53 protein-coding genes (1 of these 53 running past the window's edge) are annotated in these 57,212 nt (G+C 61.2%); 30 read left to right on the top strand and 23 right to left on the bottom strand.

Translation table 11 applies throughout. The features are described 5' to 3' along the window. Nucleotides 1–396: 396 nt before the first annotated feature. Nucleotides 397–1,632 carry a urate hydroxylase PuuD gene (locus FGE21_RS13945; RefSeq protein WP_370285711.1) on the bottom strand — a complete coding sequence of 412 codons (1,236 nt, stop codon included), beginning with the start codon at nt 1,630–1,632 and terminating at the stop codon, nt 397–399. Between the two features lie 127 nt (nt 1,633–1,759). On the opposite strand from FGE21_RS13945, the gene FGE21_RS13950 reads away from it, so the two are divergent. Next, on the top strand, nt 1,760–2,671 hold the full coding sequence (locus FGE21_RS13950) for a LysR family transcriptional regulator (protein WP_139663916.1): 912 nt from the start codon (nt 1,760–1,762) through the stop codon (nt 2,669–2,671). 6 nt (nt 2,672–2,677) lie between these two features. Here FGE21_RS13950 and uraH read toward each other — a convergent pair whose 3' ends face one another. Beyond that, nucleotides 2,678–3,034 carry a hydroxyisourate hydrolase gene (gene uraH, locus FGE21_RS13955; protein ID WP_139663917.1) on the bottom strand — a complete coding sequence of 119 codons (357 nt, stop codon included), beginning with the start codon at nt 3,032–3,034 and terminating at the stop codon, nt 2,678–2,680. A gap of 207 nt (nt 3,035–3,241) precedes the next feature. Between uraH and puuE the strand changes: the two genes are divergently transcribed. From puuE to FGE21_RS13970, 3 genes are all read left to right on the top strand, one after another. Then, a complete protein-coding gene (gene puuE, locus FGE21_RS13960) occupies nt 3,242–4,657 on the top strand; it encodes an allantoinase PuuE (protein WP_139663918.1) in 1,416 nt (471 codons plus the stop codon). Next, nucleotides 4,654–5,148 carry an ureidoglycolate lyase gene (locus FGE21_RS13965; protein WP_139663919.1) on the top strand — a complete coding sequence of 165 codons (495 nt, stop codon included), beginning with the start codon at nt 4,654–4,656 and terminating at the stop codon, nt 5,146–5,148. The genes puuE and FGE21_RS13965 overlap by 4 nt, the downstream gene beginning before the upstream one ends. Before the next feature lie 77 nt (nt 5,149–5,225). Further along, on the top strand, nt 5,226–6,638 hold the full coding sequence (locus tag FGE21_RS13970) for a uracil-xanthine permease family protein (protein ID WP_139663920.1): 1,413 nt from the start codon (nt 5,226–5,228) through the stop codon (nt 6,636–6,638). A gap of 89 nt (nt 6,639–6,727) precedes the next feature. Here the strand turns inward: FGE21_RS13970 and FGE21_RS13975 are convergent, their stop codons facing one another. Next, nucleotides 6,728–7,558: a bifunctional allantoicase/(S)-ureidoglycine aminohydrolase gene (locus FGE21_RS13975; RefSeq protein WP_139663921.1), complete on the bottom strand. Its 831-nt coding sequence runs from the start codon at nt 7,556–7,558 to the stop codon at nt 6,728–6,730. 189 nt (nt 7,559–7,747) lie between these two features. Between FGE21_RS13975 and FGE21_RS13980 the strand changes: the two genes are divergently transcribed. Further along, a complete protein-coding gene (locus FGE21_RS13980) occupies nt 7,748–9,022 on the top strand; it encodes a glycerate kinase (RefSeq protein ID WP_139663922.1) in 1,275 nt (424 codons plus the stop codon). On the opposite strand, the gene hpaR is transcribed toward FGE21_RS13980, so the two are convergent. Next, nucleotides 9,019–9,453 (bottom strand): homoprotocatechuate degradation operon regulator HpaR, encoded by a 435-nt coding sequence (hpaR, locus tag FGE21_RS13985; RefSeq protein ID WP_139663923.1) that lies wholly within the window; start codon nt 9,451–9,453, stop codon nt 9,019–9,021. The genes FGE21_RS13980 and hpaR overlap by 4 nt on opposite strands. Before the next feature lie 129 nt (nt 9,454–9,582). Between hpaR and FGE21_RS13990 the strand changes: the two genes are divergently transcribed. From FGE21_RS13990 to FGE21_RS14020, 7 genes are all read left to right on the top strand, one after another. Continuing rightward, complete coding sequence (locus tag FGE21_RS13990; RefSeq protein ID WP_139663924.1) at nt 9,583–9,978, top strand: 5-carboxymethyl-2-hydroxymuconate Delta-isomerase; 396 nt, start codon at nt 9,583–9,585, stop codon at nt 9,976–9,978. Further along, complete coding sequence (hpaE, locus tag FGE21_RS13995) at nt 9,975–11,486, top strand: 5-carboxymethyl-2-hydroxymuconate semialdehyde dehydrogenase (protein WP_139663925.1); 1,512 nt, start codon at nt 9,975–9,977, stop codon at nt 11,484–11,486. Before FGE21_RS13990 ends, hpaE begins: the two co-directional genes overlap by 4 nt. A 99-nt stretch (nt 11,487–11,585) precedes the next feature. Further along, nucleotides 11,586–12,566, top strand: a complete 981-nt coding sequence (gene hpaD / locus FGE21_RS14000; protein ID WP_139663926.1) for a 3,4-dihydroxyphenylacetate 2,3-dioxygenase — start codon at nt 11,586–11,588, stop codon at nt 12,564–12,566. Nucleotides 12,567–12,658: 92 nt separating this feature from the next. Then, the gene (locus tag FGE21_RS14005; protein WP_139663927.1) at nt 12,659–14,071 is read left to right on the top strand and encodes a pyridoxal-dependent decarboxylase; all 1,413 of its coding nucleotides are present in this window, start codon (nt 12,659–12,661) and stop codon (nt 14,069–14,071) included. Further along, complete coding sequence (locus FGE21_RS14010) at nt 14,071–14,928, top strand: fumarylacetoacetate hydrolase family protein (protein WP_139663928.1); 858 nt, start codon at nt 14,071–14,073, stop codon at nt 14,926–14,928. The genes FGE21_RS14005 and FGE21_RS14010 overlap by 1 nt, the downstream gene beginning before the upstream one ends. Continuing rightward, the gene (gene hpaH, locus FGE21_RS14015; protein WP_139663929.1) at nt 14,925–15,731 is read left to right on the top strand and encodes a 2-oxo-hept-4-ene-1,7-dioate hydratase; all 807 of its coding nucleotides are present in this window, start codon (nt 14,925–14,927) and stop codon (nt 15,729–15,731) included. Before FGE21_RS14010 ends, hpaH begins: the two co-directional genes overlap by 4 nt. Nucleotides 15,732–15,740: 9 nt before the next feature. After that, on the top strand, nt 15,741–16,514 hold the full coding sequence (locus FGE21_RS14020) for an HpcH/HpaI aldolase/citrate lyase family protein (RefSeq protein ID WP_139663930.1): 774 nt from the start codon (nt 15,741–15,743) through the stop codon (nt 16,512–16,514). Between the two features lie 115 nt (nt 16,515–16,629). Here the strand turns inward: FGE21_RS14020 and FGE21_RS14025 are convergent, their stop codons facing one another. The 4 genes from FGE21_RS14025 to FGE21_RS14040 all read right to left on the bottom strand — a co-directional run bounded on the left by FGE21_RS14025 (nt 16,630) and on the right by FGE21_RS14040 (nt 20,816). Further along, on the bottom strand, nt 16,630–16,959 hold the full coding sequence (locus FGE21_RS14025) for a hypothetical protein (RefSeq protein WP_139663931.1): 330 nt from the start codon (nt 16,957–16,959) through the stop codon (nt 16,630–16,632). A gap of 129 nt (nt 16,960–17,088) precedes the next feature. Further along, nucleotides 17,089–18,720 (bottom strand): DUF4139 domain-containing protein, encoded by a 1,632-nt coding sequence (locus tag FGE21_RS14030; RefSeq protein WP_139663932.1) that lies wholly within the window; start codon nt 18,718–18,720, stop codon nt 17,089–17,091. 112 nt (nt 18,721–18,832) lie between these two features. Next, nucleotides 18,833–19,855: an aspartate-semialdehyde dehydrogenase gene (locus tag FGE21_RS14035; RefSeq protein ID WP_139663933.1), complete on the bottom strand. Its 1,023-nt coding sequence runs from the start codon at nt 19,853–19,855 to the stop codon at nt 18,833–18,835. A 310-nt stretch (nt 19,856–20,165) separates the two neighbouring features. After that, a complete protein-coding gene (locus FGE21_RS14040; RefSeq protein WP_139663934.1) occupies nt 20,166–20,816 on the bottom strand; it encodes a carbonic anhydrase in 651 nt (216 codons plus the stop codon). A 197-nt stretch (nt 20,817–21,013) separates the two neighbouring features. On the opposite strand from FGE21_RS14040, the gene FGE21_RS14045 reads away from it, so the two are divergent. The 3 genes from FGE21_RS14045 (at nt 21,014) to FGE21_RS14055 (ending at nt 23,628) form a co-directional block, all read left to right on the top strand. Beyond that, nucleotides 21,014–21,352 (top strand): hypothetical protein, encoded by a 339-nt coding sequence (locus FGE21_RS14045; protein ID WP_139663935.1) that lies wholly within the window; start codon nt 21,014–21,016, stop codon nt 21,350–21,352. A gap of 138 nt (nt 21,353–21,490) precedes the next feature. Continuing rightward, nucleotides 21,491–22,891, top strand: coding sequence for a M17 family metallopeptidase (locus FGE21_RS14050; protein ID WP_139663936.1), 1,401 nt, complete (start codon nt 21,491–21,493; stop codon nt 22,889–22,891). Beyond that, nucleotides 22,888–23,628: a C40 family peptidase gene (locus FGE21_RS14055; RefSeq protein ID WP_139663937.1), complete on the top strand. Its 741-nt coding sequence runs from the start codon at nt 22,888–22,890 to the stop codon at nt 23,626–23,628. The genes FGE21_RS14050 and FGE21_RS14055 overlap by 4 nt, the downstream gene beginning before the upstream one ends. A 28-nt stretch (nt 23,629–23,656) precedes the next feature. Here the strand turns inward: FGE21_RS14055 and FGE21_RS14060 are convergent, their stop codons facing one another. The 3 genes from FGE21_RS14060 to FGE21_RS14070 form a co-directional block, all read right to left on the bottom strand. Next, entirely contained in the window at nt 23,657–24,001 is a 345-nt protein-coding gene (locus tag FGE21_RS14060; RefSeq protein ID WP_139663938.1) for a DUF2794 domain-containing protein, read from the bottom strand. Nucleotides 24,002–24,033: 32 nt separating this feature from the next. Beyond that, nucleotides 24,034–24,759 (bottom strand): helix-turn-helix transcriptional regulator, encoded by a 726-nt coding sequence (locus tag FGE21_RS14065; RefSeq protein ID WP_139663939.1) that lies wholly within the window; start codon nt 24,757–24,759, stop codon nt 24,034–24,036. Between the two features lie 83 nt (nt 24,760–24,842). Then, the gene (locus tag FGE21_RS14070; protein WP_139663940.1) at nt 24,843–26,522 is read right to left on the bottom strand and encodes a DNA polymerase Y family protein; all 1,680 of its coding nucleotides are present in this window, start codon (nt 26,520–26,522) and stop codon (nt 24,843–24,845) included. Nucleotides 26,523–26,687: 165 nt separating this feature from the next. Between FGE21_RS14070 and FGE21_RS14075 the strand changes: the two genes are divergently transcribed. Next, on the top strand, nt 26,688–27,164 hold the full coding sequence (locus tag FGE21_RS14075; RefSeq protein WP_139663941.1) for a cytochrome c: 477 nt from the start codon (nt 26,688–26,690) through the stop codon (nt 27,162–27,164). A 32-nt stretch (nt 27,165–27,196) separates the two neighbouring features. On the opposite strand, the gene FGE21_RS14080 is transcribed toward FGE21_RS14075, so the two are convergent. Continuing rightward, complete coding sequence (locus tag FGE21_RS14080) at nt 27,197–27,811, bottom strand: TetR/AcrR family transcriptional regulator (RefSeq protein ID WP_139663942.1); 615 nt, start codon at nt 27,809–27,811, stop codon at nt 27,197–27,199. A 234-nt stretch (nt 27,812–28,045) separates the two neighbouring features. On the opposite strand from FGE21_RS14080, the gene FGE21_RS14085 reads away from it, so the two are divergent. The 8 genes from FGE21_RS14085 (at nt 28,046) to FGE21_RS14120 (ending at nt 35,592) form a co-directional block, all read left to right on the top strand. Continuing rightward, nucleotides 28,046–28,978, top strand: coding sequence for an AEC family transporter (locus FGE21_RS14085; protein WP_139663943.1), 933 nt, complete (start codon nt 28,046–28,048; stop codon nt 28,976–28,978). 156 nt (nt 28,979–29,134) lie between these two features. Beyond that, on the top strand, nt 29,135–29,968 hold the full coding sequence (fghA, locus tag FGE21_RS14090; protein WP_139663944.1) for an S-formylglutathione hydrolase: 834 nt from the start codon (nt 29,135–29,137) through the stop codon (nt 29,966–29,968). 4 nt (nt 29,969–29,972) lie between these two features. Further along, a complete protein-coding gene (gene sthA, locus FGE21_RS14095; protein WP_139663945.1) occupies nt 29,973–31,487 on the top strand; it encodes a Si-specific NAD(P)(+) transhydrogenase in 1,515 nt (504 codons plus the stop codon). Next, nucleotides 31,484–31,939 (top strand): YaiI/YqxD family protein, encoded by a 456-nt coding sequence (locus tag FGE21_RS14100; protein ID WP_139663946.1) that lies wholly within the window; start codon nt 31,484–31,486, stop codon nt 31,937–31,939. The genes sthA and FGE21_RS14100 overlap by 4 nt, the downstream gene beginning before the upstream one ends. Nucleotides 31,940–32,145: 206 nt before the next feature. Further along, nucleotides 32,146–33,108 carry a DMT family transporter gene (locus FGE21_RS14105; RefSeq protein ID WP_139663947.1) on the top strand — a complete coding sequence of 321 codons (963 nt, stop codon included), beginning with the start codon at nt 32,146–32,148 and terminating at the stop codon, nt 33,106–33,108. A 14-nt stretch (nt 33,109–33,122) separates the two neighbouring features. Beyond that, on the top strand, nt 33,123–33,743 hold the full coding sequence (locus FGE21_RS14110) for an HAD family phosphatase (protein ID WP_139663948.1): 621 nt from the start codon (nt 33,123–33,125) through the stop codon (nt 33,741–33,743). Next, entirely contained in the window at nt 33,740–34,657 is a 918-nt protein-coding gene (locus FGE21_RS14115; protein ID WP_139663949.1) for an ornithine cyclodeaminase family protein, read from the top strand. Before FGE21_RS14110 ends, FGE21_RS14115 begins: the two co-directional genes overlap by 4 nt. Next, nucleotides 34,654–35,592, top strand: a complete 939-nt coding sequence (locus FGE21_RS14120) for an alpha/beta fold hydrolase (RefSeq protein ID WP_139663950.1) — start codon at nt 34,654–34,656, stop codon at nt 35,590–35,592. Before FGE21_RS14115 ends, FGE21_RS14120 begins: the two co-directional genes overlap by 4 nt. Before the next feature lie 43 nt (nt 35,593–35,635). On the opposite strand, the gene FGE21_RS14125 is transcribed toward FGE21_RS14120, so the two are convergent. Continuing rightward, entirely contained in the window at nt 35,636–36,874 is a 1,239-nt protein-coding gene (locus tag FGE21_RS14125) for an MFS transporter (protein ID WP_139663951.1), read from the bottom strand. A 162-nt stretch (nt 36,875–37,036) separates the two neighbouring features. Here FGE21_RS14125 and zapE point away from each other — a divergent pair, with 162 nt between their 5' ends. After that, a complete protein-coding gene (zapE, locus tag FGE21_RS14130; protein WP_139663952.1) occupies nt 37,037–38,104 on the top strand; it encodes a cell division protein ZapE in 1,068 nt (355 codons plus the stop codon). Nucleotides 38,105–38,403: 299 nt separating this feature from the next. On the opposite strand, the gene FGE21_RS14135 is transcribed toward zapE, so the two are convergent. The 3 genes from FGE21_RS14135 to FGE21_RS14145 form a co-directional block, all read right to left on the bottom strand. Further along, nucleotides 38,404–39,675 carry a folylpolyglutamate synthase/dihydrofolate synthase family protein gene (locus FGE21_RS14135; protein WP_176695444.1) on the bottom strand — a complete coding sequence of 424 codons (1,272 nt, stop codon included), beginning with the start codon at nt 39,673–39,675 and terminating at the stop codon, nt 38,404–38,406. 112 nt (nt 39,676–39,787) lie between these two features. After that, a complete protein-coding gene (gene accD, locus FGE21_RS14140) occupies nt 39,788–40,741 on the bottom strand; it encodes an acetyl-CoA carboxylase, carboxyltransferase subunit beta (protein ID WP_139663953.1) in 954 nt (317 codons plus the stop codon). 151 nt (nt 40,742–40,892) lie between these two features. After that, a complete protein-coding gene (locus FGE21_RS14145; RefSeq protein WP_139663954.1) occupies nt 40,893–43,970 on the bottom strand; it encodes an ABC transporter transmembrane domain-containing protein in 3,078 nt (1,025 codons plus the stop codon). Between the two features lie 424 nt (nt 43,971–44,394). Here FGE21_RS14145 and FGE21_RS14150 point away from each other — a divergent pair, with 424 nt between their 5' ends. The 3 genes from FGE21_RS14150 to FGE21_RS14160 all read left to right on the top strand — a co-directional run bounded on the left by FGE21_RS14150 (nt 44,395) and on the right by FGE21_RS14160 (nt 46,374). Continuing rightward, the gene (locus FGE21_RS14150) at nt 44,395–45,075 is read left to right on the top strand and encodes a hypothetical protein (protein WP_176695445.1); all 681 of its coding nucleotides are present in this window, start codon (nt 44,395–44,397) and stop codon (nt 45,073–45,075) included. 134 nt (nt 45,076–45,209) lie between these two features. After that, entirely contained in the window at nt 45,210–45,971 is a 762-nt protein-coding gene (locus tag FGE21_RS14155; RefSeq protein ID WP_139663955.1) for a DUF6478 family protein, read from the top strand. 22 nt (nt 45,972–45,993) lie between these two features. Beyond that, nucleotides 45,994–46,374 carry a hypothetical protein gene (locus FGE21_RS14160; protein WP_139663956.1) on the top strand — a complete coding sequence of 127 codons (381 nt, stop codon included), beginning with the start codon at nt 45,994–45,996 and terminating at the stop codon, nt 46,372–46,374. Nucleotides 46,375–46,409: 35 nt separating this feature from the next. Here FGE21_RS14160 and FGE21_RS14165 read toward each other — a convergent pair whose 3' ends face one another. The 7 genes from FGE21_RS14165 to FGE21_RS14195 form a co-directional block, all read right to left on the bottom strand. Beyond that, nucleotides 46,410–47,477 (bottom strand): bifunctional transcriptional activator/DNA repair enzyme AdaA, encoded by a 1,068-nt coding sequence (locus tag FGE21_RS14165; protein WP_139664012.1) that lies wholly within the window; start codon nt 47,475–47,477, stop codon nt 46,410–46,412. A 164-nt stretch (nt 47,478–47,641) separates the two neighbouring features. Next, the gene (locus FGE21_RS14170; protein ID WP_139663957.1) at nt 47,642–48,979 is read right to left on the bottom strand and encodes a S41 family peptidase; all 1,338 of its coding nucleotides are present in this window, start codon (nt 48,977–48,979) and stop codon (nt 47,642–47,644) included. A 7-nt stretch (nt 48,980–48,986) separates the two neighbouring features. Then, nucleotides 48,987–50,138 (bottom strand): murein hydrolase activator EnvC, encoded by a 1,152-nt coding sequence (locus FGE21_RS14175; RefSeq protein ID WP_370285705.1) that lies wholly within the window; start codon nt 50,136–50,138, stop codon nt 48,987–48,989. Then, a complete protein-coding gene (gpmI, locus tag FGE21_RS14180) occupies nt 50,135–51,655 on the bottom strand; it encodes a 2,3-bisphosphoglycerate-independent phosphoglycerate mutase (RefSeq protein WP_139663958.1) in 1,521 nt (506 codons plus the stop codon). The genes FGE21_RS14175 and gpmI overlap by 4 nt, the downstream gene beginning before the upstream one ends. 151 nt (nt 51,656–51,806) lie before the next feature. Continuing rightward, nucleotides 51,807–54,710 carry an error-prone DNA polymerase gene (locus FGE21_RS14185; RefSeq protein WP_139663959.1) on the bottom strand — a complete coding sequence of 968 codons (2,904 nt, stop codon included), beginning with the start codon at nt 54,708–54,710 and terminating at the stop codon, nt 51,807–51,809. Between the two features lie 263 nt (nt 54,711–54,973). Next, nucleotides 54,974–55,195 (bottom strand): hypothetical protein, encoded by a 222-nt coding sequence (locus FGE21_RS14190; protein ID WP_139663960.1) that lies wholly within the window; start codon nt 55,193–55,195, stop codon nt 54,974–54,976. Nucleotides 55,196–55,241: 46 nt separating this feature from the next. Then, nucleotides 55,242–56,171, bottom strand: a complete 930-nt coding sequence (locus FGE21_RS14195) for an ABC transporter ATP-binding protein (RefSeq protein WP_139663961.1) — start codon at nt 56,169–56,171, stop codon at nt 55,242–55,244. A 70-nt stretch (nt 56,172–56,241) separates the two neighbouring features. Here FGE21_RS14195 and FGE21_RS14200 point away from each other — a divergent pair, with 70 nt between their 5' ends. After that, complete coding sequence (locus FGE21_RS14200) at nt 56,242–56,421, top strand: zinc-finger domain-containing protein (protein WP_139663962.1); 180 nt, start codon at nt 56,242–56,244, stop codon at nt 56,419–56,421. Nucleotides 56,422–56,633: 212 nt separating this feature from the next. After that, a protein-coding gene (gene polA / locus FGE21_RS14205; RefSeq protein ID WP_139663963.1) for a DNA polymerase I crosses the window boundary here: on the top strand, nt 56,634–57,212 show its start. 2,241 nt of this gene lie beyond the right edge of the window; 579 of the gene's 2,820 nt are visible here — the first part of the coding sequence; it begins with the start codon at nt 56,634–56,636; its stop codon lies beyond the right edge, outside the window.

Genomic DNA, 57,212 nt, shown 5'->3' on the forward strand with positions numbered 1-57,212 from the left:
GCCTCAGCGCCGCCGGTGAGGGGCTGTCTACGGATACCCACCCAAACCCGCAACCCCAAAATTCAAAAAACGCACAGGAAATGTGAACTTTCTCACAAAAAGTCACAAAAACAATAACTTACACCCCACGCACCGGCATCAAAACCCGCACCCATCCCCGGAACCCCAGACAACTTCCCAGGCTCAAACACCCCGAAATCTCCAAAACCAGCCCTTATCCACAGCAGAACCAAACTTACCCACAGACTCAACGCCCGGAACTCCAAGATCATCAAACGATATCACCCGAGTCGCCCAAAACCACAGAGCCAGAGCAGGATGGCAGCAATGCCAGAGTGGCCTTCGGGAAAGGTCAGCGCCCCGACGCGAACACACTCACCGAAGCGTTGCAGGCCGTTATCGTTGCGCCACGAAGAACGGCAGAGCTGATGCGCCATCTGCGTACCATTTACGGATCAAGGACCGCTCCGCGGCTTCCATAAATGTGACATTCGCGGGTGGCATCGCATGGGTCACCCCCGCCTGAAGATAAATCAGCCGCGCGGATTTAGCGACGTCCGCCGGCGTTTCGAGCAGGATATTCTTTGGCGCGCGACGGATGCCTTCGTAGTAGGGCTCGCGTGCGTGACACATTGCACAACGTCCGGGCACAACATTCATGATGTCGTCAAAATGATCGGACGCGGCAAATGCCATCTCGGTCCTGGTCAGCCCACGGGCCTCCGACTCTTCATAAGTATCCTGCATCAACGGGGCCTGGCTCAGCGCCATGATGGCGATGAACAACAAGATCGTGACCAGCCAGGTCCAGGTCGGGTTGCCCGCACGCGCGTGTCGCGTGTTGAAGTAATGGCGGATCGTCACGCCCATCAGGAACACCAATGCCGCAATCACCCAATTGTACTGTGTCGCAAATGCCAATGGATAGTGGTTCGACAACATCAGGAAGATCACCGGCAGGGTCAGGTAGTTGTTATGAGTTGACCGCAGCTTGGCGATTTTCCCGTATTTTGGATCCGCCCGTCGGCCCGCCGTCAGATCCGCCACCACGATGCGCTGGTTCGGCATGATGATGAAGAACACGTTTGCTGTCATGATGGTTGCCGTGAACGCACCGAGGTGCAACAGAACGGCCCGCCCGGTGAAGACCTGATTGTAGGCCCAGCCCATCACGACCAGCAAAACGAACAGCAAGACCATCAGCACCGTCGGACGCGCGCCCAGCGCAGATTTGCACAAATAGTCGTAGATCAGCCATCCGACGCTGAGAGAGATCGCGGAGATCGCAATCCCTTGCCACAGGGCCAGATCAGCCTTGGCCGCATCGATCAGGTAGAGCTCGCCTCCGGCCCAATAGACGATCATCAAAAGCGCCGCCCCGGAGAGCCAAGTGGAATAGCTCTCCCATTTGAACCAGGTCAGATGCTCCGGCATGCGCTCCGGCGCCACGAGGTATTTCTGCACATGATAGAAGCCACCGCCATGCACCTGCCACTCCTCGCCATCGGCCGGGCCGGAAATATCGCGGTTCAGCCCGAGATCGAGAGCAATGAAATAGAAGGAAGACCCGATCCAGGCCATCGCCGTGATGACATGCAGCCAGCGCACGGCAAGGGCCAACCAATCCCACATGATCACGAGTTCTTCCACGGTGGCCTCCTTGTGCTTTTGCCCAGACCCTAGGCGACGCGTCCATTTTCATGTATCGGGGAAAAATTCCAAGCTGTTTCAAACATAAGCTGACAATCTCCCGGACCACATGGCCTATCTGAACAATATCCGCACATTCGTCCGCGTCTATGAACTCGGAAATATGTCTGCAGCCGCTCGGGACATGCGGATTTCTGCAGCGGTGGCGTCCTCCCGGATTTCGCAATTGGAGGAGCACCTCAAAGTCCGGCTTTTCCAACGCACCACGCGGCTGCTGAACCCGACGGAACAAGGGCAATTGTTCTACACGGGCGCCGTGAAAATACTTGAGGCGGTTGAGGAGGCCGAAGCGGATATCTCCAATGTGACCCGGACGCCGCGCGGCACGCTCTATGTCGCGGCGCCTCTGGGGTTGGGACAGCGCCTGATCGCACCGGCCGTGCCGCACTTCAAGGCGGCCTATCCCCTGATCAACATCCGGCTTCGCCTGTCGGACCGAAAGCTGGATCTGGCAGCAGAAGGCCTGGACGCAGCCTTCTTCCTCGGGTTGCCGGAAGATTCCAACCTCAAGATCCGGAAAATCACCGACTGCCCCCGCGTTCTGTGCGCCGCGCCCGCCTATATCGAACGGCGCGGCATGCCGACCTCCGGCGATGAGTTGAAATCCGACGCCCATGATTGCCTGAACCTGCGCTACCCCGGCGCCCCGGAATTTCAATGGCCGCTGCAAGGGCCACAGGGCTTGCGCCGGGTGGCTGTGACGGGGCCGTTTGAATCCGACCATGGCGACGTGCTCACGCAATGGGCGCTCGACGGCCACGGGATCATCCTGAAACCCCTGTTCGAAGTTGCCGACCACCTGACAAGCGGTCACCTGGTCCCGGTGCTACCGGAGGAGCCCCCGACCACGATTCAGTTGGCATGTCTCTACATGCACAGGCGGCATCAGGATCCGAAGGTGCGGCTGTTCCTCGACTTCATGGTCGAACACATCCTTGCCTCCCTGCCAAACGAACCCTAGCCGAGCCTAGCTGCCGCGATAGGTGGAATAGCCGAAAGGCGACAGCAGAAGCGGCACATGGTAATGGCTGTCCTCTTCGCTCATCCCGAACCGGATCGGCACCTGATCGAGGAAAAGCGGCTCCCCCTCTGCCAGACCACTGGCGCGCAGATACTCTCCAGCAAAGAACACCAGCTCATAGGTGCCGGGCTTGAACTCGCCCTGCGGCAGGATCGGGCTGTCTGTTCGCCCATCTTCGTTTGTCACCGCCTCGGCAATCTTGCGATGCGAATTGCCGCTGACCCGGTATAATGCGATCTTGATCCCCTGCGCCGGGCAGCCGCGTGCCGTATCCAGAACATGCGTGGTCAGATATCCGGTCATGAATAGTGTCTCCTGTACGACATGGTGTCCAGCCCATTGACAGGCAGGGCCTGACAGCTGTCAGCTGAATTTATCGTCATATTGCGCGCAGGCTGCCCGTCATGCACGCAGAAGCATCAAACAGCACTTTCAAAAATTGTGGTAAAGCCTCGCGGTCGCATCCATCGTATATCATGAAACAATCATATGACTCCGGAGTTCTCAAGAGTGACACGCTATCCCAGAGACATGCGTGGATTTGGGGCGCACGCGCCGCATCCGCATTGGCCACATGATGCAAAGATCGCCGTCCAGTTCGTGTTGAACTATGAAGAAGGCGGCGAGAATTGCGTCCTACACGGCGATGCCGCCTCAGAGGCGTTTCTGTCCGACATCCCCGGTGCGGCACAATGGGCCGGTCAACGGCACTGGAACATGGAGTCGATCTATGAATACGGCGCACGTGCGGGCTTCTGGCGCCTGCACCGCCTGTTCACAGATGTTGAGATCCCACTGACCATATATGGCGTCGCCACGGCCCTTGCCCGCAGCCCTGAACAGCTTCAGGCGATGAAAGATGCGGATTGGGAGATCGCCTCCCATGGGCTCAAATGGGTCGAACACAAAGACATGCCCGAAGAGGAGGAGCGCGCCTCCATCGCAGAGGCCATCCGGCTCCACACCGAAGTGGTCGGAATCCGCCCCAAAGGCTGGTACACCGGACGATGTAGCGCCAACACCGTGCGGCTCGTGGCAGAGGAAGGTGGCTTTGAGTATGTGTCGGATACATATGATGACGACCTGCCCTATTGGCTGGAGGTCGGCAGCCGCGATCAGCTGGTGATCCCATATACGCTGGAGGCCAACGACATGAGGTTCGCCACCGCCCCCGGCTGGGTCACAGGTGAACATTTCGGAGCCTATCTGACGGATGCCTTCGATACGCTTTATGCCGAGGGACAGGCTGGGGCGCCCAAAATGATGACCATCGGGTTGCATTGTCGCCTGATTGGCCGCCCGGGCAAGATCGCAGCGTTAAAGCGGTTCATCGACCACATCCAACAGCACGAAGGTGTCTGGTGTCCGCGCCGCATCGACGTGGCACAGCATTGGGCGAAAACCCACCCCCATCGCCGCCGGGATCGTCCCAGCCAAATGTCGCGCGACGCCTTTGTCACTGCATTCGGCGGTATATTCGAGCATTCCCCCTGGATTGCCGACCGTGCCTTTGATCTGGAGCTGGGCCCTGCGCATGACTGCGCTGCGGGCATACACAACGCCCTGTGCCGTATTTTCAGAACCGCGACAGAAAACGAGCGCCTCGGCGTTCTGACCGCTCACCCGGATCTCGCAGGGAAACTGGCCGCCGCCGGGCGGCTGACATCCGAGAGCACCTCAGAGCAGGCCAGCGCCGGGCTAGATATGCTCACCGATGCAGAACGCGAGACCTTCACGACGCTCAATGCCGCATATGTCGCAAAACACGGCTTTCCCTTCATCATCGCGGTGCGCGATCATGACAAGGCCTCGATCCTCACGGCATTTCAGCGCCGGATCCAAAATGACCGGAGCACCGAGTTTACAGAGGCCTGCCAGCAAGTCGAACGCATCGCCCAGATCCGCCTGACGGATCTGCTGCAATGAGCCGGGTTCTGGAGGCCCGCAGGCTGACGGCCGATCGCTTTGCCCCTTTTGGCGATGTTCTTGCGCCCAAACCGGTTCCGGACAAGATGATCAACCAGGGCAAATGCGCGCGGCATCACGATCTGGCGCAGCTCGATTTCGCAGATGGCAGGGCGGGCATCAGCCTGTTCGACGCCGAAGCCCGCGCCCTGCCCTACAGCGTTGAGCTGGTCGAGCGGCACCCCTCGGGCAGCCAGGCCTTTGTGCCCCTCGACGGCGTTGCGATGCTGATAATCGTCGCTCCTGACGCAGAGGGCAAGCCCGGCCCGCTTCAGGCCTTTGTCAGCCAACCCGGTCAATCCATCAACCTGCACCGCGGAACCTGGCACGGGGTCCTTGCCCCGCTCGGCGCCCCCGGAAAATACATTGTGATAGATCGCATTGGCGCGGGCGCCAATCTCGAAGAACATTGGTTTGACGATCCATGGACCGTCACCGCGATCAAAGACTGATCACAGGACAGCAAACCGGATCATCCCCCCCGAGAAACGAGGTCGGGGAGGTCCCATACCAACAGGGAACTGAAAACATGACTGACACTTCCATAGGGACTCCGGATCAGCTCCGCGATCCCGACTACATGCCCCCGCTCGCCACGGCCGTACCGCTGGGGATCCAGCACGTTCTGGCCATGTTCGTCTCAAACGTGACGCCGGCCATTATCATCGCGGGCGCCGCCGGATTTGGCTTCGGATCAAACTCGCCTGATTTTCCGGAACTTCTGTACCTGATCCAGATGTCCATGCTGTTCGCGGGGGTCGCGACCTTGCTGCAGACGATATCGATCGGTCCGGTCGGAGCACGGTTGCCGATCGTGCAGGGAACCTCCTTTGCCTTTTTGCCGATCATGATCCCGCTGGTCGCGGGCAAGGGCGTGGATGCGCTTGCGGCTCTCTTCGGCGGCGTATTGATCGGCGGTCTGTTTCACGCCTGCCTCGGCCTCTTCATCGGTCGCATCCGCTTTGCCCTGCCGCCGCTGGTCACCGGCCTCGTGGTGACGATGATCGGCCTCGCGCTGGTCAAAGTGGGCATTCAATATGCGGCGGGCGGGGTCCCTGCCATCGGCACGCCCGAATATGGATCGCTCCTGAATTGGTCTGCGGCGCTTGTTGTCATTGTGGTGACTGTTGGCCTCAAGTTCTTCACCCGGGGGATGTTGTCGGTCTCGGCCGTCCTGCTTGGTCTTGTTGCAGGCTACATCTACGCGCTGCTTGTGGGCATGCTGTCGGTGGAGGCCATCACCGGATCCTGGGACCGCGCGGTAACCTTTGCCTTGCCACAGCCGTTCAAATACGGGTTTGAGTTCTCCTTTGCCGCCATCATCGGTTTTTGCCTGATGGCGTTTGTGTCGGCCGTTGAAACCGTTGGCGACGTCTCGGGGATCACCAAGGGCGGCGCCGGACGCGAGGCCACCGACAAGGAAGTGGAAGGCGCGACATTCGCCGATGGCGTCGGCTCCGCCGTTGCCGGGCTGTTTGGCGGGCTGCCCAATACCTCCTTCAGTCAGAACGTCGGCCTGATTGCCATGACCGGCATCATGAGCCGCCATGTGGTAACCTGCGGCGCGATCTTCCTGATTATCTGCGGTTTGGTGCCCAAGGTCGGTGCCGTCATCCGCACCGTGCCGATCGAAGTGCTTGGCGGCGGGGTCATTGTCATGTTCGGCATGGTGGTCGCAGCCGGGATTTCCATTCTTGCGGATGTGAACTGGAACCGCCGCAATATGGTGATCTTTGCAATCTCGCTCTCAATCGGGCTCGGTCTGCAACTGGAGCCCGGCGCGCTGCAGCATATGCCCGACACCGGACGGATCTTGCTGACCAGCGGCTTGCTGCCCGCTGCGGTTCTGGCCATCGCCCTCAATCTCCTTTTGCCGCAGGATCTTGCGGCAGAAGCAACCGATGAAGTGTCCGGTGGGATGGCCGGTCAGGGCAAGGGCTAGGCCATGGACAGGCATGTCAGATAAATAGACAGGCATGTCGCACAAAAGGGCCGCCCGGTGCGGCCCTTTTCAAAACCCGAAGTCGCCTCTCAGCGCGGGGGATGCAGCGGCATGTGCCGGTTTACGTCCTTGTACAGCAGATACCGAAATTTACCCGGTCCACCCGCATAGCAGGCCTGGGGGCAAAAGGCGCGCAGCCACATGTAGTCGCCGGCCTCGACCTCGACCCAATCCTGATTGAGCCGATACACCGCTTTCCCTTCCAGCACATAGAGGCCGTGTTCCATGACATGTGTCTCGGCAAAGGGGATGACCGCGCCGGGTTCAAAGGTCACAATCGTCACATGCATATCATGGCGCAGATCGGCCGGATCCACAAACCGCGTCGTTGCCCATTTGCCATCCGTCCCCGGCATCTCCGTCGGCAGGACCGAGGTCTCGTTGGTGACAAAGGCCTCTGGCAAGGCGATCCCGTCGACCTCCTGGTACGCCTTGCGGATCCAATGAAACCGCACAGGTTGATCTCTGGTGTTTGCCAACTGCCATTGCGCCCCCATCGGTAGATAGGCGTAGCCACCTTCGCTCATGTCATGAGGAACGCCATCGATGGTGAGAGCCAGCGCCCCTTCGACGACGAACAAAACCGCTTCCACTCCGGTCTCGGTTTCTGGCCTGTCGGACCCGCCACCGGGCTGGACCTCGGCGATATAGTGAGAAAAGGTTTCTGCAAAACCGGACATTGGTCGCGCGATGACCCAAAACCGCGCCTTTTCCCAGAACGGCAGAAAGCTGGTCACAATGTCACTATTGGTTCCTTTTGGAATAACAGCATAGGCCTCAGTGAACATGGCCCTGTCGGTCAGCAGCTGAGTTTGCGGCGGCAGCCCTCCGTGCGGGGCATAGTATGTGGGTTTTGTCATTGCGCGCCTTTCTGAAAGATCCGCCCCCATCAAACCCTGTCCGCACTCGAAGGCAAATCGAAATCTCGGCACAAATGCAGGAAGGATCATAAGGTCTTATTTGAAAGCAGCCGCCCTGCGGACCATTGACCCCGCCACGCACAGGTCGCCAATATGGAAACATCAGCTACTCCATCCGAAAGACCGCGCATGAACACCAGCTTGCAGGATATCGCCCTCGACCTCTTTCGCGTCGCGATTGCGCGTGCAGATCCCTCCGCTGCGGTCCGGGACCAGCTGGACCTCCATCCCCTGCCTCCCCTTGCCCAAGGCGCGCGCCGGATCGTCATTGCAGTTGGCAAGGCCGCGGTGCCGATGATGCAGGCGGCGCTCACCCGGCTTCCGGCCCCCCCGTCAGCGGCCCTTGTCATCACCAATCCGGAGAACCTCTGTGATGTTGCGGGTGCGCAGGTGGTCCCCGGCGCGCATCCAGTGCCGGATGAAACGAGCGCCGCTGCCGGGCAGCAGGTGCTGAGAGTGCTGGAGAACCTGTCCCCCGACGATCAGGTGCTGGTGCTGATTTCCGGTGGTGGGTCCGCGCTGATGGTCGCCCCCGCCGCCGGGATTTCGCTCGCCGACAAGGCGGCCGTGAATGAAATCCTGCTGGCGTCCGGGCTTGAGATCAATCGCATGAACCTGGTGCGTCAATCCCTCTCGCGCCTGAAGGGCGGCGGGTTCTGCCATGCAGCATCCCCGGCCAAGGTCACCGCGCTGATCCTGTCTGATGTGATTGGTGACGACCTGCGCGCCATCGCCTCGGGTCCGACCGTCGCGCCACTGGGAACGCGCGCTGACGCAAGAGACCTGCTGCAGAGCGAAGCGCTTTGGGACAAACTGCCACCGGCGGTTCAAGGCTATCTGATGTCGCCCGACCCCGCCCAGCCCAGCCCGGAAGCAGACAATACCCTGATCGGCTCAAATCGCTTCAGCCTCGACGCGATGAAAGCCCATGCCACGGCGCTCGGCTGGGAGGTCGCGCCCCTCGTCTATGACCTCACGGGCGATGTGTCTGACGCCGCAGACCGTGTTGTTTCCCTGGCCCGCGCAGCCCCCACGGATCGCCCCGTCGCCCTGTTGTTTGGCGGCGAGACCACCGTGCGGCTTCGTGGAACAGGCCAGGGCGGACGCAATCAGGAACTCGCGCTGCGCGTCGCCCGCGCTGCTGCGGAGCTAAAAGGCGAATGGGTCTTTTTGTCTGGCGGAACAGATGGGCGCGACGGGCCGACAGATGCAGCCGGCGGCATCGTCACCGCGCAGACATGGGCCGCCATTGCCGCCTCCGGCGCGGATCCCGAGGCCCTGCTGGCCAACAACGACAGCTATGCCGCGCTCAAGGCCGGTCAGGCATTGGTCTCGGTTGGAGGAACCGGCACGAATGTCGCGGACGTGCAGGTCTTTCTGCGCCGCCCATCTGCCCCCGTCTAGATGTCCAGTTCGTAAAGATCGTTCAACAGATCCAACAGCGCCTCATAACGCTCGGGGCCCATTTTATCCCGCGTTCTCTGGATCAGCTCGAGGCTGGCATCGATGTTCTCTTCGATCACCGTCTTGCCGGATCGCGTCAGAGTGACGACCTGTCGGCGCCTGTCCGCCTCGTCGCGGGCCCGGTCAATCAGGCCCTTCTCCTCCAGTTTTTGAAGGATCCGCGTGAGGCTGGGCAAGAGCAGGCACGCCTGATCCGCGATTTGCGTCGGGTCAATTGGTCCGCTTTCCTGCACAACGCGCAGGACCCGCCATTGCTGCTCTGTCAAATCCACATCACTCAGTAAATTGCGAATGGGCCCCATGACCCGTTCGCGCGCGCGCAGCAGAGCAATGGGAAGGGAACGGTCCGTAGAGGGCAAAGCATGTGTCATGCCTTCCTGTATCGCGCGCGATATCTGTCTTGGCAATCATTTCGCAAAGTCACGTATTTTCAGGCGACCGGAGTTGACAGGGATGTTGCATAAAGATAACATGTTAATCAATTTGGGAGGAGGACCTGAATGCCCCATATCTCGCTGGACTACGCGCCGCGGCTGGCGGAGGTCGTGGATATTGCCGCGCTCTGCGACCTGCTGCGCCGGACCGCCATAGACACCGGCGTGTTCCCGATGCCCGGGGTTCGCGTGCGTGCCTTCGCAGCAGACCACGTCAGCATGGCCGATGGCAATCCCGATTTCATGTATGTTGACATCTCGGTTCGCCTGCGCGCGGGGCGGGAAATGGACATCCGGCGATCCGCCACCGAGACGATCTTCGCAGCCGCCCGCGGCTTTCTCGCGCCTGCCCTGGCGGAGCATCCCATCGCGCTTTCGATGGAAATGCGTGACATTGATCCAGACCTCTCTCCGAAATACGGCACCATCCGCGACCACCTGCAATCAGGAGCCCCCGCATGAGCGACCTTGCTTCAAACCTGGACAAACTGGCATCCATACTCGACCGCTACAGAAACACCGGTCTCTCCAACCTAATCGACGGAAAATCCTGTCCCTCGGTCACCGGCCGGACGTTCGAAACCGCATCTCCGGTGGATGAAAGCGTGATCTGCTCCGTCGCCCGCAGCAATGATGCGGATATCGACGCCGCAGCCAAGGCCGCAAAGGGCGCATTCCCGGCCTGGCGCGATACGCCCGCCGCCGACAGACAGGCGATTCTGCACCGAATTGCAGATGCCATTGTGGACCGTGCCGAGGAAATTGCCCTGTGCGAATGCTGGGACACCGGTCAGGCGCTGCGTTTCATGTCAAAGGCTGCCCTGCGCGGTGCCGACAACTTCCGCTTCTTCGGAGACCGCGCGCTGAGTGCCCGCGATGGGCAGATGCTGCCCTCACCAACCCTGATGAATGTGACAACACGGGTGCCAATCGGCCCCGTCGGCATCATTACGCCCTGGAACACGCCGTTCATGCTGTCCACCTGGAAGATTGCACCTGCGCTGGCGGCAGGCTGCACGATAGTACACAAGCCGGCAGAATTCTCTCCTCTCACCGCACATCTTTTGGCCGAGATCGCGCATGACGCGGGCCTGCCTGCCGGAGTATGGAACCTCGTCAACGGATATGGAGAAGAGGCCGGAAAAGCGCTCACCGAACATCCTGATATCAAAGCCATTGCTTTCGTCGGAGAAAGCAAAACAGGCTCCATGATCATGGCCCAGGGCGCTCCGACGCTGAAACGGGTACATTTCGAACTTGGCGGCAAAAACCCGGTGGTGGTGTTTGACGACGCAAATCTCGACCGGGCGCTCGATGCCGCGATCTTCATGATCTACTCCTTGAATGGTGAACGCTGCACGTCCTCATCGCGCCTTCTGATCCAGGAAACCGTTGCCGATGCGTTCGAGGCCCGGTTGATCGAGCGCGTGAACAAGATCCGTGTCGGCCACCCACTGGACTCGACAACAGAAATCGGCCCGCTGATCCACAAGGTACATTTTGAAAAGGTGACGTCCTATTTCGATACCGCCCGACGCGAAGGTGCGACAATCGCCGCTGGCGGCAGCCGCCACGGTGACAAGGGCTGGTTCGTCAACCCCACTCTGTTCACCGACGCCTCCAACGACATGGCCATCGCGCAAGAGGAAATCTTCGGCCCCGTACTCACCATGATCCGCTTTTCGGATGAAGAAGACGCTTTGGCAAAAGCGAATGACACACCATACGGTCTCACCGGCTATATCTGGACCAATGACGTGACGCGCGCCATGCGATTCTCACACCAACTTGAGGCCGGGATGATCTGGGTGAACTCGGAAAACGTCCGCCACCTGCCAACGCCTTTCGGAGGTGTCAAAGCGTCGGGCATTGGCCGCGACGGCGGCGACTGGAGCTTCGACTTCTACATGGAGCAAAAACACATCGGCTTCGCAACCGGGCAGCACAAGATCCCCCGTCTTGGCGCCTGATCCGCTTCATCTTTTGTCAAATACCTCGGGGAGTGTGAGGGGCAGAGCCCCTCGCCCGAAACCACCCCCGGAGGCCTGTCAATCCGGAGGAATCACGATATGCCCGTTCCCGCCCCGACGCTCTATCCCCCCTTCAACATCCTGCGCCTCAGCCACGTGGAATACGAGGTTACCAATCTCGCGGCATCCCGCGCCTTCTATGCCGACGTCCTCGGCCTTCAGGTCACTTTCGAGGATGACAGCGCCGTCTACCTGCGCGCCATGGAGGAACGCGGACACCACTGCGTGATCCTGCGACAGGCCAAAACCGCCGATGTGGCCTGCCTCGGCTTCAAACTGTTTGACCTGCCGGATCTGGAAAAAGCGGAGGCCTTTTTCACCGCCAAGGGCCTGCCGGTGGAATGGATCGAGCGTCCCTTCATGGGCCCTGTTCTGCGGACCCGTGACCCATGGGGCGTGCCGCTTGAATTTTATGTCAAGATGGATCGCCTGCCACCAATTCATCAGGAATACAGGCTCTACAAGGGTGTAAAGCCGCTCCGGATCGACCATTTCAATCTGTTTTCCGCTGATGTGGATGCAGCTATCGCCTTTTACAGCGAGCTGGGTTTTCGCGTCACCGAGTACACCGAAGATGAAGACAGCGGCCGGGTCTGGGCCGCCTGGATGCACCGCAAGGGAGGCGTGCATGACATCGCCTTTACCAATGGCACAGGTCCGCGCCTGCACCATTCCGCCTTTTGGGTGCCGACACCGCTCAATATCATCGACCTGCTCGATCTCATGGCCACCACCGGCTACGTCGCCAATATCGAACGCGGCCCCGGGCGGCATGGAATTTCCAATGCCTTCTTCCTGTATGTGCGCGACCCCGACGGCCACCGGATTGAAATTTATTGCTCTGACTACCAGACGGTTGACCCGGATCTGGAGCCGATCAAATGGTCGCTCGCCGACCCCCAACGTCAGACCCTATGGGGTGCACCTGCCCCGCGCAGCTGGTTTGAGGAGGGCTCAAGTTTCAAAGGAGCCGAGACTCGCGATAGTGATCTCGCCGCACAGCCAATCATCGCCCCATAAATCACCGCCCCGTAAATCACCGCATCTTCAATCAGCGGCACACTCACTGCGAAAGCGCCCGCGTCAAAACCGAGGCAAAGAGGAGACATAGGATGAACTGGAACGAATTCGCAGGATGGGGTCGAAAGGTTGCTGACTGGGCACAGGATTACCACATGACGGTCGGCGACCGTCCGGTGCGTGCTCAAACGGCACCGGGCGACATGCTCAACGCACTGCCGAGCACCCCGCCCGAGCAGGGCGAAGGCATGGATGAAATTTTTGCCGATTTTGAAAAGAGCGTGATGCCCGGTATCACCCATTGGCAACATCCACGTTTCTTCGCCTATTTTTCGTCCAATGCCGCCGCCCCTTCGGTGCTGGCAGAGTTCCTGACCGCCGCCATCGCGCCGCAATGCATGCTGTGGCAGACCTCGCCTGCTGCGACCGAAATGGAAACCCGCATGATGGATTGGCTGCGCCAGTCTTTGGGCCTGCCAGAGGTGTTTCAGGGCGTCATTCAGGACAGCGCCTCCTCGGCCACCCTTGCCGCCGTTCTCACCATGCGCGAACGCGCTCTGAACTGGCAGGGCAATCAACAGGGGCTCGCCGGGCAGCCGACATTGCGCATCTATTGCTCCAGCGAAGTCCATACGTCCGTCGATCGCGCCATCTGGGTCGCAGGTATCGGGCAGGCCAACCTCATTCGGGTCCCCGTCGCGGGCGACTGGCGGGGCATGGACCCTGCGGCTCTTGACGCAGCGATCACTGCCGACAAGGCCGCGGGCCATTTGCCCGCCGGCGTCATTCTCTGTGTCGGCGGCACGGGAACCGGGGCCACAGATCCGATCGCGGACTGTATCGCCATCGCCGCGAAACACGGGCTTTATACGCATGTCGACGCGGCCTGGGCGGGATCTGCCATGATCTGCCCGGAATTTCGCGACTACTGGCCCGGTATCGAAGACGCCGACAGCATCGTCTTCAACCCTCATAAATGGCTCGGCGTGCAGTTCGATTGCTCGGCACATTTTCTGAAAAACGCCAATGACCTCGTGAGGACCCTCGCCATCAGCCCGGAGTATCTGAAGACCCACGGTCACGATGGTATCATCAACTATTCCGAGTGGTCCGTCCCCCTTGGTCGCCGCTTTCGCGCGTTGAAAATCTGGTTCCTGATCCGCACCTACGGGCTCGAAGGTCTCAGAAACCGCATCCGCAACCACATCGCATGGTCCAGACAGCTTCACGACAAGCTGTGCGCCGAACCCGATTTCGAGAGTGTCACCCCTCCGATGTGGTCGCTGTGGACGTTCCGGTATGTGCCGGAGGGCGCCGGGGATCTGGATGCGCTCAATCTCGATCTGGTCAACAGGATCAACGACGACGGCCGGATCTACCTCACCCAGACCCGCGTCGACGGCAAATTGGTCATCCGGTTTCAGGCGGGCACATTTGAAACCACAGAAGGAGATGTGATGATGGCCCATGATGTGATTTGCGACATCGCAAGGAGCCTGAGCTGATGCGCATAGCCACCTATTCCGCTGGTCACGACACGGTCTACGGGGCCATAACCGATAGCGGAGCGATCAATCTGTCGGCAGATTTCCCGGACTGGCCCACGCTGCGCGACGTGATCGAGGCCGATGGGCTTCACCGGCTGGCAACGGCTGCTCAGGGTCGCGCGCCAACGCACGCGCTGTCGCAGATCACCTATCAGATCCCCATTCCGCGCCCCGAAAAAATCATCTGCGTCGGGGTCAACTTCCCCAACCGCAATGCAGAGTACAAGGATGGTCAGGACGCCCCGCCCAATATGTCCCTGTTTCCGCGTTTTGCGCGCAGCTTCACCGGGGCGGACTGTCCCCTGATCCGCCCACCCGAAAGTCACCAGCTCGACTATGAGGGTGAGATCGCCATCGTGATCGGCAAGGGCGGGCGCCGCATTTCAGAGGCAGAGGCCTATGATCACATCGCGGCGCTGACCCTTTGCAATGAAGGGACGATCCGGGACTGGGTCCGGCATGCAAAGTTCAATGTAACGCAGGGCAAGAACTGGGACGCCTCCGGTGCCATCGGCCCCTGGCTGGTGCCGTTTACCGCAGCGGCGCAGCTGGATGACATCCGGCTGACGACCAAAGTGAACGGAGAGCTGCGACAGGATGACCGCACCTCCAACATGCTGTTCCCGATCCGCCGTCAGATCGCCTATATTTCCACCTTCACCACGCTGGTGCCCGGCGACATCATCATCACAGGAACCCCCACTGGCGCCGGCGCGCGCTTTGACCCGCCAAGATTTCTCAGGCCCGGCGATGTGATCGAAGTAGAGGCCGAAGGCATCGGCATCCTGAGCAACACGGTAAAGGACGAGATGTGACCCCGGATCAGCACAAAGACGCCGCCCAATTGCTTCTTCAGGCGGAGGAAACAGGCCATCAATGCGGTCTGTTGTCCCTGGCCTATCCCGATATGACCCTGGATGACGCCTATGCGGTGCAGCAGGCCTTGGTGATGCAAAAACTGTCGAACGGGCGCCGGAAAATCGGCTGGAAAATCGGCCTCACCAGCCGGGCCATGCAACAGGCGCTGAACATCACCACTCCCGACAGCGGCGTGCTGCTGGATGATATGGCGTTTCCCAGTGGCGCCACCGTGCCCGCCGGGCGGTTTATCCAGCCACGGGTTGAGGCCGAAATCGCTTTTGTGATGAAATCCCCCCTGTCCGGAGCAGATTGCACAGCCGCCGATATCATCGCCGCAACCGACTATGTGACCCCGGCACTGGAGATCCTCGACACCCGCATTCTGCGCAGCGATCCGGAAACCGGGAAATCGCGGATCATCACCGACACCATCAGCGACAATGCCGCCAACGCCGGTCTCGTGACAGGCGCGGATCGGCACCCCATCCAAGCGCAGGATCTGCGCCGTACCGGGGTGATCCTGAAACGCAACGGCGAGGTGGAGGAAACCGGTCTTGGCGCCGGGGTGCTGGACGATCCGGTCACCTCTGTGCTCTGGCTTGCGCGCCGGATGGCCGACTATGGACAACAGATCGAGCCCGGCGATATCGTGTTGTCCGGATCGTTTGTCCGGCCCGTCGAATGTCCGCCGGGCACCTATATTCACGCCGACTTCGGCCCGTTTGGCTCCGTCGAGATATCATTTGCACAAGGATAGAGGTACGCCATGGCCGCGCCGCTGAACCGTTTCAAACAAGCTCTTGCCGATGGCTCTCGCCAGATCGGTTGCTGGTCAAGTTTCGGCGAGGCCGTCACCGCCGAAATCATGGGCACTGCCGGTTTTGACTGGCTGGTGATCGACGGCGAACATGCACCAAACGATATCCGCTCAATCCGCGACCAGCTGATGGCGCTGACATCCTCGCAGACCGAAGCGGTGGTGCGTGTGCCAATCGGCGAGACATGGATTATCAAGCAGGTGCTGGATGCAGGCGCGCAAACGGTGCTCATTCCCATGGTCGAGACCGCCGAACAGGCCGCCGAGCTGGTCCGCGCATGTCGCTACCCGCCAGAGGGAACCCGCGGCGTCGGCGCGACGGCCGCGCGTGCGTCACGCTATGGCAGCGTCCCGAATTACATACAGACCGCCGACGCCCAGATCTGCCTGTTGTTGCAGGTCGAAAATCGCAAGGGTCTGGAGAACCTGGATGCCATATTGGCCGTCGATGGCATTGACGGGATTTTTATCGGGCCCGCAGATCTGTCAACGGATATGGGATATCAGGGGGACTCTGCCCATCCCGATGTGCGCGCGGCGATAAAAGATGCCATCAAACGGATCAAAGCGGCGGGCAAGGCGCCCGGAATTCTCGGTGTGACTGACGATGCCACCGCAGCCTACGCCGAGATGGGCGCACAGTTCCTCGCCGTTGGAATTGATATCCTGCTTCTGGCGCAGGCAGCGCGTGCCCTGGCCGCAAAATGGGATCAGCAGAAGTAATCCGGGCGCAGCGGAAAATCAGGCGGTGAAACGGGCTGTGCCGCAGGGAAACACCACCGGCCGAGCCAGATCACAAGCCACAGCATTTGCGCGCTCAACGCCGGAGCGGGCGCCCTCAGTGCATTTGCGGATATCCGCCAAAGCGTTTTTCAAGTTCGACCCGAGGATGGCCCAGCAGACCGAACGTGCAGATTTCCACCCGGCTTTGAAGATCAACCAGCCGCAAACGTCCCTCGCGGGACAGCATGTCAAAGCCCTTGCCGCGCAACAGGTCCCGCAATGAGGGCCAGCTATCGGCCTTGTCCATCGGATCGTTCAGACTGATCCGCAACATCATCATTGCCTCTGAATCCAGTCGCTGTCGCATCTGCGCGCAGCCCCAAGGTGTCTGGCTATAGGCAAGGTCTTCGCTGTCGGTCGTTGTTTTCACATCGCTGTCGCTCATGGTTCACCCTCCGCTCCACTCACGATCCAGACTACCTGACAGAATGGCGAAAATGCGGCGCTCGCAGGTTCCGGATTTGGCCCAACGATAAAGTTTGTGCCGGTTTCAAACGAACGGCCGCTGCGGATGCTAGCGCAGCACCTTGCCATCCGGCCAATCCAGACGGGTGTTCAGGGTGATTGCACGGGTTGATCCCGGCTGTAGGTCCAGATCCCAGGCGAGTATCCCACGCTGTTTTTCAACATTCACCTCGCTCGGCGTCGGGCTCGCGGACCAGGTGACTTGGAGATCTTCCTGTTCTGAATAGGGAACGCGGTCGGTGATACGCAGCGCCCAGGCCTCCTGTGTCAGGTTCTCGACCTCGATTTCTGCCGTCGCATTGCGCTGATTGCTGCGGCTGATCACGCCACGCTCGCCTTCGCTTTGCTCCAGAACCACGCGACTGACACGCAAACCGTCGATGGGACCGAAGCCCAATTCGCCCTCCGCCTCTGCGATCAAGCCGTCAAATCCCTGCCGTCCGACAAGCTCTCCGCCAATGAAGAACGCGGCGCTCTCGCTGGGCAACAGCTCCTGTCCGGTCTCATTCGTGATTTTTGCCACCCGATAGGCCGTCTGGTCCCGGATCGGAGCGGCAATGGCTGACACCTCCGCTGCAAATGTGACAGGCGCCAGGCTCAGGAACACCAGCTCGGATGTCGACCGAATACTGACAGGTTCGGCAAAGCTGTAGGTCACGCCCGCCTCGCTGCGCCCCACAAGAACCCTGCTTTCGGCGGCTTCCGCCATCACCGGAGCGTCATCGAGCGATGTCGCATGTGCGGTGTAGAGCCGCTGATCCTGAGTGGATTTCTGCAGTTGATCCGGATCCTCGATGCGGCGCAGCTCCGGATAGATCTGCGTTCCGCTGATCCTCTGGTTCGGGGTGGACGTTGAAACCCGCAGATCCACGTTTGTCCAATCCTCGCCTGTGCCCTGCGTTATCTTGATATCGCGCCGCAAGGTAATGACGGGATCAGCCCCCGTTTCCAGATCGAACTCGTAGGACGGGGACCATGACACCTCATAGGCGGGATAGGAAATGGTGATTGGCACGCTGGTATCGGTCGCGGCCACCACATCAAGGGCCAGATACATCCGTTCCTTGTTTTGCTGGGACAACGCATCAAGTTCGGCCTGAGCCGCCGCACGCCGCACCTCCAGATCTTCCACCTGCCTTTGGATTTCCGCGCTCTCCGCTTCGGAGCGAAGTATGGTTTCATGCGCCGCAGCCGTCTGCTCGGCAAGGGTGTCGACCAGATCCTGCAGCTGCTCTGCCGTTGGCAAAACTGTCGCCTGGGCGCGGCCGAGCTGGCCCAAAAAGCCGACAACGGCCTCGGCACCCTCTGCGGCCAGACGCGCCTCGGCAACCGCGCGTCGCACGGCGGCAATCTCTGCCTCGATCTCGTTTACCCGCGCCTCTGCAGCGTCGCGTTCAGGCGTATCGAGATCCTCATGAACCGGAAAATCCTGACGCAGGTACAGCCCCATGCGCTCCAGTCCGGGGTGGTTGACCTGCAGCATGCTGACAAGTTCCACATCCGGCAGCCCCCGGACGACAATGCGGTGACGTCCGGCAGGCACCTCCAGTTCGGCCTTGCGCGTTATCAACGCCTCGCTGGGATATACCGTCACCGCGCTGACCCGGCTTGCCACGGAATATGTATCGGCCAAAGCGGCAGAGGCCATCAGTGTCGCGGAGAGGGACAAAATAAAGCGCATAGGGTTCACCTGCAGTTTCAATCACTGCCCGGAGGCTGGCGTGCGCGACCCTCAAATGCAAGGGGCGCCCCGCAGGACGCCCCTCTCTTTCCGATTTCAGCCGATTGGCGCGTCAGCCTTTTTTCAAGACTTCGCGGCCAAGCAGCTCGGCGATCTGTACCGCGTTCAGCGCTGCGCCCTTGCGCAGGTTGTCGCTGACACACCACAGGTTCAGCCCGTTGTCGATTGTCGAATCCTGACGGACGCGGCTGATGAAAGTGGCAAAGTCGCCGACGCATTCCACCGGCGTGACGTAGCCACCGGCCTCGCGTTTGTCGATGACCATGATGCCCGGGCTTTCCCGCAGAATGTCGCGGGCCTCATCCTCATCGAGGAAGTCCTCGAACTCGATGTTGATCGCCTCGGAGTGCCCCACAAAGACCGGCACCCGCACACAGGTCGCGGTCAGCTTGATCGAAGGGTCGATGATCTTCTTGGTTTCCGCGACCATCTTCCACTCTTCTTTGGTGGAACCATCGTCCATGAACACGTCGATATGCGGGATCACATTGAACGCGATCTGCTTTTGGAACTTGTTCGGCGGTACATCCGTCGTAGGATTGTAGACCGCTTTGGTCTGATCCCACAGCTCGTCCATGCCTTCTTTGCCAGCGCCCGACACGGACTGATAGGTCGAGACGACAACGCGCTTGATCTTGGCCCGGTCATGCAGCGGCTTCAGCGCCACGACCATCTGGGCGGTCGAACAGTTCGGGTTGGCTATGATGTTCTTCTTGGCAAACCCATGCACGGCCTGCGGGTTCACCTCCGGAACGATCAGAGGCACGTCAGGGTCATACCGGTAAAGCGAGGAGTTATCGATCACAACGCATCCCGCCTTTGCAGCCTTCGGCGCATAGGTTTTGGTCGCATCGGACCCGATGGCGAACAAGGCCATATCCCAACCGGCGAAATCGAACGTGTCGAGATCCTGGGTCTTCAACGTCTTGTCGCCAAATGTGACCTCTGTTCCCAGCGATCTGCGAGAGGCCAGAACGGCAATCTCATCCACTGGAAACTGGCGTTCCGCCAGAATATTCAGCATTTCACGGCCCACGTTGCCCGTGGCGCCGGCGACAACGACGCGATAACCCATGATAAATTCTCCAATATAGGCCGGCCTCATGACCGGCTGCGGTGTGATATAGCCTATGCACCCGGTTTGAAAGCCGCCATTCGGCGCGAAATGTGCATTATCGTCGATTTGTACCGCTTGTTTTCCCCAAAACGCTCTTCTGAGCGCCGTTTTCGGCCGCCGCGCGCCCTACTCAAAGAGTCCGGCAGGTCTCTGCGCGCGGCGACCGCAGGTATGTCTGATGCCGTCCAGGGACAAACTCAGATGCAGAAACCTCTGCAAGTTTAGCGAGAAACGATTGGAAAGAGGACGCGTTCAGATACTCACGCAATCACACCGGAGCAAATCCGTTGCTCTTTGGATCATAGCATTCCAGCCCGCCCTCGCCGATGTCGGTCCACAGACCGTGCAAGCTCAGCTCGCCCGCCGTTACCGCATCGCCCACAAACGGGAACGTCATCAGGTTTTCCAGTGAGGCCACAACCGCCTGGCGCTCGAACTGGCGCGCCTGCTCATGCTCGTCTTCGATATTTTCCACCTCGGCAAAGCGCGGTTTCAGAATATCCATCCAGCGCCCGACGAAACTGGTTTTCTCTTCCAGCGCCGGCGCATGGCCTTTGCACATGTCAATGCAGCCCTGAACCCCGCCACATTGCGAGTGCCCCAGCACGATGAGATGCGCAACTTTCAATACCGTCACCGCATACTCCACCGTGGCGGAGGTCCCGTGGTGGTCACCGTCGGGCGCATAGGGCGGCACCAGATTGGCGATATTGCGGTGGATAAAGAACTCGCCCTGGTCTGCACCAAATATCGAGGTCACATGCACGCGACTGTCGCAGCATGAAATCACCATCGCACGCGGGCGCTGACCTTCTTTGGCCAGACGCCGATACCAGCCCTGGTTTTCCTGGTAGGATGTGGCTTTCCACCCATGATAGCGCGTTACCAGATAGCTCGGCAGGGGTTTAGCGTAGTCCATTTGCATACACCTCGGTTGATCGACTGACTGGCTTGATAGCCCCAATTCATACCAAATTCGAGAGATATACGCAGCCTGTGGAAACCTTTTGACAACCAGTGAGGCGCAGATTGGGCTCATGCCGTGGGGGCATACCGAATACAAGGTGAATTGTGGTGGCCAATATTTTGACAGTCAATCATAGGGAACATGTCCACTTGGACCCGCAAAAGCTGACCGACCTATACTCACAGCTTGGCGAAACAAGTGCCGAAGATGTCGTATGTCGTGCCATAGAGGAACTGGCGGTGCGCCTCACGCATTGCGAACGCCTGTGGCGGCAAAATGATTTCGATAACCTGCGCAAGAGCGCGCGATCCCTGATCGCGATCTCAGAGCAGATCGGCATGATCGCCATGGCCGGCATCGCGCAGGATGTGACAACAGCAATTGACGCAGATGATTCGCCGGCCGTGGCCGCGACGCTGTTTCGCCTGATCCGGGTCGGAGAGAGCTCTCTGACGGCGGTTTGGGAACAGCACGACATGTCAATCTGAACCATGTCAATCTGAACAAGGTGCCCTCCGGGCGCGTGTACTATAATGTCGGCCCGGTTGGGCTTGCGGCGGCGGCTGCGACGGATACTCTGACGGCAACGGTCTACCTGACCAAAGCCATGCACAGAGGACCTGTCGATGCAGCCGAATTTTGCCGTGCCCACCGAGGCCAGCCTTCCCCTTTCCTGCGTAGAAGAAACAGAGTGCCAGAACTGGATCGACACTCAGACGCCACAGATTGCGGCCTGGTCACAGGCGATGGGGTTCACCGGGAGCTGGGGGCAGGTTTTGGTTCTTCCGGGGCCCGACGGCGCCCCCTCGGGGGCCGTGATTGGAACCGGAACATCCAAATCACGCGCGCGCACCCGTTTCGTACTGGCAGCCGCGGCCGCCAAACTGCCCGAAGCCACATATTCCCTTGCCAACAGCCTGCCTGCAGACCTGTCTCTCGACGTTGAGTGCTTTGGCTGGCTGATGGCGCAGTATGCGTTTGATCGCTACGCGCCGTCCAAGGGAGCCAAGGCAAGGCTTGTGGCCCCCACGGGCGTCGATGCAAAGCGGATAGAATGGATCGCCGCCGGGGAATGCCTCACGCGCACACTGATCAACACCCCCGCCGAGGATATGGGGCCCGCCGACCTGCAAACAGCCGTCGAAACATTGGCCGCCGTGCACGGCGCGACTGTATCCACAATCGCGGGTGACGATTTGCTGACCCACAACTTTCCGCTGATTCACACCGTTGGCCGGGCGTCTGACCGGGCGCCTCGGCTGATTGATCTGCGATGGGGAACCGAAGGGCCGGCGCTCACTCTGGTCGGCAAGGGGGTCTGTTTTGATACCGGGGGGCTCAACCTGAAACCGGGCGCCAGCATGGGGTTGATGAAAAAAGACATGGGCGGTGCCGCCAATGTGCTGGGCCTTGCCCATATGATCATGGCCGCCGGTCTGCCGCTGCGGTTGCGCGTGCTCATACCCGCGGTGGAAAACGCCGTGTCGGGTCCAGCCTTCCGGCCCGGCGACATTCTCAGGTCCCGCAAGGGGCTGACGGTAGAGGTCAACAACACCGATGCGGAGGGGCGGCTGGTCCTGGCCGATGCACTGGCGCTGGCCGAGGAGGAAAATCCGGATCTGCTGATCTCCATGGCGACGTTGACCGGGGCGGCCCGGGTTGCCGTCGGGGCAGATCTCGCGCCGTTTTTCACCGATCGCGACAGCGACGCAGCCGCCCTCGCATCGGCGGCAATTGAAGCCGGTGATCCGGTCTGGCGTCTGCCCTTTCACGAATCCTATGAGACCATGATAGAACCCGGCATCGCAGATCTCGACAACGCGCCCTCCGGCGGGTTTGCTGGCGCGATCACGGCGGCGCTCTTCCTGCGCCGGTTCGCCGGAGAGGCCCGCTACATGCATTTTGATATATACGGCTGGAGCCAGACCAACCAACCCGCTCGGCCCAAGGGCGGTATCGGGCAAGGGATACGGGCCTTGTTTGAAGCTCTGCCAGAGATGTTGGCGCCGCCAAAGGACACCATATGAACCTCGCCCGTATCTGTCGGCCGGTTGCGGACTTGCGCACGCGTCCGGAGGGTGACCGCGCACGCCAGATCCTGATGGGCGCGGCGGTCGAGATCCTCGCGCGGCAGGGTGAGTGGTGCCAACTGCGCGCCGTCAGGGATGGCTATACCGGATGGGTGCCTGCGGATCATCTGGCGCCCCCCGCCGCGATGACCCACTGGATCAGCGCCCCTGCCACGCATGTCTACAGCGGCCCCGATTTCAAATCCGCAGACCTCCTGTCCCTGAGCCTCGGCAGCCAGGTCCCGGTCAGGCGCATCACCGGGCGGTTTGCTGAAACCGATCAGGGCTACGTGCCGCTAGCTCACCTGACCTCTCTGGAGGAACAGGCCTCCGATCCGGTCGCGATTGCCGAAACGCTGCTTGGCACGCCGTACCTCTGGGGCGGCAATAGCCGCTGGGGCATCGATTGCTCTGGTCTGGTGCAGCTTTGCTGCCATCTGTGTGGCATTGAGTGCCCCGGCGACAGTGGCCCGCAGGAGGCCGATTTGGGCACTTTCCTGCCCGGCGGTCGCGATTATCAAAGAGGCGATCTCCTGTTCTGGAAAGGGCATGTCGCCTGGGTCCGCGACCCAGAGACCCTCCTGCATGCAAATGTGCACGCCATGGCCGTTGCCTCAGAACCACTGCAGGCTGCGATCTCCCGGATCGAAACACAGGGAGACGGCCCCGTCACGGCGCACAAGCGGATAATCTGAAACGGTCAAAATCACGGGCGGAGGGGCGCTAGTCGACCGCCCGGATCAGCTTGCGTTCCAGCACGCGCAGCACGGTGCCAAGATCATTGCCCCGTTTCAGAATTTGCCCGTCCATGCCAACAACTGCGTATTGGCCCTGCCGGTTGCGCAATTTTGGCCGTTTCTCAATGCGATAGAGGGGGTTTTCGGCGGTGCGCCGAAAGACCGAGAACACCGCAAGATCGCGCAGGGTCGATATGCCGTAGTCCCGCCACTCCCCCGCCGCCACCATGCGCCCATAAAGCGACAGGATGATCGACAGCTCCCGCCGGTGAAAGGCAACTTGCTCGCAATAGGGGGGCGTCGGGAAAGACCCGTTAGATTGATAGCTCATACCGTCCAACGTCCGGTCATTTGGTCACCAAATCAAGCCTCTTCGCGCTTGGGTGACACAATTATTTGATCCAGCTGCGCTCCGATCCCCAATATGTCGTGCAGGGCGCGCTGTCCCGATGGTGTCACCTCCAGCCCGCGCCCCCGCATCGAACCGTGCAGCGGACGGTGCAACCAGCCTGCGTCCAGTGCCCGCGTCAGGATCTGGCGCCCCATTGGTCCGGCAATATGCAGGCGCCGTTCGGTCCAGTCCATACAAGGGCGGGCAAAAGGCGCGCGCCCGGCCCGTTCCGGCAGGTCAACACCAAGCTGCGCCCAAACCGGTCCTGCGTGCGGGATAAAGCCGCCGTTTTTTTCTCGCAGATGGCCGCGTGACATCAGCGCCTCGGTCATCGCAACCGCCAGCGGCCCGGCAAGGTGATCATAGCAGCTGCGGACCTGCGCCAGCCCGCCCGCCTTGCGCCGCTGCGCCCGATACAGGCTGTCTGCCGGTGCAATCGCCGCCAATTGTTCCAACGCCTGTGCCACATCCGGCCCGGAGAGGCGATGATAGACGCATCGTCCCCGCTTTTCCGCGATCACCAAACCGGCGTGCTGCAAAAGGCGGAGATGCGCGGTCGCGGTTTGCGGCGTAATGCCTGCAGCGCCCGCCAGTTCCTTGTTGGTGAACGATCGCCCCTCCATCAGTTCGCAGAGCATCCGTGTGCGGCTCGCGTCGCTGATCGCCTGTCCGATAATGTCAAACCGAGGTGTCGCCATGTGAGGATCCTAGCCTTTGTTCCGGGGGTTGCCCATCCTCAACACTTCGCTGCAGACCGCAGTGTTCTTGTCTGGTCCGGACCTCAGGCAAATGCGCCCTGGCAGAACCAGCCCCGCGACGCCCCGCCACCATGGGCAAAATAGAGCCATAGTCGCGCTCCGCATTCGGTGACCACCTCCCAATAATCCCGTACCCCGCTGCGCCACTGCGGATCATCCAGCCACCACTCGGGCGCGATACGTTCCGGCCCTGTGGCTCTGGCCAGCGCCCAGTCCCGGCCCCGCCAGCGAAATCGCAACGGCAGCTTCGGCAGTTCCTCCGCCATGACCAGCTCAGGCGCCCACAACAACACCGGGCGCGGCCGCCGGGGATGAGGCCAGTCCTGTGCCGGATTACTCCAGGCAGCGGCCATGACCTGTGCCGTCTTTTCCGGAATATGAGTGTCGACCGGATGACGGCGGGTGATGTTCTCCAACCCCATCCGGGCCCCGATGCGGCCCATCAGATCCTCAAGCTCCCGATTGCCCGCCCCGCCCCCGTTCATACGCGCGCGGGCCTTGTCTGTGGCCACCGCATGCCCGGTATGGGTGACGCCCTGCAGCCGTTCCACCTGCACCGCCTCCAGCCGCAGTACGTCTATGCCAAAGCCCGCGTCGATGCTCTCCAGCTTCATTTCCAGCAGCGGACGCATACGGGCGCTGTCACGGGTCGGACGCGCCAGTGCCAGTGTCACCACCTCTGCCGCCTGATCGCTACGATGTGCCTCAAGCCGCAGCACACGTGCCCCCATACCACGATCTTCCAACCGGGCGCAGAGGCGGGGCAGCAGGCGGTCAATCGCCGCCATCATATCCTCCATCAGACCAATCGGCTCCGGCAGGCTGAAGCGGACGGCAAAATGCTCCGGTGCGCGGGCGGGCGAAATCGGTTCCGGCGCCGCGCCAATCGCCTGATCCAGCCGCAGAACCAGACCGCGGCCAAAGCGACGCCCAAGGCTGGCCCGTGGCTGTCCGAGCAGATCCCCGATCCGCCGCAATCCAAGGCGATTGAGCTGTGCGACCACATTGTCGTCGAGCCTCAGGGCGGCGACCGGCAAGGGGCTGAGTACACCATAGGCCTGCCCCGGCGCGGCCACCCGGACCTGGCTGTGCGGCTGGCGCACCGAATGGGGCGCCGCTCCGCCTCTGGTCCAGTGCCTGCCCTTCACCGGCCGACGATGGGCACGCGAGCGGGTGGCCCGAGCCTCCTGGTCAATCGCGTCTCCGTTGCGGTCCGATCCCGCCTCCAGCCCCGCGTAGCGCGCCAAAGCCCAGGCCGCACCCAGCGTGTCAGCCACCCCCATCTGCACGCTCAGCCCCATATCAGCGCAATCCTGCTCCACCAGCGGCAAAAGCCCGTCCTCCCCGCCAAAGAGATGCGCACAGCCGGTCAGGTCGATCGTCAAACCGTCCGGCGGCGCCTCGGCCACCCAGGGTGAGAATTTCCCCGCCCAGCGCCGCAGAGCGGTCAGGAACCGCGCCTCGGCGAGCGGCTGGCGACTGCGGGTGATCAGCCCGCCACACATGGCACAGGCGTCCCGCAGAGGCTGCCCCACCCACAGCCCTGCCGCCTCGGCCTCGGCACTTAACGCAGAAATAACCTGGGTGTTGGACACTTCCCCCACCACGGCCAGCGGCCCGCTGATGCCGCCCTGTTCTGCACGCAAGACGCGCTCCGCCCCGAGACGCGGAAACCAGAGCGACAGAATACGGCGATTTGGCATGGCAGCCCCGGTGACAGGTTCAGACGACGGATATGACACGGACACACAACCAGAAGCGTGTCGCATCACAATAAACCGGCAAGGGAATATAGGTTTGTTCTACATTTGTTCCATAAATTCGATTCGGTCAACCGGTGATCCCCTATGCTATTTCACAGGTGCCGCATGACCCATCCAACCCCGGCCTTTGCCCTGATCCTGGGGGTCGTTCTGGCGCTGGTGATCGGTGCTCCGGCGACGACCGGCACGCCCCACATTGCCGACAAGTACATCCAGAAACGCATGGCCCTGATGAACAGTCAGAGAGTCGCCCTGACCGCGCTCACCGACATGAGCGCAGGCCGCATTCCGATGGACAGCCGAAGCGCCCGACAAACCCGGCGTTTTCTGATAGCGACCACCGCCAGCATTCCAAAACGATTTCGCAAGCGACGCTTTGATCCGAACTCTCACGCGCGCCCCGACATATGGACCAACTGGAAGGACTTCGAACTGCGTGCAAAACGCGCCGAGGCCGCGGCAAAAGGTCTGAAAACGCGATCCCTGGACAGTCTGCGCCGCACCCTGCCTGATCTCATTCAGGCATGTCACAGCTGCCACGGGAGCTATCGCGCGCATGTGAACGAATTCACTACGCATTAGGCGACAGCCCCGCAAACGCCACAGCCCCGCGCCTAAACGCCGTAGCGGGCGAGGAACATCTCGACCGTGGCTCGCACCACGCGTTCGACGTCTTCCTCATCAACACTGTCGCGAATGTTGAAAATCAATCGCGGGAACAGATCCGCCCGGCACAGCGCCATCCATTGCTCGGCAGCCATATCGAAATCGTCGATCTGCAGTTCGCCACGCCGAACCGCTTCGCCAAAATAAACCTTGAGCTTTTCGCGCTCCACCTGAGGGCCGCTTTCAAAAAACTGCCGCCCAAGGTCCGGAAAGCGCTCTGTCTCGGCCACGCAAATGCGGAATATCCTGCGTCCAAAGTCAGACAGGATCACCGACAGCATATGCCGCGCAACCTCGGTCAGCACCACGTCCGGGCTGGACCCTTCGGGAATGTCGAGATGCCGTCCGGCGTGACGGGCACATTCGCTGCGCGCCACTTCCATGAACAAGAGGCGCTTGTCCGGGAAGTAGCTATAAAGCGTCGCCTTGGACACTTCGGCCACCCGCGCGATATCATCCACGCTGGCCCCCTCAAAGCCATCCGCCAGAAAAACCTTGCGCGCGCCCTCAAGCACCTGATCGAATTTCCGCCCCGTGCGCAGAACGACTGCACTCTGGTTCATTCCCTGTCCATCCCTGTTGAACCGTCGTTCGGGCCGTCCCTTGCCCGCCCAACGGCGTCACTCAAAATATTCGCAAGAGTACAGGTCGTAGAGACTGCCCCGACCCGGACCTCTTGCGGGTTTCAGCCATAGCGCACAAGCTCGCAGCAGGAAAGCACCCTGCCGAAAGCTCCGATCAGATCCCTCTGCAAAAACACTTTTGATTTTGGTCAGCTCAGGTTACCAATCGCCGGGATGACCGAAATCTTTTTCCGCACGCTTCCCTTTTTCGCAATCATCGGCCTGGGCTACTGGGCCGGTCGCACACGATTTTTCACCGAAGAGGCAACCGCCTTCCTGACGAAATTCGTGTTCTTCTTCCCCCTCTCGGCCATGATCTTTCGGTTCGCCGCCAACCTTTCCTTCAGCGAAATATTCGACCCCAACCTGATCCTCGGCTACCTCGTTGGCACATTATGCGTCTACGTCATTGCCACCGTCGTCGCGGGTCTCCGCAGGCAGGATATCTCGACGGCAGCGGTGGAGGCGCAATGTGCAGCCATCGGCAACGTCGGGTTTCTTGGCATACCGATGATGGTGCTGCTGTTCGGGGACGCCGCGGTGGGGCCGATGATGATTGTGCTCGCCGTGGATCTGGTGGTCTTCTCCTCGCTGATTGTCGTGCTGATCAATATTCATCGCGGGGCGGGGTTCAGCGCCGCCACCCTGCGCCTCGTCGGGCTTGGCCTGCTCAAGAATCCGATGATCCTGTCGATTGTCGGGGGGCTCGCCTGGTCTGCAGGACAGGTTCCGATCCCGACGCCGATGAATGATTTCCTGGCCATTCTCGGCGGGGCGGCCACCCCCGGCGCTCTCTTTGCGATCGGGGCCTCGCTGGCGTCGAAATCCGCCGAACGGGTCGAGGTCGCAGGCTGGCTCAGCTTTTCCAAGCTGGTCCTGCATCCGGCCGGCGTGGCTTTCGGGGTTCTGTGGTTGATGCCCGTCGCACCCTTTTCTGCCGCAGTGGCGATCTCCGCCGCAGCCCTTCCGGTCGCAGGGAATGTCTACATGCTGGCCCAGCATTATGGTGTCGCTCCGCAACGCGCCTCAGCGGCGATCCTGATTTCCACCATGGTGTCCATTGTCACCGTGCCGCTGGTCATCGCCTGGGTCAATACGTTGCTCTGAAACCCGCACCCGGCGTGAAATTGCGCTGCCGGAACCACGACTTCAGCCTTTTGAAACCTTCTCGCGCAAAAAGGGATGCAGTCAACGCGGCAACACTGGATTAATCTGTCCCATCCCGGTAGCGGTAGGCCCAACACCGACTTCAGGAGGTCTTCGATGGAAACCGTATCCGAGAACCGGGCCTATGGCGGCATTCAGGGCGTCTACCGCCACGCCAGCCCATCCACCAACTGCGATATGACCTTTGGTCTGTTCCTGCCGGAAGAGGCCCGGGATGGTCCGGTGCCGGTGCTCTGGTACCTCTCCGGCCTGACCTGCACCCATGAGAACGCCATGACCAAGGCGGGTGCTCAGGCCTGGTGCGCCGAGCAGGGCATCGCCATCGTCTTTCCCGATACCTCTCCACGCGGCGAAGGTGTGGCCAATGACGAGGCCTATGATTTGGGTCAAGGTGCCGGTTTCTACGTCAATTCGACCCAATCCCCCTGGGCGCCTCATTTCCGGATGTGGGATTACATCGCTGAGGACCTCCCGGCCCTTCTGGGCGAGACCTTCGAGCTCGATATGTCCCGTCAGGCGATCACGGGACACTCCATGGGCGGGCACGGTGCCTTGACGCTCGCAATGAATTTGCCGGGCCGCTTCCGCTCTGTCTCTGCCTTTGCGCCGATCTGCAACCCGACGGCCAGCGACTGGGGCCGCAAGCAGTTCACGGCCTATCTCGGCGAGGATCAAAGCACATGGGAACCGCACGATGCCACCCTGCTGATGCGGGACAAAGGGTTCGACGGCCCGCTTCTGATCGACACGGGCACCAGCGACCAGTTCTTTGATCTGCTGCGGCCCGGTGCCTTTGCTGCGGCCGTCGCAGACAAGCGTCAGGATGCGACCATTCGCCTGCAAAAGGGCTACGATCACAGCTATTTCTTCGTTTCCACCTTCATGGAGGAGCATGTCGCCTTCCATGCGGATGCACTCTACCGGGAGTAATGCAATGACCGAGACCAAATCCGGGTTCGACTACGATCTGATCGTCATCGGCTCCGGCCCGTCGGGCCGTACTGCGGCTATCCAGGCCGCCAAGCTGAAACGCCGCGTGCTGGTGATCGACCGCAAGGATCGTCTGGGCGGCGTCTCGGTTCATACCGGCACCGTGCCGTCAAAGACCCTGCGTGAGACCGTACTTAACCTCACCGGCTGGCGCGAGCGCAGCTTTTACGGGCGCAGCTACCGGGTCAAAGACCAGATCAAGGCGGACGACCTCAAGGCGCGCCTCGATATCACCCTGGGCCACGAAGTTGACGTGCTCGAACATCAATTCAACCGCAATCACGTCGAAGTGCTTGCAGGTATGGCGCATTTCATCGGGCCGAACGAAGTCGAAGTCGAGATCGAGGCCGGTGACACAACCCGCGTGACCGGTGAGAAATTCCTGATCGCGACCGGAACCCGCACCTATCGCCCGGACTATGTGCCCTTCAACGGCTCCACCATTGTGGACGGGGATGAATTCCTGGAAATGGAGGAAATCCCGCGCTCGCTGATCGTGGTCGGGGCCGGGGTCATTGGCGTCGAATATGCCACCATGTTCTCGGCTCTTGACGTCCGCGTCACTCTGATCGAGCCGCGCGACAGTTTTCTCGATTTCATCGACCGCACGCTGATTCAGGAATTCACCCATCAGATCCGTGAAAACGGTGTCGATCTGCGCCTCGGTTCGGCGATTGAAAGGATCGATGACGAAGATGATCACATCGAAGTGACGCTGGAAAACGGCCGTCATGTGCGGGGCGATATGCTCTTGTTCGCGGCCGGTCGCATGGGCAACACCGACAAGTTGAACCTCAAGGCGGTGGGATTGGAAACCGACCACCGTGGCCGCCTGCAGGTCGAACGCAAGACCTATCAGACCAAGGTTGGCCATATCTATGCCACCGGCGATGTCATCGGCCACCCGTCGCTGGCCTCCACCTCCCTTCAGCAGGGTCGTGTTGCAGCCTGCCACGCGATGGATGTCCCGACTGTTCCCGAAAGCCCCTGGTTCCCCTATGGGATTTACTCGGTGCCGGAAATGTCGACCTGCGGCATGTCCGAGGAAGAGCTGAAGGAGCGGGGCGTGCCCTATGAGATCGGCATTGCGCGGTTTCGCGAAACCTCCCGTGGGCACATCATGGGGTTGGAGCATGGCATGCTGAAAATGCTGTTCTCGCTGAAAACCCGCCGTGTGCTTGGCGTGCAGATCGTCGGCGAAGGGGCGACCGAACTGATCCACATCGCGCAGGCGGTGCTGAACCTGAAGGGGACTGTCGATTATTTCGTTCAGAACACCTTCAACTATCCGACCCTGGCAGAGGCCTACAAGATTGCAGGGCTGGACGCGTTCAACCGGATGCCGATCCCGGAAGAATACAAAGACAAAAAGCCCGCAAAAGACAAGAAAGCGTCAGTGAAAAAAGCCACAGCGAAGGTCGAGGCCAAAGGCAGCAACACGGGCAAGTCAGAAGGGTGAGCGCACTCTATATCGACGCAGATGCCTGCCCGGTGAAGGCTGAGGCAGAGCGGGTGGCGACCCGTCACGGGCTGATCATGTATGTGGTCTCCAACGGCGGATTGCGTCCCTCTCAGAACCCTTTGGTGGAAACCGTGATCGTTGCGGCCGGCGCCGACGAGGCCGACATGTGGATTGCAGATCGCTGCGGCCCCGGAGATATCGTGGTGACCGGCGACATTCCTCTCGCCGCAAAATGTATCGAGGCGGGCGCCCGTGTCCTGCGGCACAACGGCGAGGCTTTTACGGCGACCAATATCGGCCAACAGCTCGCAATGCGCGACCTGATGGCCGATCTGCGTGCCGCGAACCCTTTGGGGATGCAGGGCGGCGGCAAAGGGTTCACCAAGGCGGATCGGTCGCGCTTTCTCGACACGCTTGAGCGGGAAATCCGCGCGGCCAAGCGCGTCTGAGCGCCCTCGGCATCCGTAGTCAAACCAAGGCATTATCCGCCGCATTTCCGCACGTTTGCTGCCCACCGCGAACCTCCGCCGCCGCGACGCCGCTTCTGAAAGCTGAACCAAGCAAAAATTGGTACACTTCTTCATTGTATCTCTCGGCCAATCTGATTGCCCTCGGGCAAAGCATGGGCCACAACCACCGGGAAAGGATCCCGGAAATGCGCACAACCTTGGTCAGTTCCAATGCATTGGGCATTCTTGCAGCCACTGGCGCGGCTGTGGCTTTCTCTGTCATCGATGTGACCTTCAAATTTCTGTCCGACAGCTATCCGCTCTATCAGGTCGTGTTCTTTCGGTCGGTTGTCGCGCTCCTTTTGCTTTTGGTCATCATCATTCCGCTGGAAGGCGGCTATGGCGTGCTGCGGACCCGCAACATCAAGCTCCATCTGCTGCGCATAGCGGCGGTGACATTTGCCAACCTCTGCTTCTTTTCCGGTTTGGCGATACTGCCTCTGGCGGAAGCGGTCGCAATTGCCTTTGCCACGCCATTGATTGTCACGACACTGTCGGTTCTGTTTCTCAACGAAAGAGTTGGCCCATGGCGCTGGGGCGCGGTTCTCGTCGGGTTTGTGGGAATCCTCGTAATCGTGCAGCCCGGTGCGGACACCTTTCAACCCTATGCCCTGCTGCCCTTCCTTGGTGCCTGCGGCTATGCGACCCTGCATGTTTTGACGCGCCGCGCCGGCGGTTTGGACAAGGCCTCCACTCTGTCATTTTACCCCACCCTGGGGTTTCTGGTCATCAGCGCACTTGCCGGATTGCTGTTTGGCCACGGCGCATGGGCGACAGGTGCTCCGCTTCCCGATTTGATTTTACGGGCATGGGCCTGGCCTCATGGTGTAGAATGGGGCTTGTTCGCCATCGCCGGAGTATCGGGCGCAATCGGAGGCTATCTCGTGGGTCAGGCGTACCGCCAATGCGAAGCAGGCCTCGTCGCTCCCTTCGAATATATTGCCATGCCGCTTGCCGTGTTCTGGGGTGTGATCGTGTTTTCCGAATGGCCCGATCGCTCCGTATGGTTTGGCTCGGCCTTGATTATCGGGGCTGGTCTTGTTTCAGTCTGGCGTGAGACCCGCACGCCCGGGGCCCCCACGCGCCCCCGACCCAGATCCTCCGGCTAGTAGAAAGGCCCCCCATGCCCATAACCGCCGTCGTCTTTGACATCGGACGAGTCCTGATCGAATGGGAGCCTGAGCGCTTCTATGACAACCTGATCGGTGAAGCGCGCCGCAAAGCTCTCTTCGCCGAAGTGGACCTGCATGGCAGCAACCTCGACGTCGACCGGGGGGCTCCGTTTCGCGAAACGATATATACATTGGCGGACCAACATCCCGATTGGTCCGACGAAATCCGGCACTGGCACGACAGCTGGATACAGATGGCGAGCCCGGGCATTCCGCATTCCGCCCGCCTGTTGCGAGCGCTGCGCGCAAAAGGCGTTCCGGTTTACGCCTTGACGAATTTCGGTGCCGAGACATTTGTCATTGCCCAAACCACCTATCCGTTCCTGCGCGAATTCGACCAGACGTTTGTCTCGGCGCATCTTCGCTGCATCAAGCCCGACGCCGAAATCTATTCGGAGCTTGAGGCCGGGACCGGGCGCCGTCCGGATGAGCTGCTGTTCACCGATGACAAGCCGGAAAACATCACCGCCGCGGCCGTGCGGGGCTGGAAAACACATTTGTTCGACAAACCGGACACCTGGGCCGCACGCCTTGTCGCGGAGGGGCTTCTGACCGAAGAGGAAGCCCGATGAGCCTTGTTCAGATCGGGTTTGCCGAGGGCGAGGCCCTGCTGGACTGGATCTCATTGACAGAGGCCCTTGCGTCGGGACACCAGCGCCCCAAGGCCGAAGTCGGTGATACGTTTCTCTATCGCGGGACCGACACGCTTTTGTCCCGTTCCGCCTGGATCGACGGGTTGGGAATCGCCGTCAAAACCGCAACGATCTTTCCAGACAACAGCAGCCGTGATCTGCCTGGCGTCAATGGCAGCGTCTCGCTGTTCTCGGACGCGACCGGGCAACTGGAGGCGCTGATTGATTTCCATCTTGTCACCAAATGGAAAACCGCAGGCGATACGCTGCTGGGGGCGCTCCGGCTTGCCAACCCCGACACGCGCGAAATCCTGATCGTTGGCGCAGGCACCGTCGCCGGGACATTGATCGAGGCGTTCTCAGTCGCCTATCCCGACGCACAGATCCGACTGTGGAACCGCACCCGCGCCAACGCCGACGCTCTGGCCGCACACTACCCGGGGACGCAGGTCGCAGAGGATCTCGAACAGGCTGTGCCCGTGGCGGACATTCTGCTGACCTGCACCATGTCCACAACTCCGGTTCTCCGGGGCGCGTGGCTCCGACCGGGGCAGCATGTGAACATGATCGGCGCCTACCGCCCCGATATGCGCGAAGCCGATGACACCGTGCTGACCCGTTCCAGAATTTATTGCGACAGTTTCGATACCACGCTGGATCACATCGGTGAATTCAAGATCCCACTGGAAACCGGGGTCTTGGCACGCGAGGACGTGCTGGCGGACTTCTATTCTCTCGACCGCTTTCCTGCCTATGATCCTGCGGCCATCACCCTGTTCAAGAATGGCGGGGGCGGCCATCTGGATCTCATGACGGGCCGCTATATCCTTGACCTGTGGAACCGGACCGCATGATCTGGCTGCTGATCCTGGCGTTCCTCGCAATTGGAATAGTGTCTCTGCCCTCGGTACAGGAGGCGTTTCGCAGACCGGTCACGGAAACGATGCGCCGCCTTGCACCCGGCAGATTTGCCGAGCTGACGCAGGGAATGACCCATTTTCGGTGGATTGGCCCGGAGCGCGGGCCTGTCGTGGTCTGTGTACACGGCATCACGACGCCCTCCGAAGGGTTCGTGCCGCTGGCGGAACATCTGTCGGAGAAGGGCTATCGCGTCCTGCTCTACGATCTATATGGTCGCGGCTATTCCAACTATGTGCCCGGGCCGCAGGACCGCGCCTTTTTCCACCAGCAGCTTCAGGATTTGCTGGCGCATGAAGGCATCGTCGGGGATTTTACCCTGATCGGCTATTCCGTCGGAGGCTGTATCGCCAGTTCCTTTGCTGCCGAAAACCTCGCCCGGGTGCGGCAGTTGGTCTTGATCGCCTCGGTCGGGCTTCATACACCACGGACACCGGTGGCCGCCTATGCACAAGAACATCCCCGGCTTCGGGAATGGGTCCTGAAATGGACTTATCCGATGGTCGCACGACGATATATAAACACCGAATTGTCAGACGGCGACACCCCGGCAAAAGTCACCGCAGCTCAGCGCGCACAGATCCGGCGCCGGGGCTTCCTGCCATCCAATCTGGCCGCCATGCGCGGTCTCCTGCGCGAGAAATTTGATGAGGCCCACCGTGTGCTCCACCGGCAGGGGCTTCCGGTCCTCGCAATCTGGGGGGGCTCCGACCGGATCATTCCGGCCAGTGTGATCGGACGTATGACCGAACTGAATCGCGCGGCAAGACAGAGCGTGATCGAGGACGCAGGTCATGGGATCGTGTATACGCACCCGCAGGAAATCGCTCGGATAATCCACGAAAATCACAGCAAGGGACTCCGGCGTTGACCGACCAGCGCGACACGGCGTTCAGGTTTGATTCAGGCTTCGTTCAGGCGGCGACCCCGGTCAGCGGTTTCTCCCGCACCGGCAAGTGGACAATCGCGCTAAACGCACCGACACCGACCCCAATCCACCAAACCATCGTGTAGTCGCCGTAAATGTCATACATGCGACCGCCAAGCCAGACCCCCAGAAAGCCTCCGATCTGGTGGCTCAGGAACACGATACCGTAGAGGGTCCCCATGTAGCGCAGCCCATAGATATGCGCGACCAGCCCCGAGGTCAGCGGCACCGTCGCCAGCCAGAGGGACCCCATCCCGACCGAGAACAAAATGACCGAAAGCGGTGTGATCGGCAGCAGGATAAAGGCAGCGGCAACGATCGTCCGGGCTGTGTAAATACCCGCCAGCAGGTATTTCTTGGAGTAATATTTCCCAGCCCAACCCGCCAGCAGGGTGCCCGCGACATTGGCCAGCCCGATCAGCGAAATCGACACCGCCCCCAGGGTCGAGGTGGTGGTGATCCCCAAACCATGCAGCATCCCCCCCGGCATGATCGGCCCGCACATTTCGGTCACAAAGGCCGGAAAATGCGCGGTCACAAAGGCAAGCTGATAGCCGCAACTGAAAAAGCCCAGAAAAATCAGCGTATAGGATGGATCACGAAACGCCTTCACCAGGATCTGGCCCAGGCTCTCCTCCAGCTCCGCCTTGCTCACGGGGGTTGGGGCCCGCATCAGAGGCAGCGACAGGATCAGCGCAAGGACGACGCCCGCAAAGACCAGAAACACCGACTGCCACGGCATCAGCCTGAGCAGAAATTCAGCGGCAGGCGCGCCGATGACCTGCCCCGCCGATCCGGCCGCTGTCACAATAGCCAGCGACATGGAGCGGTTTTCGGCAGAACTGGCGCGGCCCACCACGGCCAACACGACGCCAAAGCCGGTCCCGGCGATGCCAAAGCCCACCAGCCACTCGTAGCTCTGCATCTCAAACGGCGTGGTTGCGCCCGAACTCAACACCAGCCCGGCGGCATAGACGACCGCGCCGATGACAATCGCCTTTCGGTCGCCAATTTTCTCGGCAATGGCACCAAAGATGGGCTGACCGATCCCCCAGGCCAAACTCTGGATCGCAATGGCCAGTGAAAACTCACTCCGCAGCCAACCGAAATCCTCGGCGATCGGGATCTGAAAGACGCCAAATGACGCCCGTATCGCAAAACTGACCATGATGATCAGGCAGCCCACAAGCAAAACTGGGGTGAACAGGGGCGCCTGACGGTCCATAGCGGGTCTCCGGGAACGAGGGTTTGTTGCAGTGTCGCCATTCCCGCGGCCGCGTCAATTCAGGAGTTTTGTGTCCATACATTAGAAAAATTGAACGGTCCTGTTCATGCTGTGCTGCCCTGTGGCTTTCCTTTGTAAAATCATCCGGCTATGGCTTTGCCTATGACACATATGAGCACCCTCTATCAGACCCGCGTGGCTTCCGGGCAGATCCAGCCCGACGCCGCGCAACAGGCAGTGCTGCCTGAGTTCGATCGTATTGCTGACGGCCTGCGGGCCGAGCCGGTGAAAAAAGGGCTGTTTCGCAAGGCCGTGAGACCGGATGTCAAAGGGCTCTATCTGTGGGGCGGAGTCGGGCGCGGCAAATCAATGCTGATGGATCTGTTTGTCGAAAGCCTCGACGATATTCCCAGCCGCCGGGTGCATTTCCACGCCTTCATGCAGGAGATCCACGCAAAGATGCATGTCGCGCGGGAACAGGGTGTCCAGGATACGCTGGCCCCCGTCGCCGCAGAGGTGGTTGCCTCGGTCCGGTTGCTCGCCTTCGACGAAATGCAGATCACCGATATCACCGATGCGATGATAGTCGGGCGCTTGTTCGAAGCCCTGTTCGAGGCGGGCGTAACTGTTGTCACGACTTCAAACCGGGTGCCGGACGACCTGTATAAAAACGGTCTCAACCGCCAGCTTTTCCTGCCCTTCATTGACCTCATCAAACAGCAGATGCACGTCCATGAAATGGTCAGCCCGCATGATTATCGTCAGAACCGCCTGACCGGGAGCCGGGTGTATTTCACGCCACTCAACGCCGAAACACGAGCCGAAATTGACGCGATCTGGCGCGACCTCACCGGTGGCTCCGCCGAGCCTCTCTCCCTGACCGTCAAGGGGCGAACGGTCACCCTGCCCGCCTATCGCAACGGCGTCGCCCGAGCCAGCTTCTTTGATCTCTGCGGCACGATGCTGGGACCCGGTGACTATCTCACCATAGCCGATGCGGTAAAGGTTCTGGTACTGGAGAACATTCCCAGCCTCGGGCGCTCAAACTTCAATGAAGCCAAACGGTTCGTGACGCTTGTCGATGCACTCTATGAGGCCCGCGTGCGCTTGATCTGTTCCGCCGCAGCCGAGCCCGAGTACCTCTATATGGAAGGCGACGGTGCGTTTGAGTTCGAACGCACGGCCTCCCGCCTGCGTGAAATGCAGGACAAGAATTGGGCACAAAGCTGACCTGATGCTGGCCTGAACTGAACAGGTGCCTGAGGGACGCACAGGGGAGGCCGGTTTGGGGGCGGCCCCAAATCGGCACCACAGGCACCACTACATCACCACGGCAACCGCTTGTGTAGAATTTGTGCCCCGGTCACCGAATTTGGGCGGGCCGACCGGTCGCCACGCAACCGCGCCGCGTCAGCGGCGCCCGGCCCAACGGGGGAGGCCGCATGATAATGCTGCCGAGACGGGCGGGAGCCCCCCCTCCCGATATGAAACGCAACACGGCCGGCGCAGTCCCGTCAACCCTGTTCACATCAACCATTCTCGCGCAGAACATGGCCGGCGAGGTAAAGCGAGCCGCAAATCAGAACCCGGCAATCAGGGTCCCGGGTCAGGACCGCCTGCAACGCCGCCGCGACGCTATCCGCCGACTGACTGGTCAGTCCCACCGACCGGGCGGCGCTCTCTGTCTCTGCCGCAGAAAGGGTCGCCGTCTCACCGGGAATCGAAACCGCCGTCAGGCTCTGCGCCTCAGAGGCCAGCGGCCGCAGATACCCGGTCACATCCTTGGTGTTCAACATGCCGCAAATCAGATGCGTGGGCCGCTCTGGCAGTCTTGCCAATACCTCCGCCAGAGCAAGCCCTGCCGCAGCATTGTGCCCACCATCAAGCCAGACCTCTGCCGTTCCCGCCAAATCGACCAGCGGACCAGTCCTCAGGCGTTGCATCCGCGCCGGCCATTGCGCCTTTGTCACTGCTGCCTCACAGGCCGCCTCAGCAGCGCCGAGATGGCGCAGCACAGCCAGCGCAGCCCCTGCATTCTGCACCTGATGCGCCCCGATCAGCGCAGGCAGCGGCAGATCCAGCAGCCCCCGCTCGTCCTGATAGACCAACCGGCCTGCCTCTTCGGATACATGCCAATGCTGGCCACAGGCGATCAGCGGCGCAGCCAGTCGCGCGGCGGTGGCCTCGATCACCTCCATCGCTTCGTCCGGCTGCGGGCCGACGACAACGGGCACTCCCCGCTTGATGATCCCGGCCTTTTCGGCGGCAATTTTGGCCAGCGTATCGCCAAGAAACTGCTCATGATCGATGGATATTGGGGTAATGACCGAGAGTTCAGGCGTAATCACGTTGGTTGCATCCAGCCGCCCACCGAGCCCCACCTCCAGCAGCGTGAAATCCGCATCCGTCCGGGCAAACGCCAGCAGTCCCGCCACGGTGGTGATCTCGAAATAGGTGATCGTCTCGCCGCTATTGGCGCTATAACACTCGTCTAGGATGGCACTCAGATGCGGTTCGGTGATCAACTCTCCCGCCAGCCGAATACGTTCATGAAACCGCGCCAGATGCGGCGATGTATAGGCGTGCACGGATTTGCCCCAGCCCTCCAGGCCGGCCCGGATCATTGCCTGGGTTGATCCTTTCCCGTTGGTGCCTGCGATATGGATCACCGGTGGCAGCTTTTCCTGCGGGTTGTCCAATGCGGCCAGAAGACGCCAGACCCGATCCAGCGTCAGATCGATCACCTTCGGATGCAGCGCCATCATACGGGCAAGAATGGCATCGGATGTATCTGGGATCATATCAGCGGTCATAGCTATTCTCAGCCTCGGGATCAAAAAAGGCCCGCCCTGCGCCCGCTGGGTGTCCCCGGTGGTGGCAATGGCAGGCCCGTTGGCGCAGAGTGTTGCGCGGCTATTCCGGTTTTGTTTCTGCAGTCGCGACAGGTTCGGAGGGGGTTTCGACGTTTTCAATCGCCGCCACCGGCTCTGGCGCGGGCAGATCGCCATGCACTTGCGGCGGCAAGTTCAGCAGCATCCGGATGATGGTGATCAATTCAGCGCGCATCTCGGTGCGCGCCACCACCCGGTCCAGCATCCCGTGATCCAGCAGATATTCCGCCCGCTGAAACCCATCGGGCAGCTTTTCGCGGATGGTCTGCTCAATTACCCGGGGGCCCGCAAAACAAATCAACGCGTTGGGTTCTGAAATATGCACATCACCAAGCATCGCATAGGACGCCGTGACCCCGCCGGTCGTCGGATGCGTCAGGACAACGATATAGGGCAGCCCGGCTTCTTTCAGCATCTGCACGGCGACGGTGGTGCGTGGCATCTGCATCAGCGACAGGATCCCCTCCTGCATGCGCGCGCCCCCGGCCGCCGAAAACAGCACCAACGGACGGTGAAGCTTCACGGCCTCCTGTGCGGCTGCGATGATCGCATTGCCGACATACATGCCCATGGAGCCGCCCATGAATGAAAAATCCTGCGCACAGGCCACGATCGGCGTGCGGCCGATTTCGCCCGTAGCAACCAGCATCGCTTCTTTTTCGCCGGTTTTCTTCTGTGCCGCACGCATCCGGTCCGGATAGCGTTTCTGGTCGCGGAACTTCAGCGGATCGACAACCGGCTCCGGCACTTTGACCTCGGCAAAGACACCCGCATCGAACAGCGCCTCAAACCGGTCTCGCGGGGTAATGTGCATATGATGGCCGCAGTTGGTGCAGACGTTCTGATTGTCGCTCAACTCACGGTGAAACAGCATGGTGCCGCATTCATCGCATTTCTTCCACAGGTTCTCGGGCACTTCGCGGCGCGAAAAGATCGAGTTGATCCTGGGGCGGACGTAGTTGGTGATCCAGTTCATCTATTGGCCTCTGCCTGGGTGGCGGTTTGCCCTCAGATAAGGGGACTTGGCGTCAATTGCAATCAGGCCTTATGCGTCAACGTCACCGGCGCGATGCTGGGCCTTTGAAACCAGCCACACGGTGGCCTTCAGGCGCGCCTGCGGCAACGGGCTATGATGCGGGGTCCGGATTGATGCTGCGCAGTGTGCCTGCCTGTACCGCGCGCGCTTCCTGCAATGCGACGGCCGCACCTGACAAATGGCCGGACACCATCTGCAGCAGCTGCAGCGCCACCGAAATATCGCTTTCGATGACGGTCCGGTATTCCTCGGCGCCGATGCGGAGGAAGACGCAATCCTCTGCTGCGATCAGATCCAGGCGGCGGGGCTCGTCCACGATCACGGCCAGGTCACCGATCAACCGACCGGGACCGACCAGATTGAGATGCCCCACCTCCCCCGGGAAGCGCAGCTCTGCCTGCCCCGACAGGCACAGATAAACCGCATCGCCCGGCTCACCTGCGCGAAAGACCGCTGCACCGGTCGGCACACGAACCCATGAGGCCGAAAACGCCAGCAATCGGCGATGCCGCGCGTCCAGAGGCCTGAACAGGTCCACATCGCTGACGACCGCCAGCTTTCGGTCGAAATCATCGCCGGCGTTTTCAGCACCAGCCCCCGGTGACACAGCGCCACCGACTGCGCCGTCCAGACGGCCGTCTTTCAGCTCCAGAAAAAGATCATAGCGGTCCGGGTTCTCAAAGTGATCCTCAATGTGGATCATCGTGGTTTTCGGCAACAGCGTCTGTAATCTCGTCCGGGTTTTCAGGCGACTGTCGGCATCATGGCTCGCCAGTACGCGCTCCAGGATCAAAACATCCGGCCGCTTGATCGCCGCGCGCGTGAACGCGGCCCGTTCCCGAAACACCGGCGCCAGCAGCGCACCACCAAGGCCTGTCGGCAGGTCGTAGATCATCAATGCAAGCCGGGCCTTCAGGTCATGGTCGGCCATCACATCGGCGACCACATCCTCTACCGCCTGACCTTTGGCCCCCGCATGAGCCGCGACCCGGCCAAACAGGGCGTTTTCCAGCACCGTCAACTTGCGCGCATATTCATCTGCCCGGAGACGGCGAAAGACACCGGCGCAGTCGGACAGCAACAAATCACCGCGCCGGGCGCGCAGCCGCAGGATGTGATTTTTGAACGCCCGCGGCAGGCCGGAGCCAATCTGTTCCTCTGTCAGCAAAAACGGAAGCGTACACAGCAACGCGCGATCCTCCCGGCTCAGAGTCTGCCCCGCTCCGTGGCGATCTGCGGCCTGTGTAATCCGCACATAGAGGTCCTCATCCAGGCCCAGCCTGCGAAACAGGGGATGTCCGGTCTCGCCTCTGCCAAAGGTGCGCTGCAGTGTATCCAGCAGAGCCAGGCTGATATTGCGCGTCTCGTCTTCCAGCCCCTCAGCACGCAAGACGCGTTGGAACGGGCCGTCGGGGTCTGTGAACAGGGCCGTCGGGATCGGCTCCACCGCGAAGGCAAACATCATGTTCTCGGCCAGGGGCAAGGCCGGGTTGTAGCGATCCGGCAGAAATCTGTAGACCACATCGCGCAGGCCCTGCTCCACCAATCGCGCCTCGATCTGTGGCCGCAGCGCTTTAATCTGGGCTTCGAGCGCCCTGTGACGGTCATGCAGCCGGGCGTGCAACGTGCGGTGAAACAGCTGGCCATCGACGCCCATCGCCTCGACTAGTTGAAACCACCAGTCGCGCAGATCTTCGTCGGAGCCCAATCCGGCGAGGTCCGGGTTCACCCAATCGGCATGGAGCGGGTCAGGGCTGTTCCCCGCCCGCAGGGATTCGGCGCGCTCCGCTGCATCCAGCTCCATGTCAGAGGCCCGGGGACGGCTGCGCAGCGGCATCAGCACATTGTCCCCCAAAGAGCCGTCGAACAGATAGGGCGCGCTGAAGGCATAGCCGATCCGCGCGGCGATGACCCCCTGATGCAGCTCCCGCAGCGGGCGGCCCGCAATGACCACCTCGCCGCGCGCGGGCAACACATCCCGTGTCAGCAACTGCGCGAGCGCCTGACGCTCCGTTGCCGAAGTGCTCTGGATCGCCACCTGCGCACCCGCCGGAATAGTCAGGGTCAGACCATCGAGGATTGGCTTTCCCTCTGCGTCCTTCACCGTGACATCACGCAGCTCGATCGCACCGCGCAGGTGCGGCAGCTCGGTCGGCTCGCCTTCAAAAAGCTGCTCGTCGATCATGCCGGGAGGGGCAAATTTCTCGACCATGACCTGCCAGCGCAGCGACATGTCCTGTACCTGATTGTAGTAGGTCAGCAGCTCTTTCCATGGCCCTGACAGGTCCTTGTAGGCCGCCAGCGCCGCCACCAGCGCGCCCACCGTGATCTCCCCCCGGATCGCCAGAACCCCGCCGACCGAGTAGAAGAAAAACGGCGTCAGATGACCGATCAGGTTGTTCAGAAACTTCATGAAGAATTTCTTCGTGTAGATCCGTCGGCGGATTTCGAACAGGCGCCCCAGACGGTTCGAAATCTGCGCCAGGCGATACCGCCAGCCGCCATTGTTCCGAAGATCGCTCAACCCGGCCGCGGTTTCGCCGATCTCTGCTGCCAGCGCCCGGACCTCGGCAATACGATCCTTGTTCAGCAGGTTTATCTGGCGTTGCATCATCGGGATCAGCCAGGCCTGCAGCGGGATCAGCGCGACGGAGGCAAGACCGAACCAGACACTTTGCACAAAGAGAAAGGAAACGATGGTCAGCATTTGTCCGGCCTGAAAGACAGGCTGGGCCACGGCATCGCCCATCAATCCCCCCATGGGCTCCGATTCGGAGGTGATCATCGACACCATTTCGCCCTGACTGGTGGTGCGGAAGTAGCTTGTCGGGAACCGCATCATCCGCGCGATCATCTGATACCGCAGACGGCGCAACAGGCGCTCCGACATGATGCCTTTCATCGTGTTCAACCGCATTTTCATCATGCCGCCGGCCAGAACCGCGCCCAGAAAAGCAAGGCACAGCACCAGCAGGTAATCCTCGGAGGCCAGCCGCCGCCCCCATAGCTCGACCATCCCGGTCGGGGAGCCGATGGCATCGTTCACAATCCGTTTCGGCAACTCCAGCGTGGCATAGAGAAACGGAAAGGTCAGCATGGTCAAAAGCAAGAGCCCCAGCTGCTGCCGTTTTGAATAGCGCCAGATGAAGGCAAACAGGCTCGGCTCCACGCCTTGTCCTTTCAGTCAGTCAGGGACGCCGTGGGGCGCAGGGCATTTGGTTCAGATGACATGATCGCCCGATCAAAGGAAACCGCAAGCCCGGTCATGGTGCAACAGGCCCCCGGTCAGGGCAATGCCCATGCGAAGGGGCGTCAGGTAAGCGTGTTCTCGCCTCAATTCAAGGGATCGACGGTCAGGCTCTGATAGGCCTTGTCCCGTTTCAAGGCTGCGTTTACATCTTTTGGGTAAGCAAAACAGGGCTACCGACCTCCGTTAGGACAATAGGCCCTGGCCTGCCACGAGGACAGATGTGATCGACACGAGGGTACAGACAGCGGGGAAAGCCGCGCTCCAGAAGATCCAGCAGCGGGCGGGCTTGTCCCTCCTGCGCGCGCTTGCCCTCTGTGTGGCGCCTCTTGTCTTGGTGGGATGCATGGAAGGCAATCGGCTGGCCTTCGCCCCCCCGGGAGAGAACCTATCGCATCCCGGGCTGACCCGGGGCCGGACTTTGACGGCCGTTTTTGGCGAGGGAAAGCTCATTCTGGCGGCCCCCAACGGCTTCTGCTTTGACGCCCAGATGGAGGAACACACCTCCACAGGCGGCTTCGCCCTGCTGGCCCGCTGCGAAAGTCTGAGGGCGTTTGGAGGGCTGCGCGCAAACGATGGTGCACTGCTGACAGCGACCGTCGGATCGGTGGCCGCAAATACGCCCGCCCCCTCGGCCGAAGCTTTGCGAACCGCCTTCACCTCATCGCGCACCGCTGCACGGGTTCTGGAGACCCGCCGCGACACCGAAATCCCACTGGTGAAACTGCATCTGGATGGCCATTCCGCCGCCGGCGCAAGCGGCACCCACTGGCGCGGTGCGTTTGTCGTGCGCGGCCATCTGGTTTCGGTGGCGCTATATGCGCCGGACGGCAGTAGTTTTCTCGGCGAAAAAGGCGCGCGCCTGATCCGGGAATTCATGCGCGCAACGCGCAACGCCACCCAGTTGGCAAAGGTCACGACGCCGGCCTCACCGGGTGAGTCCGCCCCTTTGCGCAGCAAACGCCCCCTCGCACGAACGGACCCCCAAAGCATCACCGCCGAAGCCGCAATCGCCGTCAAAGGGTGACCCTGCCTCCAAAGAGCGCAAAAGAGATGGCTCAGAAACGGCTTTGTGCGTAGCCTCTAATTGTTTAATATGGCAGGCAAAACCCGGCGAAATGCACGGGCAAGGCATACGAGCACGCAAGCGCCGGGGGCAGGATGGGCAGACTCCTTGAACGACTGTTGAACGCAGGGACATTGCGCCGCTGGCAAAAAGCGTCACGCGGGGCGACCACTGCGCCGCTCTCCCGCCTGCGCAGGCACCGGAGCGACGCCCGCAAACTGCGCTTCTACCTGGATCAGCTCATTCATACAGCCGACGGTCGGCTGGCACTGCCGCTGGTCGGGTCGTCCTATTTCCCGCGCCCCCAGGGCACCGAATGGTCCTGGCGACCGGAGCTATGGCGCGGCCCCCTGCCGGTCCCCGGCCTGTCATCAGTGCCCAGCAAGACCAGACTGGGCGAGGAGGTGCAGCTCTTTCATGACTGCGCGATCTCCGAACTCACCCTGCGGCAACTGCGCAATCTGCGCGAAGAAGATCTGGCCCCCTTCTGTCTGCGCATGGATGTGTTCAAATTCGACGGCTCCTTTCTGTCACTCGTTATTGATATCCCCGTCGAGGCGACAATCGGTCTCACCCGTCAACACCTGATCCGGATGGATTGCATTGTCGAAACCGAGCAGCCGATCGAGATTTTCGCCCGTCTGAACGTCAAACACGGCCCCAACACCGAACAATTCGTCCGGGAGTTGCCTCCGGGCGAAAAAGACGTCACCGTTGAATATGATCTGGCCTATTCGCGGTTGAACGAAAAGCGGATCGAAAAAATCTGGATGGATCTGATCTTTGAGGCTCCTGATCTCAATCAGGTCATTCTGCGTGACGTGACCTTCGCCCGCTATCGTCGCGCCAATATATGATCGTCACATCGGGAGATCCATCATGAGCGCCCTGACCCTCAGCAAGATCCGCTTTTGCAACGGCACCTGGGAAGGCCAGATCGACAATGCTCCGGCGTCCAGTGCCCGTCCCGAGATTTCGGTGCGCTTGCTGGACCGAACAATCGACACGGTCACCCTCAGCGAGAGCGAGACGGCGCCGGGCACCTGGACCCTCGCCGTACAGATCCCGCCAGAGGCAATCGGGGACGGCGTGCAGACCTTTGTCATCTCCGACACCAAAACCGACCAGAAACTGGGAGATTTCACCCTGATCGCCGGCGACCCTCTCACCGATGACCTGCGCGCCGAGGTGGCGTTGCTGCGGGCGGAACTGGATATGCTGAAACGCGCGTTTCGCCGTCACTGCCTCGAAACCACCTGAAACGCGGCAGGCGGCACAGACATTGCCGCCTGCGGCTACGCGCTCTGCACGGATCGCACAAAACTGCGTTCGATCTCGATCAGTCGCTGCTTGCGCCACAACCCGCCGCCATAGCCGGTCAAGGCACCATCCGCCCCCAGAACCCGGTGGCAGGGGATCATGACCGCGATTTGATTGGCCCCATTCGCCCGGGCCACTGCCCGGCTCGATCCCGGACGGCCAAGGGCCTGGGCCAACTTGCCATAGCTGCGCGTTTCGCCGGGGGGAATATCCCGCAGCGCCCGCCAGACTTCGGCCTCGAACGCCGTTCCGTGATAGGCCAGTGGTGTATTGAACTCGGCGCTCTCGCCCGAAAAATAGCGTGAGAGCTCCTCGGCGGCCTGATCGGTCACGGTGGGGCGGCCAAAGCCAATGCCGCCGGGTTGCCGCTTTTGCAGTTTCGCCACTTCGCGGGGGAGGGCCTTTCGGTCGGCAAATTCGAGCAGGTGCAACTGGTGCTGGCAGGCCACCGCCACCATCGCTCCGAGCGGCGTTTCGATCCAGTCGGCAAGCAACTGCGCGTCCTTGCGGAACAGTCCCGGTGACACCCCGACCAGCCGGGCAAAGGCGGTGCGAAAGGCGCTGGCGCTTTCAAACCCCGCATCTATCTGCGCCGCGATCACGGATTCGCCCGCGCTGAGCGTCGTGAACCCTTCGCGCAGGCGCCGTTGCCGGGCCATCTCCAGAAAGGTCATGCCGAATTGCCGCTTGAAGGCACGGCGCACCGTAGAAGGATCCGCCCCCGTCGCGGCGACATCCGCTTCGGTCCAGCGGTGTGCGGGACGTCGTTCCAGTGCCGCGAGCAGATCCCGGACAACCGGATCATTGCCCGCCGCCGCATTCACCGGATGGCAGCGCTTGCAGGCCCGAAAACCCGCCTCGATACAGGCACCCGATGTCGGAAAGAACTGGCAGTTTTCATACTTCGGCTTTCGCGCCGGGCAGGTCAGGCGGCAAAATATGCCAGTCGAGGTCACCCCGACGTATGCGCGCCCGTCATAGGCCGCGTCCCGCGCCAGGAGCGCCTTGTAGAGTGTTGGGGAATCGGGCAGGTCAAACATCATCATCCTTCTGTTTTAGACGCTGGATCTGGCCGTGCCGCCGAAATTCGGGCGTCTATTCTGATATTTTATCGACGCATGAGCGGTGACGAAAAAAGGTCGCCCGGGCGGGGCGACCTTCTGCAGATACAATGAACCGGCCCCCGTCAGGGTTTCAGCCCGGGACTTCAGTCTTTTGGTCCCAATGCCGACAGCCCCTTGAGGATATCGATCGCATAGGCAAGCTGGTAGTCTTCCTCGCGCAGCTCCGCCGCTTTCTCGGCTTTTTCGCGGTCAGCCTCGATCTGACGCGCCTCATCCTCGGACAGGCTGTCATTATTCAGGCTGCCACGCAGATCAGCCTCGGAGCGCTGACGGAAGACGCTGCTGGCAGGTTCTTCTTCCTCGGCCTCCGGACGACTGCGCGGTTGTTCGACAATGATGTCGGGACTGACGCCCAGCGCCTGGATCGAGCGACCGGACGGGGTGTAGTATCGCGCCGTGGTCAGGCGCATGGCACCATCGCCGCGCAATGGCATCACCGTCTGTACGGATCCCTTGCCAAAAGATTTGGTACCAACCACGATCGCCCGGCGATGGTCCTGCAGAGCGCCGGCAACGATTTCAGAGGCCGAGGCAGAGCCGCCGTTGATCAGCACCACCACAGGTTTGCCGCCCACCAGATCGCCCGGTGTCGCGTTGAAACGTTCGCCGTCTTCGGGGTTGCGGCCACGCGTCGAGACAATCTCGCCGCTTTCCAGGAAACTGTCGGCCACGCTGATCGCCTGATTGAGCAACCCGCCCGGATTGTTGCGCAGGTCCAGAACAATGCCGTTCACATTGTCCATACCGCCCAGTTCCTCGATTTGCTCCCGCAGGCTCTCTTCGAGGTTCGGCGTGGTCTGCTCGTTGAAGGTGGTGACCCGCAAAACAACCGTGTCGCCCTCGGTGCGCGCCCGCACGGCGGTCATGGTGATGGTGTCGCGAATGATCGAAATATCAAACGGCTCGTCCTCACCTTCCCGCACCACGGTGATGATGATCTCCGATCCCACCGGGCCGCGCATCAGCTCTACCGCTTCGTCCAGCGACAGGCCCAGAAGGCTCTCACCATCAACATGAGTGATGAAATCACCGGCCTCCACACCGGCCTCATCCGCCGGGGTGTCATCCATCGGCGAGACGACTTTGACGAAACCGTCTTCCTGCGTGACCTCGATACCAAGTCCGCCGAATTCGCCTCGGGTCTGGACGCGCATCTTGCTGGCGTCATCCGGGGACAGGTAGCTGGAATGCGGATCGAGCGATTGCAGCATGCCACCGATGGCGGCCTCGATCAGCTCGGTTTCATCCACGTCTTCGACGTATTGCGCCCGGATACGCTCAAAGATGTCGCCGAACAGGTCAAGCTGCTCGTAAACGCTCGTCTCATTGCTTTCCTGAGCCAGCAAGGGGGCCGCCACATAGGTCGTTGCCACAATGCCCGCGAGCGTGCCGCCCAGAGCCGCCATCGCAAATTTCTTCATCTCTTGCCTATCCACCTTGCCCGGTCCGGAACCACGTCTCAGGGTCCACGGGACTGTTTTCCATTCTGACCTCTATATAGAGCGTTTCTGTCCGGCCAGTTCCACCCCCTTCACCGCTAAGTGACAAAATCGCGCCGCTCTGCGCCGATTCCCCCCCCATCAGACCAATGGGGGTGCCTTCGGGAATCACCTGACCCGTCTCGCCAAACACCTCCGCCAATCCGGAGAGGATGAACAATGTGTCCGGCTGCGGCTCCAGAATGGCCACACGACCCAGATCCAGAAGCGGGCCGAGATAGCGGATGGTGGCAGCCGTCGGGCTGACAACGAGCGCCCGGGGCCGGGTCGCCACCAAAATGCCCGACCGTACAACGCCTGCTGCATCGCGCTCGCCGTAACGGCGCAGCAGCAGCCCCTCTACCGGAAGCGGCACGTCGCCCCGCTGGTCCGAGATATCGGCCGAGCTGGTCTCAACCCCGTTGGCCTCTGCAATCAGGGCCAGCCCATCGGCAAACCCGGTGAGCGTCTCGGTCGAGGAAATCAGAATAGCTGTCTGGACCGGATCATCGGTAAAGCGTTTCGGCAGATCCTGTCGGTCGGCGATCGCCGTAGACAGGGCCGCGCGGGCCGCCTGTACGCCCTGCAACCCCTCCTCCAGACGTTGCGCCGCGCTTTGCTGCAGGAGGCGCAGATCGCGGACCTCCTGCAAATCATTGCGCAGGGCATCTGCACGCGTCTGCAGCCCCGGTGTGACCTCGGCCAGCATCATCGCCGAACGGGCTGCCCCCAAAGGGCCCGATGGGTGCAGCATCAACACCGGCGGAGTCGAGGTTTCAATGGTCGTGATGATCCCCAGAAGGTCTGCCACCTCATCCTCGCGCGCCTTCAGCTGGGTGGTGAGCTGGGTGTCACGCCGCGCGACCCGGCGCAATCCGTCACGCATGGCCTGAAGGCCCGCCTCATAGGCGCGCACCGTTTCGGTCAGGGCCTTTACCCGATCTGCGGCGCTTTTGGCCTGATCCATCCGCTCCGAGGCGGCCTCCAGCGCGCGGGCCGCTTCGGCTGCGGCCTCCGTCGGGGACTGGGCCGCGGCTGGCGTCGGCATGGCTGCGGTCAGCGCAAAGGCCAATGCCACAATCAGCGCGCTGAATTGCCTCATGCCAGCAGGCTCTCTCCGGTCATCTCCTCGGGCTGCTGCAACTGCATCAGAGCCAGCAGTGTCGGGGCCAGGTCCGCGAGTTTGCCATCCCGCAAGCTGACCCCCTCCGGCCCGTTCACCAGCGCCACGGGCACCAGATTTGTGGTATGCGCGGTATGCGCGCCGCCGGTGACCGGATCCACCATCAGCTCGCAATTGCCGTGGTCGGCGGTCACGATCATGGTGCCGCCCGCTTTTTTCAGGGCCTCCACCACCCGCCCGAGGCCCTGGTCCACGGCCTCGCAGGCCTTGATTGCGGCCTGCAGGTCACCGGTGTGGCCCACCATGTCGGGGTTGGCGTAATTCGTCACGATCAGATCATATCCAGCGGCGATGGCCTCGACGAATTTTTCGGTCACCTCGGGTGCCGACATTTCCGGCTGCAGATCGTAGGTCGCGACCTTGGGCGATTTTGGCATCGCGCGATCTTCGCCGACTTCGGGGGTTTCCTTGCCCCCGTTGAGGAAAAACGTCACATGCGGGTATTTCTCGGTCTCGGCCAGCCGGAACTGACGCTTGCCCTGCTTTGCCACCCATTCCCCCAGCGTGTTTACGATCGCCGTCTTGGGATAGGCCGTCGTCATATAGGCATTGTGGCCGTCCGAGTATTCGACCATTCCCAGCAACGCCGCCAGATCTGGGCGGGTGCCGACGTCGAATTCGGCAAACTCAGGCTCGCCGATGGCCCGCAGGATTTCCCGTGCGCGGTCGGCCCGAAAGTTGAGACAAAAGACCCCGTCGCCCTCCCGTATACCTTTGAAATCCCCGACCACTGTGGCTTTTACAAATTCATCAAGCTCGTCGCGACCATACGAGGCCTCGACCGCCGCCGCCGCCGTCTCAGCCGTGAACTGGCCCCTGCCATGGACCATCGCCTCATAGGCCTGCGACACCCGCTCCCAACGGTTGTCGCGATCCATCGCATAGTAGCGCCCGGTGACGGTGGCGATTCTGGCCCCTGCGGCCATTCCGGCCTCAACCTGATCAAGGTAGCCCAGCGCCGATTTCGGAGCCACGTCGCGCCCGTCGGTCATCGCATGCAGCCACACCGGCACGCCCGCATCTGCAATCGCCTTGATTGCGGCCAGGATATGGGTCACGTGGCCATGCACGCCGCCATCGGAAACCAACCCCATCAGATGCGCCGCACCACCGGTTTCTTTCAGCCTCGCGATGAACGCCTGCAGCGCGTCATTTTTGAAAAACGATCCGTCCTCGATGGCGAGGTCGATCTGGCCGAGATCCATCGCCACCACCCGGCCCGCGCCGATGTTGGTATGCCCCACCTCTGAATTGCCCATTTGCCCGCTTGGCAGCCCCACATCAGGGCCATGGGTGATCAGCCTGGCCACGGGGCCTTTGGCCATGATGGCATCCAGCGTCGGGGTCTTTGCCAGATAGGGCGCATTTGCTGGGCCCGGTTCGGCGCTGCCCCAACCATCGAGAATACAAAGGACAACGGGTTTGGGTGCAGGCATGTTACATCTCCGTGCGGTGATCGCGGTTCTTGCCCGGTTCTACAGGCAGACGTGCGGTTGGGAAACCGGGGATACGCGGGTTTGGCAGGCTTTTGCACGCCGGGGCTTTTCTCCTGTGCGCCGCCGCCGTCCCCGGTGCCCTTTCGGGCGGTCAGCTGCCCGGCGGTGTCAGCCGGTCCCGCAGCAACGCCAGCGGGTGCGCTTTCAGGCTGAGGCGCATGGCGACATAATCCTCCACCACTTCTTCGCCGAGGGTCATTTTCGGCAGGTTGGCGTCGGGCTCATCGATGATTTCGCCATCAATCTCGCGCGCGAACAGCGGCAGGGGTTTTGCCGCCGACACCGCCTTGGCCGCCCAGAGCGCCTCCCGGCGGTTCAGGCCCAGCGTGGCAAAGGCATCCGCCTCTGCCAGCCGCTCGATCACCCGTGGCGCAAGACCCGCCTTGCGCCAGACGTCCTCGACCGTGTGATACCCATTGCCGCGGGCCGCCGTCAGCCAGCCCGCGTCCTCTTCCGATATCCCCTTGATCTGCCGGAACCCCAGCCGCAGCGCCAACCCGCCCCGCGCGTCGGGCTCCATCGTATTGTCCCAATATGAGCTGTTGATGCAGATCGGCCGGACATCGACCTGATGGTCCCGCGCATCCCGCACGATCTGCGCCGGGGCATAAAACCCCATTGGCTGCGCATTCAGCAACGCACAGGCGAAAATGCCGGGGTGATGGCATTTGATCCAGGCCGAGGCATAGACCAGCAGCGCGAAACTCGCCGCGTGGCTTTCGGGGAAACCGTAGGAGCCGAACCCCTCGATCTGGGAAAAGCATCGCTCGGAAAATTCGGCATCATAGCCGTTTTTCGCCATTCCCCGCAAAAACAGCGAGCGGAACTCGCTGACCGAGCCGTGTTTCTTGAAGGTCGCAAGCGAGCGACGCAGGCGATCGGCCTGCTCGGGTGTGAAGCCTGCTCCGACCATGGCGATCTGCATCGCCTGCTCCTGAAACAGCGGTACACCGAGGGTCTTTCCAAGCACCTCGCCCAACGCATCCGAGGGGAAAGAGACCGGCTCCTCGCCATTGCGACGCCGGATATAGGGATGCACCATGTCGCCCTGGATCGGCCCCGGACGAATAATCGCAACCTCGATCACCAGATCATAGAAATCCCGTGGTCGCATCCGCGGCAAAAAATTCATCTGCGCCCGGCTTTCCACCTGAAACACACCGATGCTGTCAGCGCGACAGAGCATATCGTAGACTTGTGGATCTTCTGCCGGCAGGGTGGCGAGGGTGAAATCCTGCCGCAAATGCTGGTGCATCAGGTCAAACGCCTTGCGGATGCAGGTCAGCATGCCGAGGCTCAGCACGTCGACCTTGAGAATGCCCAGCGCCTCAATATCGTCCTTGTCCCAGCAAATGACCGTGCGCCCCTCCATGCTGGCATTCTCGATCGGAACCAGCTCATCCAGGCGGCCTTCGGTAATGACGAAACCGCCCACGTGCTGGCTCAGGTGACGGGGAAAGCCGATGATGTCTTCGACCAGATCCATGGTCTGGATCAGTCGCCGATCGCCGGGATCAAGGCCGATTTCCCGCATCCGCTGCGCCTCGAGCCCCTGTGTGCTGAAAAATCCCCAAAGCTGGGAGGACAGCGCCGAGATGGTATCCTCGCTAAGCCCCATGGCGCGGCCCACCTCGCGAATGGCGCGTTTGCCACGATAGTGGATCACAGTGGCACAGAGCCCGGCGCGGTGGCGGCCATAGCGCTCATAGATCCACTGGATCACTTCCTCGCGCCGCTCATGTTCGAAATCCACATCGATGTCGGGCGGCTCATCCCGGGCTTCGGACACGAACCGTTCAAAAACCATGGTGCCGATCTCGGGCGGGATGGAGGTGACGCCGAGACAATAGCACACCACCGAATTCGCTGCCGATCCGCGCCCCTGGCACAGAATATCGCGGGAGCGCGCAAAGGCGACAATGTCATTGACGGTGAGGAAATAGGCTTCGTATTTCAGCTGCGAGATCAGTGCCAGCTCGTGAGACAGCATCTGCTGCACCTTGGGACTTGCCCCGCCCGGATAGCGCCATTTCAGCCCCGCATGAGCAAGCCGGTGCAGGCGTTCGGTGGGGGTCTCGCCCTGCCCTTCATCCGGGTAGTCATAGCGCAGTTCATCAAGGTTGAAATTCAGCCTGCGTGCAAGGTCACCGGCACGGGTCACGGCATCCTCGTAGCCGGCAAATATCCGGCGCATGTCCGCTTCTGACCTCAGGCGTTGCTCACCATTGGCCAGTGCATTGCGCCCCAGGGCATCAACCCGGAGTCCAAGCCGGATGGCCGACAGAACATCGCCCAGGCGGCGGCGGCACCCGTGATGCATGCGCGGTGCGGCAGCCGCCAGCGTCGGCAGGCAATACCGCTCGGCCATCTCTGTCAGTGCCGCAAACCGCAGCGTATCGGCGCCATCATAGGAAGGTGCCATCAACAGATGCATGCGTCCGGCAAAGCGGCGCGTCAGAGCGTCCATATGCGGCCCCCACCCATACGCGCCGCATGGTGAGGGATGCGATTGTGGCACCAGAAGCAGGTGGAGATCTTGCGCATGATCCAAAAGGTCCTGCAGTTTCAATATACAAGACCCCTTTTCCGCACGCAGCCGACCACAGGACAGAAGCCGCGAAAGCCGCCCCCAGCCAATGCGGGTGCGGGGCAGGGCAATCACATCAGGTGCGTCGCGGAACACCAGTCTCGCCGCGGGGAACAGACGCGGCACCGCATAAATCGGGAAACTCTCGTCCTCCTGCCCTTTCGCCAGATGGTCAGGGCAGGGCGGTCCAATGATCGTATGTTCGCGCTCCCAGGCTTGCCGCTCCTCCACCCGCCGGGCGATGTCGCGCACCGCCACATGCGCCCGCACGATCCCCGCAACCGAGTTTTCATCCGCGATCGCCAGTCCCGCGATCCCAAGCTCCAACGCACGCATCACGTATTCCTCCGGATGCGTCGCCCCGGTCAGGAAGGTGAAATTGGAAAGACAGGCGAACTCAACAAACATACCTCTCTATATTCCCGTTTTGTTCTGTTCGCGAGTCCTGCCACAATCCCCCCTTCAGCGCGCCGCAGGCGCGCTGCCACGCCCAACGGGCGAGGTTGCATTTTCAATGCAATCGAGACGGGCGGGAGAGCCCCCGAAGCCGCAGGATTCGGGTCGCCTCATAGGATGTGGGATTGATAGCTATGGCCAATCTGACCCAAAGGGCTCTTCTGGCGCCATATTACCGCAATGCCCACTAAAACCATCCGCGGGTCAATAAAAGGTCAGACATCCTGACGTATTGTTTCGCGCGCGAAACATTCGCTAAAATGCGAAAGATATTTTACGCTCGTTTGCTGACAGGGAAAAACACGCACAAACCTCTGAAAAGGCGAAAAATTAACTCCCGGCACGGCCAGACCAAGATCGCATAAACTGTCTTTTTCATGCTGGCGTTGCGGAAATTGGCACAGCACCCCCAGAAAAGCCCCCGCGACTTTTGTCACGACAGGGATCTTGACGAAACAGGACAGGCCGCAGCACTGCGCCATGCTATCCGGATTTCGTCAGTGCCAGGAAAACATCCTCAAGATCGGCCTCTTCGGTTTTGACATCCCGAATGGAAATCCCTGCGGCCCGCACCGATTCCAGCACGGCCTCGGCGCTGGTTTCATTGCTGTGGTAGCGGAGCACAACGGCCCCGTCGGCCCGGGTCTCTGCTTCTATGCCGGGCGCCGACGGCAATGTGGTCACGGGAGCCGCCGGCTGAACCACCATGGCGCGCGCATCAAGGCGACCAAGCAGGTTGGCCGTCGAATCCCGCGCCACCACTTCGCCTTGATTGATGATGGCAATTTCGTCGCACATCTCCTGTGCTTCTTCGAGGTAATGAGTGGTTAGAATGATGGTCATGCCGTCTGCATTCAACTTGCGCACATTTTCCCAAAGCATCTGGCGCAATTCGATGTCCACGCCGGCCGTCGGCTCATCAAGGACGAGGATATTGGGGCGATGTACCAATGCTTTGCCCAGGAGCAACCGCCGCCGCATGCCGCCGGACAGGGTCCGGGCATAGGCCTCGGCCTTGTCTTCCAACCCGATCAGCCGGAGGATCCCGTCGCTGTCACGCCCCGCCTTCGGCACTCCGTACAGTCCCGCCTGCACCTCCAGCGCGCCGCGTGGGGTGAAGAATGGGTCGAGGTTCAGCTCCTGTGGCATCACTCCGATGGAGGCCCGGCTCTGGCGCGGATTTTCATCCTGATCAAAGCCCCAGATGGTGACCTTGCCCGCCGTTTTCAGCACCAGACCTGCCAGAATATTGATCAGCGTCGATTTCCCTGCCCCGTTCGGCCCCAACAGACCAAAGACCGATCCTCGCGGCACGGTGAGATCGATGCCCTTAAGTGCGTCTTTCTCCGGCTGTCCTTTGCGCCCCTTGTAGGTTTTACGCAAAGCTTCGATTCGGATTGCCTCGTCAGTCATCGCGGCTCTTGCCCCCGGTTTTGCCATGGCTCATAAAGCCACTACCGCATTAGCCAGAGGACTGCCAGCGATGACCATTGAAGCGCCGGAAACCAAAATCGTGGACAGTTACCGCGTTGCCTGTGACGGCAGCGAAGGCGCATTGGGCCACCCCCGGGTCTATCTGCAGATCCCCGAAGACAGCGGGTTCGTCGAATGCCCCTATTGTGACTGCAAATTCGTCCACAAGGATTCTGCCGACAAGCATTGACCGACGCGCTTGCGTTCCCGGCCCCCGCGCAGGCCCGGGAACCGGCAGGGGGCTCTGCCCCCTCGGCTGACGCCTTCACCCCCGAGGTATTTCCCGTCAGGTGAAAGGGGGAGGCTGTGATATTGGCCCCGTTGAGCGATTGCATGCGCGTGAGGGATCACGGATAAGGTGGACCGGACCAATTGGGAAACGACCTTGGGGGCGCGCGATCCATGACAACTGCTGACACCACGGGCACATTCGGCAAGGGCTGCCACCTGCATCTGATCGACGGCTCCGCGTTTATCTTTCGCGCCTACCATGCGCTGCCGCCGCTGACGCGGAAATCGGATGGGCTGCCGATCGGGGCGGTCGCCGGATTCTGCAATATGCTGCACCGCTATGTGGAGGGCAATACCGGCCCCGACGCACCGACCCACGCGGCGGTGATATTCGACCACTCCGGAAAGTCTTTTCGCAACGATCTGTATGATCAGTACAAGGCCAACCGCCCCCCCACACCAGAAGATCTTGCGCCCCAGTTTCCCCTGACGCGCGATGCGACCCGGGCCTTCAATATTTCATGCAAGGAAGTCGAAGGCTTTGAGGCGGATGACATTATCGCCACGTTGGCCTGTCGGGCGCGCGAAGCCGGGGGCCGTGTGACCATCATCTCGTCCGACAAAGACCTGATGCAACTGGTTGGCGGCGGCGTCGAAATGCTGGATGCCATGAAAAACCAGCGCATCGACTCGGACGGGGTGCGCGAGAAATTCGGTGTCGGACCGGAACGGGTGGTGGATGTGCAGGCT

Origin of the sequence: Phaeobacter sp. B1627 (assembly GCF_006265095.1) — a bacterium.
In the GTDB taxonomy this organism is placed as follows: Bacteria; Pseudomonadota; Alphaproteobacteria; order Rhodobacterales; family Rhodobacteraceae; genus Epibacterium.

Bases quoted from the DNA above. Each gene is read 5' to 3' on its own strand.
- FGE21_RS14065 (WP_139663939.1), bottom strand. From the start codon at position 24,759: ATGGCGACACCTCGGTTTGACATTATCGGACAGGCGATCAGCGACGCG.
- hpaR (WP_139663923.1), bottom strand. From the start codon at position 9,453: ATGACACATGCTTTGCCCTCTACGGACCGTTCCCTTCCCATTGCTCTG.
- zapE (WP_139663952.1), top strand. From the start codon at position 37,037: ATGACACATATGAGCACCCTCTATCAGACCCGCGTGGCTTCCGGGCAG.
- FGE21_RS14195 (WP_139663961.1), bottom strand. From the start codon at position 56,171: ATGACTGACGAGGCAATCCGAATCGAAGCTTTGCGTAAAACCTACAAG.
- hpaD (WP_139663926.1), top strand. From the start codon at position 11,586: ATGCCCGTTCCCGCCCCGACGCTCTATCCCCCCTTCAACATCCTGCGC.
- FGE21_RS13975 (WP_139663921.1), bottom strand. From the start codon at position 7,558: ATGACAAAACCCACATACTATGCCCCGCACGGAGGGCTGCCGCCGCAA.
- FGE21_RS13970 (WP_139663920.1), top strand. From the start codon at position 5,226: ATGACTGACACTTCCATAGGGACTCCGGATCAGCTCCGCGATCCCGAC.
- FGE21_RS14175 (WP_370285705.1), bottom strand. From the start codon at position 50,138: ATGAGGCAATTCAGCGCGCTGATTGTGGCATTGGCCTTTGCGCTGACC.
- FGE21_RS14105 (WP_139663947.1), top strand. From the start codon at position 32,146: ATGCGCACAACCTTGGTCAGTTCCAATGCATTGGGCATTCTTGCAGCC.
- FGE21_RS14160 (WP_139663956.1), top strand. From the start codon at position 45,994: ATGAGCGCCCTGACCCTCAGCAAGATCCGCTTTTGCAACGGCACCTGG.
- FGE21_RS14050 (WP_139663936.1), top strand. From the start codon at position 21,491: ATGCAGCCGAATTTTGCCGTGCCCACCGAGGCCAGCCTTCCCCTTTCC.
- FGE21_RS14085 (WP_139663943.1), top strand. From the start codon at position 28,046: ATGACCGAAATCTTTTTCCGCACGCTTCCCTTTTTCGCAATCATCGGC.
- FGE21_RS14170 (WP_139663957.1), bottom strand. From the start codon at position 48,979: ATGAAGAAATTTGCGATGGCGGCTCTGGGCGGCACGCTCGCGGGCATT.
- fghA (WP_139663944.1), top strand. From the start codon at position 29,135: ATGGAAACCGTATCCGAGAACCGGGCCTATGGCGGCATTCAGGGCGTC.
- FGE21_RS14030 (WP_139663932.1), bottom strand. From the start codon at position 18,720: ATGCGCTTTATTTTGTCCCTCTCCGCGACACTGATGGCCTCTGCCGCT.
- FGE21_RS14005 (WP_139663927.1), top strand. From the start codon at position 12,659: ATGAACTGGAACGAATTCGCAGGATGGGGTCGAAAGGTTGCTGACTGG.
- FGE21_RS14020 (WP_139663930.1), top strand. From the start codon at position 15,741: ATGGCCGCGCCGCTGAACCGTTTCAAACAAGCTCTTGCCGATGGCTCT.
- FGE21_RS14150 (WP_176695445.1), top strand. From the start codon at position 44,395: ATGGAAGGCAATCGGCTGGCCTTCGCCCCCCCGGGAGAGAACCTATCG.
- FGE21_RS13980 (WP_139663922.1), top strand. From the start codon at position 7,748: ATGAACACCAGCTTGCAGGATATCGCCCTCGACCTCTTTCGCGTCGCG.
- uraH (WP_139663917.1), bottom strand. From the start codon at position 3,034: ATGACCGGATATCTGACCACGCATGTTCTGGATACGGCACGCGGCTGC.
- FGE21_RS14025 (WP_139663931.1), bottom strand. From the start codon at position 16,959: ATGAGCGACAGCGATGTGAAAACAACGACCGACAGCGAAGACCTTGCC.
- accD (WP_139663953.1), bottom strand. From the start codon at position 40,741: ATGAACTGGATCACCAACTACGTCCGCCCCAGGATCAACTCGATCTTT.
- FGE21_RS14040 (WP_139663934.1), bottom strand. From the start codon at position 20,816: ATGGACTACGCTAAACCCCTGCCGAGCTATCTGGTAACGCGCTATCAT.
- FGE21_RS14200 (WP_139663962.1), top strand. From the start codon at position 56,242: ATGACCATTGAAGCGCCGGAAACCAAAATCGTGGACAGTTACCGCGTT.
- hpaE (WP_139663925.1), top strand. From the start codon at position 9,975: ATGAGCGACCTTGCTTCAAACCTGGACAAACTGGCATCCATACTCGAC.
- FGE21_RS14055 (WP_139663937.1), top strand. From the start codon at position 22,888: ATGAACCTCGCCCGTATCTGTCGGCCGGTTGCGGACTTGCGCACGCGT.
- FGE21_RS14185 (WP_139663959.1), bottom strand. From the start codon at position 54,710: ATGTTTGTTGAGTTCGCCTGTCTTTCCAATTTCACCTTCCTGACCGGG.
- FGE21_RS14125 (WP_139663951.1), bottom strand. From the start codon at position 36,874: ATGGACCGTCAGGCGCCCCTGTTCACCCCAGTTTTGCTTGTGGGCTGC.
- FGE21_RS14075 (WP_139663941.1), top strand. From the start codon at position 26,688: ATGACCCATCCAACCCCGGCCTTTGCCCTGATCCTGGGGGTCGTTCTG.
- FGE21_RS14080 (WP_139663942.1), bottom strand. From the start codon at position 27,811: ATGAACCAGAGTGCAGTCGTTCTGCGCACGGGGCGGAAATTCGATCAG.
- FGE21_RS14060 (WP_139663938.1), bottom strand. From the start codon at position 24,001: ATGAGCTATCAATCTAACGGGTCTTTCCCGACGCCCCCCTATTGCGAG.
- sthA (WP_139663945.1), top strand. From the start codon at position 29,973: ATGACCGAGACCAAATCCGGGTTCGACTACGATCTGATCGTCATCGGC.
- FGE21_RS14110 (WP_139663948.1), top strand. From the start codon at position 33,123: ATGCCCATAACCGCCGTCGTCTTTGACATCGGACGAGTCCTGATCGAA.
- FGE21_RS14165 (WP_139664012.1), bottom strand. From the start codon at position 47,477: ATGATGTTTGACCTGCCCGATTCCCCAACACTCTACAAGGCGCTCCTG.
- FGE21_RS14115 (WP_139663949.1), top strand. From the start codon at position 33,740: ATGAGCCTTGTTCAGATCGGGTTTGCCGAGGGCGAGGCCCTGCTGGAC.
- FGE21_RS14120 (WP_139663950.1), top strand. From the start codon at position 34,654: ATGATCTGGCTGCTGATCCTGGCGTTCCTCGCAATTGGAATAGTGTCT.
- FGE21_RS13990 (WP_139663924.1), top strand. From the start codon at position 9,583: ATGCCCCATATCTCGCTGGACTACGCGCCGCGGCTGGCGGAGGTCGTG.
- FGE21_RS14035 (WP_139663933.1), bottom strand. From the start codon at position 19,855: ATGGGTTATCGCGTCGTTGTCGCCGGCGCCACGGGCAACGTGGGCCGT.
- FGE21_RS14070 (WP_139663940.1), bottom strand. From the start codon at position 26,522: ATGCCAAATCGCCGTATTCTGTCGCTCTGGTTTCCGCGTCTCGGGGCG.
- FGE21_RS14135 (WP_176695444.1), bottom strand. From the start codon at position 39,675: ATGATCCCAGATACATCCGATGCCATTCTTGCCCGTATGATGGCGCTG.
- gpmI (WP_139663958.1), bottom strand. From the start codon at position 51,655: ATGCCTGCACCCAAACCCGTTGTCCTTTGTATTCTCGATGGTTGGGGC.
- FGE21_RS13965 (WP_139663919.1), top strand. From the start codon at position 4,654: ATGAGCCGGGTTCTGGAGGCCCGCAGGCTGACGGCCGATCGCTTTGCC.
- FGE21_RS14010 (WP_139663928.1), top strand. From the start codon at position 14,071: ATGCGCATAGCCACCTATTCCGCTGGTCACGACACGGTCTACGGGGCC.
- FGE21_RS14155 (WP_139663955.1), top strand. From the start codon at position 45,210: ATGGGCAGACTCCTTGAACGACTGTTGAACGCAGGGACATTGCGCCGC.
- FGE21_RS13945 (WP_370285711.1), bottom strand. From the start codon at position 1,632: ATGTGGGATTGGTTGGCCCTTGCCGTGCGCTGGCTGCATGTCATCACG.
- FGE21_RS13950 (WP_139663916.1), top strand. From the start codon at position 1,760: ATGGCCTATCTGAACAATATCCGCACATTCGTCCGCGTCTATGAACTC.